The sequence below is a fragment of the Porphyromonas macacae DSM 20710 = JCM 13914 genome, from assembly GCF_000379945.1.
Classification (GTDB): Bacteria; Bacteroidota; Bacteroidia; order Bacteroidales; family Porphyromonadaceae; genus Porphyromonas; species Porphyromonas macacae.
In genome coordinates, this window is the sequence record NZ_KB904125.1 from 57,672 (window position 1) to 115,342 (window position 57,671).

Genomic DNA, 57,671 nt, shown 5'->3' on the forward strand with positions numbered 1-57,671 from the left:
ACGCGAAGGTGTTATTCAGAATGTTGCTTTCGAATTGATCGGAAAAGCCCGTGAATTGGCAGACAGTATAAATGAGCAGGTTACAGCGATAGTTTTGGGCTATCAGATCGATGGTTTGGAAAAAGAGTTGATTGCAGCCGGTGCAGATCGAGTTTTGGTTGTGGATCATTCTTATCTGAAGGATTATCTGACAGACCCTTATTCAGAGGCATTGGAGCAGGTTATCAATAGATATAAACCTGAAATCGTGTTACTCGGAGCTACGACCATCGGCCGTGATTTGGGACCGCGTATTTCTTCGCGTCTCAATACCGGTTTGACGGCAGACTGTACGGCTTTGGAAATTGATGATGAGCGTAATTTGCTGATGACTCGTCCTGCTTTCGGAGGTAACCTGATGGCAACGATTATCTGTAAAGATCACAGACCTCAGATGTCTACCGTTCGTCCCGGTGTGATGCGCCGAATCAAATCCGATGCAGCTCGCAAAGGAACGGTAGAGAAAGTCGAAGTAACATTCGATGAGCAAAAATGCAAGAGGGTTCGTCTGGTCAAGAAACAACGTGAGGAGAAGAACCTTGTGGATATTACCGAAGCTCACGTATTGGTATCCGGGGGGCGCGGTGTCGGCACCAAGGACGGTTTCTCCAAACTGAGAGACTTGGCCGAAACGATGAGTGCGGAGGTTTCCTCTTCCCGTGCCATGGTAGACGCCGGAATGATCGGCCATGAGCGTCAGGTAGGCCAGACGGGAAAAACCGTTCGTCCCGATATTTATTTCGCAATAGGTATTTCCGGGGCTATCCAACACCTGGCCGGTATGGAAGAAAGCGACTATATCATTGCCATCAACAAGGATAAATATGCTCCTATCTTCCAGGTCGCAGATTTAGGAGTTGTCGGTGATTTGCACAAGATCGTGCCTATTCTGGCTAATAAAATCAAAGCTGCACGTCAGGCAAACAAGTAAGTCGTGGAGAAAAACTCTTATAAATATATTCGTATCAGTCGTGAGGAGCCGGGCATCGGCATCCTCACCATTGATCGCGAGGAGGCCTTAAACGCTCTTTCTTCCGAATTGCTGGGGGAGTTGTTATGTGCTCTTTATGGCTTGCAGGCAGATAAGGCTCTTCGTGTTCTCATTATTACCGGAGCCGGTCGCTCTTTTGTGGCCGGAGCGGATATAGCCGAGATGTCTGCCATGACAGCTACAGAGGGGAAAGCCTTTGGCCGTCGTGGTGCAGAGGTCTTTCGTTTCATAGAGCAGATGACCGTGCCGGTGATTGCCGCAGTTAACGGCTTTGCTTTGGGTGGCGGATGTGAACTGGCCATGGCCTGCGATATTCGCATTGCATCGGAGAAAGCCAAATTCGGTCAACCGGAAGTGGGCTTGGGCATTATACCGGGGTTTTCGGGCACGCAGCGTATGCCCAGACTCATCGGTGAAGGTATGGCGAAAGAACTGATTTACTCGGCCCGTATTGTAAAAGCCGATGAGGCTTTGACTATCGGTTTGGTAAACAGGGTAGTGCCTGCCGAAGAATTGATGGAGCAGACCCTCCTTTTAGCCCGTCAAATAGCCGGACAGTCTCCTGTGGCAGTCTGTTTTGCGAAAGAAGCTGTTAACAATGGTATGCAAACCGATATCGACACAGCGATTGCTTATGAAAATAATTTGTTCGGTTTATGCTTTGCATCCGAGGAACAGAAAGAGGGTATGGATGCTTTCTTGAATAAACGTAAACCTGATTTCTAATTCGTACCTAATCACATTTAATACATAATACAATGAAAATAGCAGTAATAGGAAATGGTGCCATGGGAAGCGGTATCGTTCAATGTATCGCTCAGCATGATATGGATGTAATTATGAAAGGTCGCAGCGAAGAATCGCTGGGGCGTGCCATGTCCAGGATCGAGAAAGGTATGAACCGTTTGGTGGAAAAAGGCAAAATATCTGCGGATGTTTGTGCTGCTACTTTGGCTCATATTAAAACAACTACCGCTTTTGACGATGTGCGTGATGCAGATATCGTAATCGAAGCCATTGCCGAAGATATGGATGTGAAGAAGAAGGCTCTGCAAGAACTCGACGGTCTGTGCAAGCCTGAAGCCATTTTGGCCACCAACAGCTCGTCTTTGAGTATTACCGAACTTGCTGCTGTTACCAACCGCCCCGAAAAAGTGATTGGTATGCACTTCTTCAATCCTGTACCCGTAATGAAGCTGGTGGAGGTAATCAGCGGGCAAAAAACAGCCCCGGAGGTACAAACCGCAGTATTGAATATGTGCGATAAACTGGGCAAAGTTGCCGTTAAAGTGGATGAAGCTCCCGGATTTGTTGTTAATCGTATTCTCATTCCGATGATTAACGAAGCTGTGGGTGCTCTTGCCGATGGTGTGGCTTCTGCCGAGGAAATCGATACGGCTATGAAGCTGGGTGCCAATCATCCGATGGGACCTCTGGAGTTAGGCGACTTTATCGGTCTCGATGTATGTCTGGCGATTATGGAAGTCCTTTTTAACGAATACGGAGATCCTAAATATCGTCCTCATCCGTTGTTGCGTAAAAAAGTGCGTGCCGGACAATTAGGAAAGAAATCCGGTATCGGTTTCTTTGATTATAGCAAATAGAGTTCTGTTCAAGAGATAAAGTGGAATATTTATGTGTGAAACCAATAAGCTCAGGTGCATTTTTATAAATGTGCCTGAGCTTATTTTCTAAATATTGTAGCAACGATGAATAAAGATCAAATGAAAAAGAGCGGTTTTGCCACACGTGCAATTCATGCCGGTTCCCAAAAGAATGAGTTCGGCACGTTGGCTCAACCTATCTATCAGACCTCTACATTCGTATTTGAAAATGCAGAGCAAGGCGGTCGGCGTTTTGCCTTGGAAGAAGAGGGCTATATCTATACCCGTCTGGGCAATCCCACCTGTACGGTGGTAGAAAAAAAGATGGCAAATCTTGAAGGAGCCGAAGCCTGTGTCAGTGCAGCCAGCGGTATCGGAGCCATTTCATCGGCCATTTGGGTGTGTGTACAGGCCGGAGACCATATCGTAGCCGGCAAAACGCTGTACGGGTGCACCTTTGCCTTTCTCAATCACGGCCTTTCCCGGTATGGTGTAGAGGTTTCGTTTGTCGATACGCGTGATCCGGAAAATGTGCGTAAAGCTATGCGACCGAATACGAAACTCGTTTATATTGAAACCCCTGCTAATCCCAATATGTATATAACGGACATTAAGGCCGTTTGCGATATCGCTCATAAGCAGGAGGGTGTAAAAGTAATGGTAGATAATACATACTGCTCGCCTTATCTATGCCGTCCTCTGGAGTTCGGTGCAGATATTGTTGTGCATTCGGCAACCAAATATTTGAATGGCCATGGCGATGTGATTGCCGGATTTGTGGCAGGAACCAAAGAATATATCGATCAGGTTCGTTTGCTTGGTATTAAAGACCTTACCGGTGCTTCGATGAGTCCGTTCGATGCTTATCTGATTAACCGGGGTATGAAGACCCTCCATATCCGTATGGATCGCCATTGTGAAAATGCTCTGAAAGTTGCAGAATTTTTGCAAACACATCCGGCTATTGAAAAAATCATGTACCCCGGCTTACCCTCATTCCCCCAGTATGAGCTGGCTAAAAAACAGATGGATAAACCCGGAGCGATGATTGCTTTTGAGTTGAAAGGCGGTAGGGAGGCCGGTATCAAACTGATGAACAGCGTCCATTTGTGTGCTTTGGCTGTGAGTCTTGGAGACACGGAAACGCTTATTCAGCATCCGGCCAGTATGACACACTCACCGTATACTCCCGAGGAGAGAGCTGCAAGCGATATTTCCGAAGGTTTGGTTCGTCTGTCTGTGGGCCTGGAAAATGCAGAAGATATTATTGCAGATCTGAAGCAGGCTTTGGATCAACTTTGATATTCGAACTATCGAAGAGAGGCTATCTGTGTTCATGGATAGTCTCTTTTTTCTGCCGGTTATCTAATACTTTAAATATCATTCAAAAATGAAAAAACATCTACTTTTTGTATTCGCTTTATTTCTAATTGCGATCTCTTCCTGTAATAAGGCAGATCGTTTTGCCTCCATTCCTGAGAAAGGGAATATTGACGATTCTCCGTCCGGCCATTATATCAATATTGAGATACGAAATGCTCCTTCTGTTTTAAGGAATTCGGAGGAAGCCGATCCCATGAAAAAGATTGAAAAACTGCTGTTTGTTTTCTATGCCGATAATCCCGAAAAAGTTGTATATCGTTATGCCTGTTCGGCAAAAGACCTTGTCGATTCCAATGTTACGTTAAGACTGAAACCTGATGATTATAAACTGCTTGTCATAGCCAATCCGATTTCATCCGTATACTCATTGGTGCAAAAGGATGCTCCTTTGCAGGCGGTTGAAACGGAAATAAAAGGTTTGACAAAGGAGTTCATGAACAAAAACAGTGAAAATCAGGTCGAAACCATCACGATGTCTAATGATCAAGGTTTGCTGTCTGTTTCAAAATCTAATTTCTATAAAGAAGAGAGTGAGGATGCAGTCGAGCCGGTTAAAGTCGTACTGGCTCCGGTTCTCGCCCGTGTTTTGGTTGCCGGTGTCCCCACGGTACAGAACGGTAAAATCAGAGGAAAAGGTCACTATGTGATCAATACGCTCAGTCAAAGCATCTTTTTGATGCGCCGGATGGCTTTGTTGAAGAGTGGAAAGCAAGAGGTTGCGAATGACGGGAGCAAAACAGCAGACCGTTATGCCTATTCTCCGGGATATGACAAAATGAGCTCGAATTCGGATATACCCATCTCTTCCATTGAGAACGGAGCCAAAGCTCCTTGGACAGATATTTTGCCTGATAAACAGGATTTTATAAAGTTATATTCCGATCACCGTGTTTATGCCAAGGAGACGGCAGTAAACTCTGATGCCGTTTTCCGCTGCGTCACTCCTAACGTCATATTGAAAATTCAATATATTCCGGAGTCCCTTGATTTGAAGGAGAGTGAGGGGTGGTTCAAATTTGAAGGCTGTTGTTATGGTGAAGAACAATTCAAGAAAATGATTTTGGAAAAGAATTTTGCCGAAAAATATCCTTCGTTAAGTAAGACCGTAGATTTAATAAAAAAAGAGAATGGTGTTGATTTTCAGAAATTGGATAAAGGCCTCGATCTCCATGGATTGAAATTCTATTATCGTTCGGAGAATTACTACGTTATCTTTATCAACCATTTTTCCTATGGAAAACCCGAAGAGAATAAAACATACGGACGATACGGTGTGATCAGAAACAATCAGTATATTTTAAATCTGAAACAAATTCAGGGTGAAGGCGAGCCCGTTTTCATCAATCTTAAAAATGACCGGAGCTCTATTCTCGAAAGCATGAAAAATAAAGTTGAGATTACAGTTCAGGATTTAGGCTCTCATGAGCAAGATCTGTTTTTATAGATTTTTTCTATTATCATATAGATTTTAGCTACATTATATATATTATATTTGTTTAGCACTTAGAAAAACGAATATTAATAAACAACTATTATTGCATTATGAAAAAGTATGTTTGCACAGTTTGCGGTTATGTGTATGATCCGGCAGTAGGAGATCCCGATAGCGGTATTGCACCGGGCACGGCATTTGAAGATATACCCGATGATTGGGTGTGCCCGTTATGCGGCGTTACGAAAGAAGATTTTGAAGTAGAGGAGTAATAGAATCATTTAAGGGATTTTCGTAAATAGCTTTGGACTAAAATAAAAGAGCCTGAATTATTCAGGCTCTTTTATTTATTTTATGGGTATACATTTAGAATATTAAAAGGCTCGTTTGTTCGAATTACCCAAAGAAAAAAAGGACGCCGCCCGGCATCCTTTTTCGTGGTTCTTAAATGGTATCAGTTCAAGTGGAAAAAGATTGTTTTGTTTTCTGGATACAAATGTGCCATATATTTTATTACTCTCCAAAGAATTTAATATGTTATTAAACATCTTTTCCGGTTTGAAAGTCCATTTATATACTATTTTCCTGAAAAAACATGTTTTTATCTAATAAACAGGAGCATATATACCTTCATTTAGATATATGGGGCTAACTTCCTCATCGATTCGGTCGTAGAGGTTCGATTTTATGAATAATGCCAATGTTTCGGCTCCACCTTCCACCATCAAACTTCGGATATTCATTTCATGCAATTTTTTTAGCAAAGCCGGCAGAAAGGGTTGTGAGAAATCTGTTTGCCAGTATTCTACTCCCGGAATCGGATCGATTTTATTGATTGTGCTGTCGATTATGCGAAGAGTAGCTATGCTGCCGTCGAACAGATGGAGATTATTCGGCAGTGCTTTGTTTCTGTCGAGAACGATGCGAAGGGGCGTTTTTCCTCCCGGCCAATAGCGATTGTTTAACTTCGGATTATCCAGCAGGGCTGTTCGATAACCGACCAAAATGGCGTCGTGCGTCATGCGCATACGGTGTACTTCGCGCATACGGACAGGGCTGCTAAAGCATATGGGAGGGATAGACGAAGAGTTTCGTTTTTTATCCATGAAACCATCTGCACTTCGTGCCCATTTGAGTGTGATATACGGACGCTTTTTTTCCACTGCTGTCAGAAAGAAACGGTTTAATTCCCTTGCTTCGGCTTCCAAAATACCGCAAACGACTTCTACGCCCGCTTCTCGCAGCATCTTTTCGCCTTGCCCCGATACTTCGGGGAAGGGATCGCGCATAGCCATCACCACACGTGGAATTTCCTTTCGGATGATAAGTTCTGCACACGGTGGCGTTTTCCCGTAGTGAGAGCAGGGTTCCAGACTCACGTATATCGTACTTCGTTTTAACAATTCCTTGTCGTGCACGCTTCGGACAGCTTCCACCTCGGCATGAGGCCATCCGGCTTTGTGATGATACCCTTCGCCGATGATACGGCCGTCACATACGATTACGGCCCCCACCAGCGGGTTGGGCGAGGTCTGTCCTTCTGCCATCCGGGCCAACTCCAGGCAACGGCGCATGTAGTGTTCGTCTGTAGTCATTTATAATTTATTACATTTGCTGACGATGTTAACGATTGACCGGGCACGCAAATTACTCGAACAGAGCTGTCAAAATCTATACGATTCTTCCGAATTAAAAGCCATCGGCTCCATACTTCTGGAAGAGCTCTTTTCGTGTACGCGTACGGCAATGTTATTAATGGACAAAAATACGCTTTTGTCTGCGGAACAGGAAGAGCAGTGGATTCGTTGGCTGCATAAGCTCGCAGAAAAGATACCGTTGCAATATGTTTTGGGTTATACGTTTTTCCGGCATCACCGGATTCTCGTTGCTCCGGGTGTGCTTATTCCGAGACCCGAGACCGAGGAACTTGTCGGCTGGGTATTGCAGGAGCATCATGCTTCGGAGGCATTGAATATCTTGGATGTCGGAACGGGTAGCGGTTGCATCGCACTGGCTTTGGCTTCCGAATTGCCGCATGCACAGGTTTTCGCCTTAGAAGTGTCGGATAAGGCAGCAGCTGTGGCACGGGAAAATTTTTTTGGTTGCCAAAAAGATATTTCTTCGCGGTTAAATCTTATTACAGGAGATTTATTCGATGTCTCTTCTTTTGCCCGTAAGATGCCTGCCATCGATATTGTTGTCAGCAATCCCCCTTATATCAAACCCGGTGAAGCTGTTGCCATGACTCCCGGCGTACTGGATTACGAGCCGCACGGCGCCCTGTTTGTGCCGGCAGAAGACCCCACTGTTTTTTATTCCGGCATAGCATCCTTGTATGGCCGGGGTATCTGCTCCCGGGGAGTGGAGATATATGTAGAAATTAACCCTTTGTTATGGCAGGAGACTTCCCAGGCCATGTTGCGAGTATTGCCTGCCGGTACTGCGTGTACGGAGAGAAGAGACCTCAGTGGAAAAGTCAGAATGCTCAAATTAACCGTTCCGTATCATGAATAAGGAGAAAAAAAGTCTGACATTCGACCGATTGAGAGATAAGGCCGAAGTTTATTGTATGAGAGCCGAACACTGCAGTATGCAGGTGAGCAATCTGCTTAAACGTCATGGGGCCACTCATGAGCAGACTGTGCAGATTATTGAAGGTTTGAAGAAGGAGGGTTTTATCGATGAATCCCGTTTTTCAGAGGCTTTTGCTCGTGACAAACACCGGTTCAACGGTTGGGGAAAGGAGCGTATCCGTTTAGAGCTGAAAGCCCGGCATATTGCCGAAGCGGATATTGTGCGGGCTTTGGAGCTTCTGACCGAACAGTTCGATATGCAGAGTGCCGTTGAAGAGCTTTTAATGAAGAAGTACAGAAGTCTGAAAGATTTTTCTTTTGGCTCGGCTTATCCTAAACTGATGCGTTACGGCCTGTATCGCGGTTACAGCTACGAATTGGTCGATAAGGTTGCTCGAGAACTCCTGAAAGACAACAGAGAATAGAGTCCTGTAGGGCGTAAATAAAACTCATTGTCTGACGTTCAAAATTCTTAGCGCAATGGATTTTCAACGAAGTTAACTTGGATTTTTTTTCTTTGCCTGAAGAATTTTTATCCATCAGGCAGAGAATTTTCTGCCCTCAAACGATGCCGAAAAAACGGCCGAGCATAAAAATGTTGCAGATGGATTTAATGCTATCATAAAGAGTGTCATATTTGTATCGCAAATCGAATTGTTTTTTACTCCTTCCTGAACCATGAAGTTTTTGAAATGGTCTCATCCCTGTATGACAGCAGTCCTGGATTTCTTATATCCTCGTTATTGCCCGTGCTGTTCGGTCAGGCTGTCTTCTGCGGAAAACGGTGTTTGTCCTTTCTGTATGATCCGGATGGCACGTTATTGCGAGGCTACGGTACAGGCGCGCGATCGTTTGGATGCTATTTACCTCCTTTCCGGTTTGGACAGTCTTTTTCTTTATCAAAAAGCGGGGCTGATTAGAAAGGTCATTCACGACTTCAAATATAACGGCAATAAATCTTTGGGCAGCATGCTGGGGCGTATGGGGGTCCGCACGTTTCAGTGGAGCAGGGACGGTTATGACTGTATCGTTGCAATCCCCATAGATCCCGTAAGAAAGATGAAGCGAGGGTATAGTCAAACCGATGTACTGGCACAGGCCGTAAGCCGTGAAACGGGGATACCGTTTTTGCCCGATGCTCTTTGCAGAAAGGCATTCAGCCACAGCCAAACCGCAGTCACAGCCATGGAACGGGAAGAAAATGTAAGTAAAGCCTTTTCGGTTAGAAAACCGGAGACGCTGAAAGGAAAACGCATCCTTTTGGTCGATGATATTTTAACGACGGGTTCCACCCTCACGGCTGCGGGTATTTTATTGGAAGCCTGCGGCGTGCAGTCTATCCGTATCTTTACGCTGGCTGTAACGGAGTAGTGTTTCGTAAGATTATGGTACTTTTATGCTAACTTTGACACATTATAATAGCAGTTCTGTATGAAACACATTTATAAGACTCTGACCTTGGCGGTGGTGATACTCGGCATCATGAACCTGTTTACTCTGGAGGCTCAATCTACCGGTACGAAAACCGCTAACACGAAAGTGCTGGTTGTTACCAATAAAGGAAAAATCACGTTGGAATTATTTAATGAAACACCCTTGCATCGCGACAATTTCCTTATGCTGGTTCGCAGCGGTGCATACAACGGTGTGCACTTTCACCGCATCGTGCCCGGTTTTGTGATTCAGGGCGGTAATTTGATGACCAAAAATGCCCGTAAGGGGATGGATATGCATCAGGACACTTTGACACGCACTGTTCCTGCCGAATTTATGCCCGAAAAATATTTTCACGAACGCGGAGCTTTGTGTGCTGCCAGAGAATCCGACGATACCAATCCGTCCAAGGCTTCCAGCGGCAGTCAGTTTTATATCGTTACCGGCAGGTATTATACGGAATACGATTTGCAGAAAATGTCCATGGATTATGGAAAAACTTTTACGGATGCTCAGAAAGAAGCTTATAAACTTCAAGGCGGAACTCCCAGCCTCGATGGCAGTTATACCGTATTCGGCCGCGTGATAGACGGGATGGATACGGTTATGAAAATCGAAAAATGCGAAACGGACGGGAAAGACCAGCCCGTGAAGCCCGTAATCATCAAATCGATGTCGATTATTCCTTAAATCTTTTTACTGTCTGATTGTTCTTGGGGTGCCTTACTGCTTAAGCTCAGCATTTGTGCCCCGTTTTTATGAATTTTACCGGCCATTCGATAGACAAACAACTGATTAAACTCGGTTTGCCCATTATTTTAGGGCAGATCGGCTATATTTTCGTGGCCTTTGCAGACAATATGATGGTAGGCCATTATGGCACTGAAGAGCTGGCGGCCGCTTCTTTTGTCAATAATTTGCTGGGGATTACATTTATTTTCGGGCTCGGATTTTCATACGGGCTAACCCCAATGGTGGCAAAAGCTTATGTACTCGGGCATAAGAAAAAAGCCGGCCGGTTGCTGAAAGACAGTATTGGAGTAAACAGTCTGGTGGGGGTAATGCTGGTGGCCGTGATGATGTTGATGTATATGTCGTTGGAGCTTTTCGGAGCCCCCGAGGAATTGCTCCCTCTCATCAAGCCATACTTCGTTCTTCAAACCATATCGTTGTTTATCGCAATCGTTTTCGGAGCGTTCAAACAGTTTTTCGACGGAGTGGGGAATACGGCGTTGAGCATGTGGGTGCTTCTTTCGTCGAATGTGCTCAATATCGCAGGTAACTGGCTGTTGATTTATGGTCCCGGCTGCTTTCCCGAATGGGGGCTTTTCGGTGCCGGCGTCTCCTCTCTTTTTGCCAGAGTTTTTACGCTCGTTGTGCTGTGGGCTGTTTTCCTGAAAAGCAAAAAACGAAAAGAGGAAAGAATCGGATATTTTTCCCGAAGAAAGAAACACTACCGGATGGCGCTGATTCGTTTGGGTTTGCCCATAGGCATTCAATTGGGAGTAGAGGCTGCCTCTTTTTCCATTGCTGTGGTTTATGTCGGTTGGTTGGGAAGCAAAGCTTTGGCTGCGCATCAGATTATTTCGGTGGTAACGACGCTCGGCTTCATGGTTTATTACGGATTTGGAGCTGCAACGACGATCATGGTCAGTAATTTCAAGGCAGAAAATAATTTTATGGCCATTAGGGCTGTCATTCGTTCGGGCTTGAAATTGAGTGCTTACGTTGCAGCGCTTGTGGTGCTTATCATCATCTGTTCCCGTCATTATATCGGTTATCTATTTACGAATGATACCGAAGTTTGCGCTATGGTTGCTCTGGCTTTATTGCCCGTGCTTATTTATCAGTTCGGCGATGTTATGCAAATCATTTATGCCAATGCACTCAGAGGTTTGGAGGATGTTCGCTTTTTGGCGAAGGCAGCCGTATTGGTACACGTTGTTATAGCTCCGGCCGTTTCTTATATTTTCGGTTTTTTGCTGGGGATAGAAGATACCGGAGCTCGACTTGCTGCTATCTGGAGCGCTTTCCCTATCAGTTTGACCATTTTGGGCTTCATGCTGAGAAGCCGGTTTAGAAAACTTTACCGTCCGGATCTTTAGGGATGCACTCTCGGATTTGGGCGTTACTATTTACTCCTTGCCTTTTATTTATGTCGGGAAAAGATATTTTGTAGCCATTTTTCTTTTTAGCTTAGCTGTAACAATTTGACCTGAAAACTGTTTCAAAGAAAAGGAATATCGGCTTTGTTTTCCCTCAAAACGATAGTAGTCCGGTTTAGGTATATGAAAAAAGCAGATTCTGCCTCTGAGGAAAAAGACCAATATATTTTGGAACTGTTTCAAACAGCTCCGAAAGAGGCTTTTCGTTTGCTGTTCGATACCTACCATCTGAAACTCTGCCTTTTTGTTGTAAGGTTTACAGACTCTTTCGAGATGGCCGAGGATATCGTACAGGACTTTTTTGTCTACTTTTGGGAGAAAAAATCTTACCGGCAGATTAAGCACAATCTGCGTCGTTATCTTTACACTTCTGTTCGTAATGCCTCGATTGCAGCGTTGCAAAAACATAATTTACTTTCCATGGAAACACTTTGCGGTATCGATATGCAACATTTCATGGAAGATATCGAGAAAGGCGAAGAGGAGGAGCAGAAAGAAGAGCATTTCCGCCTTTTGCCCGGGAAATTAGAGAAACTGACGCCTCAGGAACGTCTCGTCGTTACTGCGGTTATCCTTGAGAATAAAAAGTACAAGGAGGCAGCCGGAGAGCTGAATATTTCGATAAACACCCTTAAAACGCTCCTTTCCCGTGCTCTCAAGAGGTTGCGTAAAGAATATAATTTGCTCTCTTTATTTCTGTAACGGTGAGTTTACCCGGTTTTATTATGGAGAGGACAGGAGAATAGATTGAGGTCTTCTCGTGGTAAATGTGCAGGAAACGTTATCTTTGCCCTAAGAATCAAAGATGCAGGCTTTAGAAATGATCGACAATTCTACCATACGCTATCTGATTCGTTTTGTAACGAACTTGAACGTGTCGGATGAAAACGGTTTATCGGCTACACGGCTGATAGGCTATACCGATAACCCGCAGGAGATGCTGCAATACAGAATTGTCATCAAGCCGTCCGGATTCTTCAAGATCGGCAACTACGGTACCGAAGCATCGTTTCCCATGCTGCCTCTGAAGAAATGGCACGGCATTCCGATTTTATTCGGGGAGGGCGACGATCATGACAAGCCTGCGGATATTTATCCGGTGGAAGGGCAAGGAAAATATCCGGTTATCATTCAGGCCGATCTGATCGCCGGGGCTTACTTTCTGATTAGCCGTTACGAAGAGATGTACAAGCGTAAAATCCGTGATTCTCACGGACGTTTCCCCGGTAAAGAATCCATCCCGTTCAAGGGTAATTTTATACACCGCCCCGTTATCGACGAATACGGGCGAGAATTGAGGCGGATGTTGAGGCAATTGGGCGTGCCGTTGGAAGAAGAAACCGCACCTCACGTTTTTTCCCGGATTTATCTTACGCACAATATTTTTTCCCCTTTTTGTCAAAACAGGAGAACGGAATATTTCGAGCACTTCAAATACCGTATGTTCCTGCTCTTCAAACGTTGGGCAGCAAGAGCGAATTTAAGGTATCACGAGAATGAGACCAGCAGTACAAAGTTCTTGGAGTGGGACAGATCGGTGGGGAAACATTTTGCCAAAGGATCCGTAAAAACGATTTTTTTCATGCTTACCCCGGGGCATAGCAATGAAAATAAACGCATACACCGGTTGACGCACTATACGAACCGCTTCCTTAGGAAAGCCATCTTGAGGTACAGGGTCGTCGTGGGGCTTTCCTGCAATAAAGAGTGCTGCCTGCACCCTGAATTGATATCTAAAGCCCGCAAACAGTTGAAAACTCAGTTCGGCGTTTGGACGCAGTACGGCCGCTTCGAATATTTGGCAGCACGCGAGCCCGAAGATTTTATTGCTTTGTATGAAAGTGGTATCCGTCATGATTTTTCCATGGGGTACTTCGATGTTCCGGGGTTCAGGTTGGGTACCGCCAGACCGGTATATTTTATCAATCCGTCGTTAGGCAAGTTAACGGACTTGCTTATTCATCCGCTTACCATTTCAGACCGCTCTCTCAGCGACCATGACGGTATGCGTATGACTTATGAAGAGGCTCTGGGGTATGCACAGGGGTTGGTGAAAAAGGTGGCGGAGGTAAACGGCGAACTTGTGCTTTCGTGGCATAGCGATTTGTTGAACAAAGAAAACCATGAGTATCACTCTCGTCTTTACCGTGATCTTCTGAGGCTTATCATAGATTTGGAGGAAAAATATCAAGAAACGTTGAACGCACACTCTGCCGGTAATCAGCCTTATGCGCAATAATAATTCCCATCCGCTCCTTGTCATTGCCGGCCCTTGCAGTGCCGAAAGCGAACGGCAGGTGATGCAAACAGCCGAAGAGCTTTATACCCTGGGTATCAGAAACTTTAGAGCCAGTCTTTGGAAACCGCGTACCCGTCCCGGCGGTTTCGAAGGAGTGGGGGGCAAAGGTATCCCATGGTTGCAGCGCGTAAAGAGAGAGCTGGGTATGAACGTGACCACCGAAGTGGCCACTCCGGAGCATGTTCGCCAAGCGCTCGAGGCCGATTTCGATACCCTTTGGGTGGGAGCACGTACTACGTCGAGTCCTTTTGCCATCGATGCCATTGCAAGAGCTTTGCGCGCAAAGTCCGATATTACCGTTATGGTCAAAAACCCCATCAATCCCGATCTGAATTTATGGGTGGGGGCTATTATGCGTTTTCGCGAGGCCGGTATCGACCATATCAAGGCTATTCACAGGGGGTTCAGTACATACGGTGTTACGAGCTACCGCAACCCTCCGCACTGGCAAATACCTTTGGAGTTGAAAAGACTGTATCCGGACATGGATATTCTGGTCGATCCGAGTCATATCACAGGGCGAAGCGAACTGGTGGCATCGGTCTGCCAACTGGCTTTGGATATGCACTTCGATGGGCTTATTGTGGAAAGTCACTGCAACCCGCACGAGGCATTGAGCGACAGCAGACAACAGATTCGCCCGAAAGATTTGGGACACATCTTACGGCATCTGCACCGGCCGGATGCCAACCCTTCCGACAAAAAAAGTATGCTTACGAATGCCCGTATGGAGATAGACCGGATAGACGAACAGCTTATCGAACTGTTGGCTGAGCGACAACGTATAAGCAGGCAAATCGGAAATATCAAAGCTCAGTATGGAATGCCCGTCGTTCAAACCGAACGGTTTGAAGAAACACTGAAAACGCGCAGAGAATGGGCTGTTAATCATCACCTCCGCACGGAATATGTCGATGAGCTTTGGAATATTATCCATGAAGAGTCCATCAAGAAACAAAAGAAGGACATCGATAGGCATGATTAACCGTGTTATTATTTCGTTGGGCAGCAACGAAGATCCTCAAAGTCGTCTGCCGAAGGCCTGTATGCTTATTAAAAGACTGATACCGGAGATACGTTATAGCCCGGCCATGGAAACGGAACCGATCGATTGCCCGGACAGTAAAAACTTTTTCACGGATATTATCGCTGTCGGTTTTACTCCGATGAGCATCGGTATGTTGCAAAAACGGTTGAAAGAAATAGAATATTTGTTGGGACGCAAGTCCCGCGAAAAGCGTACGCCGGGAGTTGTAGAGATCGATGTCGATCTGCTTTTATGGAATAAAAAATGTTTGAAGCCCGAAGATTTCAAAAGACCTTATATCAGTATCGGGCTGGAGCATTTGGGCGAGCCGGTACCTGTACGTCTATAATCGACAATTTGCTTTTTCTTAAAGACCTGTCGATAATAATAAAAGCGCCTCACGGATGTCTGTCTGTGAGGCGCTTTATTATGGATGTGGGTTTTTATCAGAATGTTTCGATATCCGAGTTTTTATGCGGATGTTCCAAACTTAAAGTAATCGAAGGTTTGTCGCACAGTTCATCGGGGCCGAAGAACTGTATGGGACCCGGATAACGATAGTGCGTTTTCAGAGCCCACTCTTTGCGATGCTCGCTGAAATAACGGTAAGGAGCGCCTTCCAGATCCACCAGTGCCTTGCGGATAACGGGTTTCATGCTGCCATGGCGACGTTCCATGTCCATCATCATTACGATGGGTACGCCGCCGGCAATCCACTCTTCGGGCTTGGCCGTGGTGTTGCGCACCGTAGACATATAGCCCGTAACTCCGGACTCGGCCAGACAGGCAGCCGTACGCCCCAGTGCATAACAATAGTTGGCATCGAAATTAGAGGGCATCGAACAACGTCCCTCGTAACCGAAGAAGTGGGTAATGGTGGAAAATTTACCGTTATATTTACCGGCTTTACGCATTTCTTCCAAACGTTTGCCCACAAGATAAACCAGAAGTTTTTCGGTTTCGATGAGAGATACCTGTACGTTGCCGTGCGAATCGCGGTCGAGAGCCAGCTGGCGTGCCACGCTGTCCGGCAAACTGGCATAAACTTCCGCATTTTCGGCAGATAGCTTGGAGGTCATATAATCATGTTTTTCTTCCTCCGGCACACGGCGATATTCCTCTTCATGATCGACCAGATAGTCATTAAGCTCGGCTATCAGTTTCTTTATGGAGGGGAGGAATTCGATCAGACCTTCGGGGATGAGCACCGTACCGAAGTTTTCTCCGTTTTGAGCACGTTTAGCCACAATCTTGGCTATATAGTCCACAATCTCTTTCAGCGTGATATTATTTTGCTCTACTTCTTCGCTGATAATGGTAACATTGGGGTGAGTTTGCAAAGCACATTCAAGAGCGATGTGGGAAGCCGAACGTCCCATCAATTTAATGAAGTGCCAGTATTTTTTTGCCGAATCGCAGTCTCGCAAAGTGTTGCCGATAACTTCGCTGTAAACTTTCGTTGCCGTATCGAAACCGAAAGAAGTTTCGATGTGTGCATTTTTCAAATCTCCATCGATCGTTTTCGGACAGCCGATTACCTGAACGGGAGCGTTAATGGATTTATAATATTCGGCCAAAATGGCGGCGTTGGTATTCGAATCGTCTCCACCGATAATTACGAGGACATCGATATTCAGCTTTTGAATAATTTCCAGACCCAGATCGAACTGTTCTTTCGTTTCCAGTTTTGTACGGCCCGAGCCGATCATGTCGAATCCTCCCGTATTGCGGTAGTCGTCGATAATATCAGCCGTCAATTCTTTATACTGGTGATTGATCAATCCGTCCGGCCCCATCAGAAAACCATACAAATGGCTATCGGGGTGGATTTTCTTGATGCCGTCGAAGATTCCGGCTATTACATTATGTCCACCCGGAGCTTGTCCTCCTGAAAGAATAACGCCTGCATTGATGGGTTTTGCCTCTTTTTTTGCATTTTCTTCACCTGTTTCAAAAGTCAACTCGGGCATACCGAATGTATTCGGAAACAGCAGGCGAATATCTTCTTCACAACCTATACTCTTTGTTTGCGCTCCGGATACGGCCTTCACGGCTCCGCGGAGAGCTTTCGGCAGTTTCGGGCTATAGGTGGCACGATACTGCTGCATTGCACTCTTTATCATAGTTCTATAGTTTTATGGCAAAAGTCTTACGATAATAAATAATTATATTATCATACGGCAAATATCGTAAATTTTCTTCAGAACCATACTATATGAGCCTAACGACTTTTCAAAAAGAATTCGATAACTCTGCGTACTTGAGAAAAACACTCTTCCAAATCGTCGTTGACAATCCTGCAATCGAAATCTCCCGCCATGGCCATTTCCTGTTCGGCCTTATCCAACCGCTCTTTTATCACCTCCGGGCTGTCGGTATTTCTGCTCACCAGTCTTTGTCGAAGCGCTTGCATCGAAGGAGGCATAATGAAAATGGCCAAAGCGTCTTTGTCATAAAAACGCTTGATGTTTAATCCGCCCACCACATCGACATCGAAAATTGCTACATTGCCTTCCGAGTCGATACGGTCTACCTCGTTTTTCAGTGTGCCGTAGAAGCGTCCCGGATAAACTTCTTCATACTCCAAAAACTCGTTGCGGGCTATACGTTCCCTGAACTCTTTTTCAGAGAGAAAATAGTATTCGCATCCATGTTTTTCCTTGCCACGGGGAGCACGGCTTGTGGCGGAGATAGAGAATGACAGACGCAGATGAGGCGCTTCGCGTATTAATTTATTGATGACGGTGCTTTTACCCGTGCCGCTGGGTGCAGAAATAATAATGACCTTCTTAGACATGTCTGTATCGCAGTAGAATGTTGATATATAGAAAAAAGGGTGCCTTACATTGCTGCGGGGCACCCTCTATGTACAGGCACAATCATGCCTTCTTGTTTTTTGCCTCTATGGCTTCATGAATTTTTGCTGTAAGTTCCTCTGCCAGTTCCGGATTGTCGAGTATCGTCTGTTTGGCAGCCTCGCGCCCTTGCCCGAGTTTCGTTTCGCCATAACTGAACCATGAGCCGCTTTTCTTGATGACTTCGTAGTCTACACCCAAGTCGATGATCTCGCCCGAACGACTGATACCTTCACCGAAAATGATGTCGAACTCCGCTTTTCTAAAAGGCGGAGCTACTTTGTTTTTAACCACTTTGACCTTGGTCAGGTGTCCTAAAACATCTTCGCCGTCTTTAATCGGGCTGCTCTTACGGATATCCAGTCGTACTGAAGCATAAAATTTCAAGGCGTTACCCCCTGTCGTGGTTTCGGGATTTCCGAACATTACTCCGATTTTTTCCCGCAATTGGTTAATGAAGATGCAGCAGGTATTCGACTTGTTTACCGCACCCGTTATCTTGCGCAATGCCTGAGACATCAGGCGTGCATGCAGACCGACCTTATTGTCGCCCATATCGCCTTCGATCTCGGCTTTCGGAGTCAGTGCGGCTACCGAGTCTATAACTACGATATCCACGGCCGAGGAGCGGATCAATTGCTCGGCAATCTCTAAAGCCTGTTCTCCGTTGTCGGGTTGAGAAATCCAGAGGTTGTCCACATCGACGCCCAGCAATTCTGCATAACTGCGGTCGAAAGCATGTTCGGCATCGATGATTGCCGCCAGTCCGCCCTGTTTTTGCGCTTCGGCTATCGCATGGATAGCCAGCGTGGTTTTTCCGGACGATTCGGGGCCGAAGATTTCCACAATGCGTCCCCGGGGGTATCCGCCCACACCGAGAGCAAGGTCTAAGCCGATCGAACCGCTGTGAATAACGCTTACATCTTCTACATAAGCTTTACCCATATTCATGATAGAACCCTTACCGAAGTTCTTCTCGATTTTCTCCATAGCCATGTGCAATGCCTTGAGTTTTTGCTCATCGGGCTGCACGCGCATGTCTGTTTTGTGTTCTAATTCTTCCGCCATAAAAAGGGGTATGAAAGTGTAATTATATCTGATTGTTTTTTTCGATTAGAGTCAGCAGTTGATTGGCGTGATCTTTGGTTTTTACCTCTTTTCCTTTTAGGACGGCAGTAATCCTGCCCTCCGGATCGATCAGGAATGTAGAGCGCTCCGTACCCATATATTTGCGGCCGTACATACTTTTCTCCACCCATACGCTGAACAGCTCATGCAACTCCTTTTCCGTATCTGCGATCAATGTGAAGGGCAGTTCGTATTTTTCGATAAATCCTCTGTGGCTTTTTGCCGAATCTTTGCTTACGCCGATAACCTCATAGCCGGCTTTCTTCAGATCGGCAATACCGTCTCGAAGACTGCAAGCCTCTGCCGTACAGCCCGAAGTATTGTCTTTCGGATAGAAATAAAGGGCAATGGATTTCCCGGGAAAATCGGATCTGCGTATTTCCTTATCGTTTTGGTCTTTCCCCAATAAATCGGGGGCTATATCACCTGCCTGCATCATATCTTTTTGTTGGTTTATCCATGTGTTTGTATATGCGAACTCGTTCAAAACGAGCTATCTATACAAAGATAGTTTTTTTTGCTACACTTATTTAAGACGTAGAGAAACGACTACGGGGCAGTGGTCGGAAGGAAAATTACCTTGCCCGGTGGTTATATCCAATACGGCATAATAGAGTACGTCTATTTCACCGCGCACGAAAATGTAGTCGATAAGCACCCGTTTATCTTCCGGCAAAGAGCCGAACTCCTGGTAACTCCATCGAGGACCTAACACGACGGGGGAGAGTGTGCGACTGTCTTTCAGATGAAGAGGATTGCCCGTATCGGTAAGTTTTTTTATAACAGGATCATCGGGTGAGGCGTTAAAATCTCCCATCAACACGGCCGGTCTTCCTTTGGCCAATGAATCTATAGCCTGCAACAACAGGTCGACAGACCGTAGACGAGCTTCTTTCCCCACATGATCGAGATGTACATTCATAACCAAAACTTCACGCTTTGTATGTGTTGGAGTGACGATTGCCCATGTAGCGATCCGCTCGCATGCCGCATCCCACCCTTTACCGGGTTGGCTCGGTGTTTCGCTCAACCAGAAATAACCCCATTTGCGAACAGTATTTCCCCGGAAAGCGGCCAAGGCACTGTGTTCGCCCTGTTCTTTTCCATCTTCACGCCCCACGCCGTATAGTTTGACTTTCAGTCCCTTTTCCAAAAAATGCAGTTGAGGACTGAGCACTTCCTGAAGTCCCAGAATGTTCGGATTGAACATCTTTATCATCTGAAGTACCTTTTCTTTCCTGTCCTCATGCCAACGGTTCGGAGCTTTGTCATAGTCATTGGCATAACGGATATTGTAGGTCATAACCTCGAAAGGCGTGGAAGGAGCTGTTTTCTGTGCATAAGCGGAAATAATATTCAATACCGAACAAAGCAACAATGCTACTCTTTTCATAATTATGGTTTTATTGAAAAATCAATCGGTTAATCCATCACGTTTAAGTAAGGCTTCGATGGTCGGTTTCCTGCCGCGAAAGGCCTCGTACAGCTCCATAGCCTCGCGTTTATCCCCCTGTTTCAGGACCTCATGCCTGAAGCGGTTTGCCACCTCCCGGCTGAAGAGTCCTTTTTCCTGAAAATAGCCGAAGGCATCGGCATCCAGAACCTCTGCCCATTTATAACCGTAGTAACCGCTGGCGTATCCGCCCGAAAAAATATGGTTAAAAGCCGTACTCATCATCGTACCTTCGGGCGAAGGCGGTAAAAGCAGGGCTTTAGCCCATGCTTCTTCTTCAAAAGTTTTTACCCGGATTTCTTTCGGCAGGGGTTCGGTACGCGTGTGATAAGCCATATCCAGATAACCGAAACTTAATTGACGACAGGCTGCATATCCCACCAGAAAGTGTCGGGCTGCCAACATCTTGTCGATTAAAGCTGCCGGTATCTTTTCCCCCGTCTGATAATGGCAGGCAAAACTGTCCAGCCATTCGCGTTCCGTAAGCCAGTTCTCCATTAACTGACTCGGTAGTTCCACAAAATCACGAGCAACAGAAGTGCCGGAAATAGAAGCATATTTGCAGCGGGTAAGCATCCCATGCAAAGCATGTCCGAACTCATGCAGGAAGGTTCCTACTTCTCCGGGTGTTAAAAGACTCGGTTTTTCTGCTGTCGTTGGCGTGAAGTTCATAACCAGCACAATGTGCGGTCGATGATCCTCGCCGTTTCGGTCTATATACTGATCCTGCAAGCCATTCATCCAAGCGCCGCTTTTTTTCCCTTTCCGAGGGAAGAAATCCGTATATAGAAGTCCCAAATAGGAGTCGTCTTCATCCTGAACTTCGTATACCTTTACTTCTTTGTGATACACCGGTATATTCTCATTTCGTTTGAACGTTATACCGTATAAACGGGTTGCCAGTCCGAAAACGCCATCGATAACATTTTCCAGTTTGAAGTAAGGGCGCAGCATTTCATCGTCGAGTTCATAATGTGTCTGCCGGTATTGTTCCGCCCAATAGCTCCAGTCCCACGCCATCAACTCTCCCTGATGTCCGTTTTCCGCAGCATAAGAGCGAATGGTTTCCAGCTCTTTTTCTCCTACGGGTTTATATGCTTCCAGCAATTCGTCCAGTAGCCGGTATACGGCTCCCGGCTCTTTGGCCATGCGGTCGTGGAGGGCTAAATGGGCAAAGGTCTCGTACCCCAGCATTTTTGCTGAAGTCAGACGATTATTTACAATGTCGATAACGTTTTGTTCATTATTATAGTCGTCGTTCTTTGCCCCTACGCTCATTTTGGCCAAATACATCTTTTTGCGTAAGTGACTATGAGGATTATGTTGGAGAAAAGGAAAATAGGACGGTGCGGAAAGGTCGAACAGCCAGCCCTTTCCGTCTGATTTTTCTTCAGCTCTGTGCCTTGCCATTCCCAGCACCGTTTCAGGCATACCGGCTACATCGGCAGAATCAGTGAGATGCAGAGTATAGGTCTGTTCGTCTCTCAGTACATTCTGTCCGTAAGTCAGAGTGAGTTTGCTCTGTTCCAGACTAAGCCGTTCCAGTTTCTTTTTCTCTTCATCAGGCAGCAGTGCGCCGCTATCCTTGAATCCATCGTAGGTCTCTTTCAGTATTCGCCTGTCTTCCTCATCCAGTCCGAACTCATCTTGTCTTTCATATACGTTTTTAATACGATCGAACAAAGGTTTGGAAAGAGAAATATAGTTGCCCAGTTCCGTAAGCATGGGCATGATCTGCTGAGAAATTTCCTGCAAACCGTCGGTGCTGTTGCTGTGCAGCAGGTTAAAGAAAACGTTAGACACCTTTTCTAATTTTTCACTGCCGCGCTCTAAGGGCAGCAGTGTGTTTTCGAACGTAGGCGTATCGGGATTGTTTATAATGCTATCGACTAAAGCCCTTTTTTCGGCTATACCTTCCGTAAAGGCCGGGATATAATCTTCTTCTTTGAACGTATCGAACGGGTAAGCTCCATAAGGTGTCGTATAGTTTGCCAGCAAGGGGTTTTCCATAAATACTGTGTGATGATAAGATGTTCAATCTAAAATAGCGGAAAAACGATTTTCTTGAAACGAATAAATTTCCGGATAGTTAGAGAATCAACGGACAAGAGAGTATACCTCCGAACACCGTTTCGTCCTTCCGCATTTATCTGTTATTAATCAAGTTACGAAGATAAAGCTTTTTGCTTGCTTATCTTTTCATTGTTCTGAAAATAGAAGAAAGAAACTCATTACATCATTGTGTGACGGTTCTTTATGCAATAGCCTTCCGGTGTCAAATGGCCCCATTTAATAGGTATCGCATATGTATGATGCTGTATTAAAATTACCTAATAGTGGCGATTGTATACGTAGCCTGCGAGGAAGTACTTTTGCACAAATAAAAAATAAGTGTGCAAAGAACAACATACAGCATTCATAATCATGCTTGGGGTTGTGCACAGAAAATAAAATAGGGGTATAAAGAGCCAAGGTTGCGCCATGGCTATACCTAATATATGACCATCAATAACTATGTATATCAAGCTTTTTGTCGGGTTTGCCTGTATAGCTTCACTCAGTCTGTCTGCTCAGACTACAGTGGTGGAAACCGACTCTGTCAGACATCTCAAGGAAGTAGTAGTACAGTCGAAATACATACTTGGCAGTAAATTTCAAGCCCAAAACCGGACCGGCTCAGCTTACTATATTTCGCCCGTAGAAATCCAAAAACTCGGTTACACAGACATCAACAGAATGTTTAAATCCGTTCCGGGTGTCAATATGTATGAGGAAGATGGATTCGGTCTTCGTCCCAATATTTCTTTGCGCGGTACCAAAGCCGAGCGAAGCGAGCGTATTACGATTATGGAGGACGGTATTCTGGCTGCTCCGGCTCCTTATGCTTCTCCTGCAGCTTATTACTTTCCCAATGCAGCCCGTATGCATGCTGTAGAAGTGCTCAAGGGTAGCAGTCAGGTGCAGTATGGGCCTTTTACCACGGGCGGAGCTATCAATATGGTTTCGACCCCGATACCCACCGGGCTTGATGCCAAACTTGCCCTCTCTTACGGTAGTTATGGTACGCTTAAGGCTCATGGCTTTGTGGGGAACAGCCATCGGTACTATGGCTATATGATCGAATATCTCCGCATGAAGTCCGATGGATTCAAACGCTATGAGGCTCTTGACGGAATCGGACTGGTACGCAACGATGTGATTGCCAAGTTCAGGGTCAATACGGATAATAGCGAAGATATTAATCATGCTTTGGAACTGAAGTTCGGTTATGCCAATGAGCATTCGGATGAAACCTATGTAGGGTTGAGTGAAGAAGATTTTGACCGGAATCCGTTTTTGCGTTATGCCGGTTCCCAGATGGACAATATCAAGACAAAGCATCAACAATGGGTGGCAACCTACCTTTTCAAACTGCGTAATTCACTTCAGATTACAGCGAATGCCTATTATAATTATTTCCATCGTAACTGGTATAAACTCAACGATATTCGTGCCGGAGTGACTGCCGGTGAAAAGCGTTCTCTCGAGTCGGTTCTGTCCGAACCGGAAATCAATGCCGCTTATTTCGATATTCTTACCGGACGTGCCGACTATGATGGTGCAGGTCTTATCGTCAGAGCAAATAACCGAAGCTATCATGCTTCCGGCGTTCAAGCCAAGGCTGAGTATAAAACCCGTTTTGGGAGAACATATCTGACCGTAGAGGGTGGTGTTCGCTATCACGTAGATCAGGAAGATCGCTATCAGTGGGATGATGCCTATTCGATGAAAGATGGCGTAATGAGCCTTTACTTGCCGGGTATTCATGGGGAGCAGGCCAATCGCATCGTTTCCGCTCGGGCATTGGCAAGCCATCTGTTGGCCAAGATTGCTTACGGCAGACTGACTTTTACCACCGGGTTACGTTATGAGGATATTCACCTTAACCGTAATGACATGGGTAAGAATGATCCGCGCCGGACCGGCATGCGCCGTCATGAAATTTCTAATATGGCCCGGGTATTGATACCCAGTGCCGGGGTTAACGTCAGATTCCTGAGAGGTGCATCTGTTTTCCTCGGTGTGCATAAGGGGTTTGCACCTCCGGGAGTAACGGATATTCCACGTGTGGTACCGCACAGAAGCCTGATTCCTGAAGGTGGGTTCCAACAGCAAAAGCCTGAAAAGAGTATCAATATGGAGCTCGGAGGGCGATTTACTCGTGGTGATCTGCATGTGGAGCTTATCGGTTTTTACAACAATTACAGCAATATGCTCGGAAGCGACCTTGCTGCTTCCGGAGGGTTGGGTACGCTCGAGCAGTTCAATATCGGTAAAGCCATTGTACAGGGAGCGGAATTTATGCTGCGTTATCAGCCTCTGCCCAAGAGCTGGAAGCTGCGCCTGCCCGTGCAACTTTCGTATACTTATACTGATACTGAAATCAAGAACTCTTTTGTAAGTAACTCTTGGGGTAAAGTGGATGAGGGGGATGAAATCCCATATATCTATAAACACTCGGTCAACGTACAATTGGGTGTCGAACACAAATGGGGCGAACTGCATGTAAGCTGCCGTTACAATGCGGATATGCGAACCAAGCCGGGGCAAGGTGTTATCGCCAAGCATGACCTTGTGCCTGCACATGTCGTTTGGGATGCTTCTGCGCAGGTACACGTTCATAGGCACGTAAGCCTTACTGCCAATGCAATCAATTTGCTCAATACGGCTTATCTCACTTCCAGACATCCTTCCGGTTTACGTCCGGGGCATCCTTTTGGTCTCTATTTCGGGGTGAATGCACGACTCTAACGTTTGAATGACAAAACGAATTATGAAAAAACTGCTACATATATTCTTGATATTTACACTTATTCTCCTGTATCCTTTGGGACTTTTGGCGCAGGGTAAAATACAGGTTGCCGGTGAAGTTAAAGACGACCAGGGGTTACCTCTTGCAGGGGTGTCCGTCGTTGTGGTAGAGACCAAAACCGGGGCTGTTACCGATGTTCAGGGAAAATTCAGCCTGCCGGCCCAGTTGGGGCAGAACCTGCGGTTCAGTTTTATTGGAATGAAAACCCGAACAGTCAAGATTACAAAGGATTATCTGCACATACAGTTGAGAGAAGATGCCAAGTTGATGGACGAAGTGGTGATAACGGGTTACCAGAAGGTTAAAAACCGTGTTTATACGGGTGCTGCAACATCCGTTAAACTTCAGGATATCAAACTTGAGGGGATAGCAGATGTTTCTCGTATGCTGGAGGGGCGTGTACCGGGATTGTCGATACAAAATATATCGGGTAGTTTCGGTTCGGCGCCTCGCATCAATATCCGGGGCGGCGCCTCTATTATCGGCAATGTGCAGCCGCTATGGGTCATCGATGGAGCTGTTTATGAGGATTTGGTTTCGCTTAGTTTGGATCAATTGGCTTCGGGTGATGCTGTGACCCTGATCAGTTCGGCAGTGGCAGGGCTTAATCCTTCGGATATCGAAGATATTCAAGTGCTCAAAGATGCTTCAGCTACGTCTGTTTACGGTGCGAGAGCACTCAATGGCGTAATTGTGGTATCGACGAAAAGCGGAAAGCGAAATTCGCCCAATCGGGTTAATTATTCTTCCGAATACGGTTTTCGTCTTAAACCTGATTATAAAGACTTCGGTTTGCTCAATTCACAGGAAACCATGTCCATTTATCTTGAGATGCAGGGCAAGGGGCATTTTGGGCTCCGGGAGTCGCTTTATGGCCGTCGTTCGGGTATTTTTCATTTGCTTTATAAAGCTTATACGAAACCGGATCCGCAGACAGGAGGTTTCTTTCTGCCCAATACGATAGAGGCCACGAGAGATTTTCTTAAGCGTTATGAGTATGCCAATACCGATTGGTTCGACGAACTCTTTACCCTCACGCCGACGATGAGCCACAACATCAGTTTTACGGGAGGATCCGACAAGGTAGCTTCACGCGCTTCTGTCGGTTACTTCCACGATGGAGGATGGACTCTTGCCGATCAGGTAAAACGCATTACGGCCAACCTCAAGACTAATTTTTTTCTCAGCGAATCGATCACGGCATCGCTCTCGGCTCAGGGTAATTTACGCCAGCAGAAAGCCCCGGGTACCGTACCACAGAAAAAGAATACCACTCTCGGGAGCTTTGAGCGCGATTTCGATATCAACCCCTTTGCCTATGCTTTGGGAACAAGCCGTACGCTGCGGCCAAGGGATGAACGTGGCAATCTGGAGTATTATCGCAATAATTGGGCTCCATTCAATATCCTGAATGAATACGACAATAACAAGATGGGTATCGATCTTCTTGACTTCAAACTGCAGGGAGAACTGTCCTATAAAATCAATAAACATCTTGAAGCGAAAGGACTTGTATCTGTACGCAGCGCTACAACAAGTATAGAGCATCAGATCCATGAAGGCTCGAATGTCGTGCAGGCCTTTCGGGCCAATGAAACCCCCGGTGTGGCCAGAGAGAATATTTATTTGTTGCATGATAGAGGCAATGCCTTGTTACAGCCTCGTATCGCTCTTACGCATGGTGGTATCTACAATAAGACCGAAACCAAACTTCGCAGCTATCTGGGGCGTTTAGCCCTTGACTATAACAGGAGCTTCGGTGAACACGATATCAAGGGATTTGCTTTTTTCGAAATTCGTTATGCCGATCGCAGCATCAATCCGTTTCAGGGTTATGGTATCCAATATGATAGAGGTAATCAGATTTTCGGTAATCCGTTCATCTTCCAAAAGCTTATCGGTGAAGGCAATCACTATTTTTCGCTTAACAAGCGTTACGAACGCGGTGTTACTGCTTCGTGGAGCGGCACGTATGGCTATGCAGGCAAATACATTTTCAATGCCGTAGTGAATTACGAAGGCTCCAATACGGCCGGCCGTAGCTTGCGTTCCCGTTGGCTCCCCACTTGGAATATAGGTGGTAAGTGGAATATCGATCGAGAGAACTTGATTAAGGATGTTGAGCATATCTCCAGACTTGCCCTGCGTGCAAGTTATGGCCTTACGGCTAAGATGAACGAACAGGCACTTAACTCCAATGCTATTTTCGAGAATACCATTATCAACAGGCTCTCGTTCGACGACAGAGAAAATGCTCTGCGTATCCTTCATTTGGAGAATAGAGACCTCAGCTGGGAGAAGATGTACGAATTCAACCTCGGAATCGATGCCGGATGGTTCAACAATCGTATCAGTACAACTGTCGACCTCTATCAGCGTAATGCTTTCGACCTGATCGACCTGATCAGAACTTCCGGTGTGGGAGGGGAATACTATAAGTATGCCAATTTCGGAGACATGCAGACACGAGGTATCGAGCTGGCTGTGCATACCAAGAATATTCTTACCGATAATTTTAGCTGGAGTTCGAGCCTTACACTTAGCTATATGAATCAGAAGATCACTCGTTTGCTCAATACGCCCAATACGTTCGATATGGTTGCGGGTCGTGGGCGTGGCAATATCGAAAACTATCCTAAAGGGTCTCTCTTTTCTTTCAACTTTCAGCGGTTGAGCGACCAGGGGTTGCCCATTTTCGATTTCGGACTTTACCCCTTGAGCAATCACAAATTTGCATCCAGTACGGGAGCCGATTTTCTGGATACGCAGTATTCAAAAAGCTATTTGATCTATCACGGACCTATCGAACCGAATATTATCGGTGGCCTGTCCAATGTCTTTAAATATAAAGGTTGGGAACTTTCGCTCTTCGTAACGGCTCAGGCCGGTAATAAAATCAGATTGAATCCGACTTTTGATCCGGCCTTTGGCGACCTCAATGTCTTTTCTAAAGATTTTTATGACCGCTGGCTGGTGCAGGGTGACGAATATAAGACTGATGTACCGACCCTTCCTTCTGTCGATCTGATTAGAGAGGTTGGGCGAGAGAGTCTGGAACGTGCATACAATACCTATAATTTTTCTCAGCTCAAGGTGGCCGACGGTAGCTTCGTCAGGATGAAGAATATTTCTCTGGCTTATACGCTTCCTGAATCTGTGCTTAAGTCGCTCTATTTGCATTCGGCCAATATCCGTCTGAATGTTACCAATCCATTCCTGATCTATTCGGACCCTCGACTTCGAGGTCAAGACCCTGAGTTTTACAAGTCGGGTGGAGTGGCTCTGCCTACGCCCAGGCAGTATACCCTTACACTCAATTTAGGTTTCTAAAATACGAAAGAAGATGATGACTAATTTCAAAAAACAGATAGTTTTTTTCATTCTTGCTGCCTTGTTCTTCTCGTGTAACAAGTATCTCGATGTAACACCCGATTCTTCTTTCGATATTACCATCGATAGCGAAGAGAAGGTTTCGGAGCTTCTCACAGGTGCTTATCCCGATGCCAGCTACTTTCCTTTTTTGGAGACACGGACAGATAATGTAGGGCAGAGAACTTACGGCGAGCACTACCAGCTTAACGAAGCTATGTATTTCTGGGAGGACTACGATCAGGAAGACTTGGATACTCCTCTGGCCTATTGGAATGCCTGCTATCGTGGTATCGCTCAGGCAAATAAGGCTCTGGAGCTTCTCAAGGCTTATCCTAAAACCGACCGGGTGAAGGCTCTGTATGGCGAGGCTTTCCTGCTTCGTGCTTATCTGCACTTTATGCTTGTCAATATATGGGCTGAACCCTACCGGGGCGAAGAGTCCAAGCGGGCCATGGGTATTCCTTATCTGAGGCATCCGGAGAAGAATGCTTTGGTCGATTACAGCCGCAGCACTGTGGCTGAAGTTTATGATCGGATCGAGGAGGATCTCAAACTCGGGATTACTCTGGTCAACGACAACTATTACCGTAAACCCAAATATCATTTTAATAAAAAAGCAGCCTATGCTTTTGCTTCGCGCTTTTATTTGATGAAAGGACAGTGGCATGAGGTCGTGCAATATGCCAACTATGTTTTGGGTGCGACTCCTAAACTTTTGATCAGAGATTGGATTTCCTATGAAAAGGAATATCGCTTTAATCGTCTTAATTTGCATCAACGCTATAATGCTACGACCGAACCGTCCAATCTTTTACTTGCGACTACCGAGTCCCGCTGGGCACGCGATTTACCTGTTCAGACCTATGGTACTACTCTGGCCGAAATGAAAGAGATTTACAATGGACGGGGATTTGCCGGTTGTACGGATTATGAGAAGCTGAATCTGGCGCTGGCCTATGTTTTCAATTCTTCACCTTCACCGGTCAAAGAAGGGGTATATACGGCTAAGTTCGGTGAACTGTCTCTTTTCGGAAGCACCGGAACTCGTCCTCGCGATTTGTATGTGACCAATATTTTATTTTCGGTCGATGAGGTTTTGCTCAACCGTATGGAGGCTTATACGATGCTTTCGCAGTACGATTCGGCTATAGACGATTTGTTGACTTTTCTGCAAACGAAATATCATATGGTTCCGCCTTGCAGTCGCAATGTCTATACGAATTCAAAGAGCGATCTCTACAATAGTATCAGCCCTTTCTACGGCGTTTCACGTAAGCAATTGGGGCTTCTCAAGATTATTCTGGATTTTCGTCAGAAAGAATTTCTGCACGAAGGGCTTCGTTGGTTCGACATCAGACGTTTCTACATAGCAATCAAACGCAATAGCCGTCATCCGCTTTATCGCCCTCTCGATAAAGACGATTACCGTAAGGTTTTACAGATTCCTGCCGAAGCTATTCGCAGAGGATTAAAACCTAATCCTCGTAATGAAGTACATACCAATAATTAAACAAGCGGGAGATCTTGGATTACCTTGCTTTTCATTTCCCGTTAATGACGAATTAAAGTATGAAATCGATATATCATAAAATATGCTTAACGGCTATCCTTGCAGGGTGCTTAACCTTGTCTTCATGCCAAAAAGAACATTTGGCTTCGGATAGTGTAATTGACAGATATTACCCTCAAGTACCTGCGACCGAACTTGATCGTTGGGCGATAGATTCATTCAAACCCTACAATATACAGACACTTTACCGGTGGCAAAAAGAGCATTTACCCTCAGGCAGTTTTGGCATTCCTCCTAAAACCGAACAGGTAAAGCCTGTGCTTGAGGCTTTTAAGATGCTCTTGCTCGATTTGTACACTCTGGAGAAATCCGGCGGTAAAGATTTTTTCAGGGATAAAGGTCTTATTCGTATCACTTTGTTGGGAGGCTTCGAAATGCAGGAGAATAAAGTGCTCATGAGGCTGTGGTATCCGCAGACCGCAAGTAATGAGATGTTTGCTTTTGATGTCAACACCTTTGATCCGTCGGATAAAAAGAATGTCTATCGGCTCATGCGTAGCCTGCATCATCAATTCGCTCGCCGGCTTATCGAGCATATTCCTTATAATCGGGATGCTTTCCTTTCGATCAATCCCAAGGCTTATGGAGCTTTGCCTCTTGCTCCTTCTCCTGCCGATGTATATAGAAGAGTCGGCCTTAGCCCTTATGCTCATCGGCGGGGATTCTATACGCTGTATTCTATGGCTTCGCCGGAGGATGAGTTTGCAGAGATTATCAGTACGCTGCTCTTGCATACGGCTGTAGAGCTCAAAGAAGCGGAGGGCACGGCCGCACGACCAATTTATCCGGAGCAGCCTGAATCTGTGCAGGAGGCCCGGGAAGCCTATCGTGTACTCAGGGAGAAACGTGCTTTTGTAGAGCGTTATTTCAAGCAGGATGTAGGGATCAGCCTTAGTCGCTTGCAACTCTTGAGCCTCAAACAGCTTGATACCTACTATAAGCTACATAAGACCAAGTAAAGAATGTATCCTATGATTAGAAATTTTTTGCTTTCGTTACCGTTATACGCTCTCCTTGCAGTAGGATGCAAGCAGGATAATGCTTTCGACCGTTCTCCTGCAGAGCGTATGGAGCGTCATATCGAGAATTTCAAACAAACACTCGTATCCGCACCTCACGGATGGCAATTGCAGTACTTTCCGAGAGTAGACTCTCTTCTTTTCAGAAACCCGTCGACTCGTTTGGACTGGACGGATGTAACCAAAGATAAATATGGTTACGGTGGCTACCTGATGCTAATTAAATTTGCAGAAGGCAATCGCCTTGAAATCAAGGCCGACCTCACCGACCGGCAAGCTAAAAATGTTACTTCTGCCGAGTATGATATTCGTTTGGGCAGTAGTCTTCAGCTCAGCTTTACGACTCATGCTCCCCTGCATGAGCTGGTCAACAGCGAGTTTGGCGGTGTATCGGACTTTGTATATCGTTATCGAGACTATTGGGGCAATCTTATATTTACCACCGGGGTTTCGGATGATAGTAACAGACCTTACATCGTACTTTCTCCGCTCAAAACAGCCGAAGAATGGAAGAGTGGAGCCGAACAGGCTTTTGAGAATCGCAAATTTTTCGAGAGTATGGTGCATCCGCAGATCCGGATTCGTCGGGGAAGCAGGATCTTCTTTCAAAGCGATGTCCCTTTCAAAAAACCGGGAGACGAACAAAATAAAGAGAAAGAGCTTGAGCGAAATAGGCGACGGTACCATATATTCCTTTCTTATAGAGAGAAGTACGATCCGATATTCAGGGGCTACAATGGTCTCGGATCGGGTTATACAGGTACCAAAGAGGGACTTTCGTTTAGACCCGGCTTTAGTTATGATGACAAGACTACTTTTTTCGATTTTGAACGCAAAGGCGATAAGTTTGTGGCTGAGCTTGTTTCAGTCTACGACCCATTGTTTCAGAAATTCCATTTCGAGAGCAAACATCTTTTCCCTGAAGGAGAACCTACGAGCTATATAGCAGAGATCATAGATACTCACAAACAATAATAAACAACTCAATGAACCGCATCAGAATATTTTTCTTATATGATCTGCCTTCGAGGCTTTCTTCAAGGATACCCGGGTTTCGATGGCGCAGAGTAATATCCTTGTGTTTTTTCTTAGGGATTATGATTTCATGCGGCAAACAGCCTGTGGATGAAAGCGACGAAGACTATCAGTCCCTGTTTCCTTTTCCCGGGATCAGCAAGCCCGAAACGTCATTTGAGGATATGAACGTAATGCCCTGTGATCCGGAAATGGCACTCAGTGCTTATAAGTATCCGGGGGTAAATATCGAAGAGGATGCCCGGGACTATGTCGTAACGCTTCGATGCTCTTACACTCAACCTCCGGGCGCAGCTTCCGCCAACTATACGGTCCGGTACATCAGCCCGAACAAAGAGCTGGGTATTGCTACTTCCAATCCGGCAGACGATAGTGCTACCGATATTCTTACCGCTGATAAAGAGTTGGTCAAGACTTTTACGGTTCGCTCGGGTTATCCTCTCTATTTGAGCGTCAATGGTGTCGCACCTCGTGGCTCGATGATTAAGGCCCGTATTTCAGCTAAATCGGTAGACGGCTTAGTTGTAGTACCTACGCTTTCTGTCGAACAGTCTCAGAATAAAGAAGGGCCGAACCCGATCCCGGCACCCTACTGCGAATATATTATTCTACCATAAGTCTTTCAATATAATGAATTCAATTAATAAAGGTTTACTTTTTTGCTTTATATCGGGGATTTCTCTTGTTTCTTGCCAAAGATCTCTTCTTCAAACGGTGGAGACCGGTGATTTGCAAATTGAGGAACAGGACCCGAAGTATAAGTTTACACGCAATCAGGAAAGCAGTGTAGATACGCAGGAGCCCGATTTGCTGAGCTCTACGCTTCGAGAGCTTCACGAAAGATTCTTTGATCAAGCTTATATAAGAGATCAGGAGCAGATGAATACGGTGCGTACGATATTCGAACAGGGGCTTTATGGTTACGCTCCCAGGGACTATTTGGCCAAATCCGACTTGCATAGTGGCAATACTCGGCGGGTCAACTCCGACATCGATAATTTGATTGCTTCCATAGCGTACATATCCGGTTTAGGATCGGAAAATCCTGCAATTCATCGTCGTCGAGAGGCTAAACCTTCCCAAACAGGGTACATCGATGGCAGTCAGAGTGGCAGACTCACGTTTGTAGATGAATCGGGTTTGGTTGTCTCTCAGGCACTTAAGGGTTTCATCTTGGGAGCAATGAATATAGACCAAATCCTCAATGTACATCTTGATGATCGGATTATTCTTGACAAAAGCATAGAAGCCGATCATGAAAACCAGGTGCTTATAAAGGGAGCTAATTATACGGCCCTTGAGCATCATTGGGATCTTGCCTATGGCTACTATATGCAGGGCATAAGAGCTTTGGCCTTGAGCGAAGGAATTATAGAACTCAGGGGAAGTGCCCGTAAGCTGGATTTGGCTTTTACCTTAGGGCGTATCGATATCAATTACCACTTGTATGATATGTTACCCAAACATGTACAGACCATCAGGCACGAGATCGCTCATGTTCTGATTGTCCGTTTGCAGCATTTGCTACTCGGAGGTAACACGATGGCTAACCTCTATGAATATCCTCCTTTTGCTTTTCCCATGCTCTCCGATGCTTATGGTCTGATTTATGCCCTGCAGTTCCTCAAAGACAAGAATGGCAAACCCTTTATTTCCTATGATAAGGTGAAGAATCTTCAGAAAAGACTTCTCGGAGAAGGCGGTTTCTGGAATTATCAAAGGCTGATCGATAAAGAAACGAAAAAGGGAGAGTTAAACAAAATAATGAATGAGATAAAAGAACATGTCAAAATAAACTAACCTCCCTTAAAACAATAAAGTAATAATTAGTTAGAATGATGAAAAAGATTGTATTGGCATTGGCTTTGGGATGCTTGCTCATCCCCAAAAATCTTTTGGCACAAGAGGACAAAAACCTGTGGTATAACCCCGGGTTTGAACTTTTTAGAAAAAACCATCCTGAAAAACTGGATCGTTGGATTATTCCGGAAACAATTGTCGGCCTGAAGCCTAATCCTCCTATCGTGAAAGATAATCCGCATGGAGGGAAAAATTGTATCGAGATAACGCCCGGAGGTCAGGAAGGAAGACTCGGGATGTATGATAAAGATTGGGATTTTGATCAGAAATATGAGGCCAAGGATGGTGACACCTTTATCCTCTCTTACTGGCATCGTGGAAATCTAAGCAAAGCCAGTTTGCCTGTGGAGATAAGATATTATAATGCAGCCGGGGGGTATAACTCATTAGGAAGTAAAACCATTGAAAACTCCGTGGTCAAACCGGGGAATAACTGGCAGAAACATACTGTGGTTATTAAGGTAAGTAAGAGCGATTTGCGGCCTGAAAAGCAGGGTGAGGAAATTGCGTTTATCGATATTAAACTACGTCTGCCCAGCAGTATTACTTTTGGTAAAAAACCCGGTAGTATTTTCCTTGATGACTTTTCACTCGTGAAAAAAGCGGTAGAACCGGATGTCAATCTCAATACTCCCGTTGTTAAGGAAAACGCCTTCCAAAGAGAGATTGAACTCTCTTGGAGCAAAGAGGATGACAGAGAGGTTTCCTTTGAGGTTGTCGTAGACGGCCGAGCACCGATTACTGTCAAAGAGTCTCACTATATTTTGACAGGTTTAACACCTAAAACATCCTACAAAGTGAAGGTTAGGGCTGTCAAAGGAAAACATCACTCAGAATATAGCCGGGAGTTGAATATCAAGACCGATAGTTTTAATAAAGAAGACAACGACATCACACGTCTGCCTTATCTGCGCACGTTGAATAAGATTGGTACGGCACCTCGAACGCTTAACCTCTTCTACTACGATTTGTATAATGCTTCAGCCAATTTTACCTATTGGATCGACGGTGTGAAGGTAACACCAGAGGGCTATCAGTTGAAATTCCCCAGAAAAGGGAAACAGGAGCTTAAGATATTAATCGACGAGGGAGCCGATAAGGTATGGACTTTGACCTATAATCTCGATGTGATTTAATGGCAGGCCTTGGATATGACTATTTTTAATCAAGAACAAAGGAACAAAATGAAACGTATACTTTTTTTCACCGTATTGCTGGCAATTGGGATTATATCCTGTAAGAAAGATGAACCGGCTCAGATAATTCCGGAAATCAAAATAGGAGAGAATATAACAGAAGTTGTATTGGAGAAGGAGACAACTCGTGATATTGCTCTTTCCGGCGGAAATGGCAAATTTTCTGCCACAGTTAAAGATTCCAAAATACTTGAAGCTAAGATCGACGGAACTTATCTCAAACTCAAGGCGCTCAACTATGGCGAAACGACTGTATCGCTCAGATCTCATGACCGCCGGAAGACCTTGACGGTCAAGGTGGAGAGAGCTGAAATCAATATTTCGGAGCAGGAGATTCGTCTCTATCCGGGACAGGAACGTCAGGATATCAGAATTATCGGAGGTGGAGACGATGCCGAAGTCGAAGCCCTGAACACAGAGGAGGCTATTGTCTACGAATGGGATGCTAAAACCGGCAAGCTCAAACTCAGAGCGAACCACGAAGGTGAGGCCAAGCTCATTTTCAAAACCAAGGATAATAAACCGTCTAAAGAGCTTAAGATCGTTGTTAAGGCTGAAAATAATGTGTCTGAGCAAGTCGGTTTCTATACAACGACAAGTAAAACCCTTAGGCCTTATTTCCCTGTGGTGATGCATGCTTATAGAGCAGGCAAAATGGCCTGGATCTCAAATTCGCCAAGTTTGCAATTCGACCAGAAACGCGTGTTGATTCCTCTTGTTGCTGCTCCTCAGAAAGGTCAAACGGTCACTTCTAAGATCACTTTTGTTAATGTAAGCGACAAGTATACGACCGGCGAATATTCGCTGATCGTGGAAGAAGTCGTAGAAGCTAAAAAACTGGTTACGCTCAGGGGTAAAGGAATCAAACTGGTTATACCTTACGGTAATTAAGTTCTGCAGAACCGGAGTCAAGCCTAACATATAGGAGGTGTTTCAAAACTCCATTCTCCCTAAATCAACTATCATTTGTAAAGAACAATCGCTATCAAAGAGCTAAAAACTCAATGATAGCGATTGTTTTATTTGATTAGAAAGGGCGGTAACTATCGATATGAAAGGAAGCTTCTCCCAATTCCATGTTTTGACACAGCCCCATATTTTTATTTACATCTCAATGATTTGATCGAAACGATTCCATCCGGGTGCAGCTTTGTAAGCCTGTTTGCTACCACGGGGAACACGGAGTGTGATTTTCGACATATCCTGGCCGTAAGTGAAAGATCCGGCTTTGGGAGGAACCGGATTCAAAGAGACTATTTCTCGCAAGCTTGAGCAGTCTACAAAAGTTCCGGAGCCTATTCTTTTTACATTTCTGCCGAAAGTTACCTTTTTTACTCTTCCTGCATAGCGGAGGAGCTCTCCTTCAATGTCTGTCACGCTGTCGGGTATGGTTAATTCTTCTACATTGCAGAAAAGGAATGCAGCTTGTCTGGTTATTCTGACGGTGTTGGGGATAGATACCTCTGTTATCCCTTTCACGGCAGAAAAAGCGCCATAGTCGATTTCTTCGACACCGTGCGGTATGGAATACTGCTTGTTGCTGTTATTTGCTTTTGGGCAGGCAATGAGTTTTTTCATATCTTTTGAAAAAAGAACACCGTTAAGAACGGTGAAAAACGGATTATTATCAGCTACCCTGATTTTTTTCAATGAATAGGTATCCGCAATAAAGCCCTTGCCTGTCTTGGAAACACTGCCTCCGATCATTATCTCTTCCAAACCGAGAGCAGAAACGAATGCAAACTTTCCGATCGATTGAACGCTGTTGGGTATATCGATCTTCTTTAAATCTTCAGCCCTTTCAAAAGCCCTGTCTCCTATCTCGACAAGCGTACCGGGGAGTATCACTTCGGAGAGATCGCTTCCATGAAAAGCAGAAGGAGCAATATGGGTTACACCTTCCGGCACTACGTATTTACCGGTTCTCTTTGCAGGGAAAAGAACGAGGGTCTTTTTGTCTTTGGAAAATAAAACTCCGTCAACTAATAAATAATGATTGTTCTGACCCGAAAGAATGATTTTCTTCAAATCATAACTCCTTATGGCTCCTTCCATTTTAGATACATTCTTCGAAATCGTAAGCTCTTGCAGAGAAAAACACCAGGTATTGAAAGGCTTCAATGTGGTGACACGGTTGCCGAGAATAAGTTTTTTTACACCGGCTCTATGTTCGGAACTGCTAACAACCTTTACTTTGGCCAGATTGCAGTCGTTATTCATATCCACAACGGTTTCTTTCCCCGGCCAGTCAAAAAGAGTTGCCCCATCATCACTGATTTTATAAGATGATTTCGGATAACCGCTGTCTGCTTTTGCAAAAGCGACTGTAACATTCAGCGTTTTGCTCTCTTTCATTTTAATACGGTACTCCGGTGTACTCTGATTGACAATGGAATCGTTCAGAGTCCAGTAGCAAACCGTATAATTGTTTTCGGGAAAGGCTTTGAAAACAATCTCTTTGTCATTTGCTACGGGAGATCCCGGGGAAATAATGGCTCCGTCTACTGTGGCACCGACTGTTCCTCCGCCGTTTTCTACACTGAAAGAAACGACACCGCAAGCCGATAGAAAACCCGCGGTCAACATGCAGAATAAAAATTGTTGTAGTTTTTTTGTTTTCATGAATTTTTAAGTTATTATTTGAACTTTTCGGAAACGACTTTTTAGTTAGACTGTTGTGCAATTTACGGACAATAAATATATCTCTTTACACTGCTAATCAATCAATATACAAAGATATAATTTCTCTTTTTTAGATGTAAAAAACATTGTGCACGTTGCACTTGATACCACAATTTTCAAAACCCGAAAATCAAGCAGCCTTAAATCTTTCTATTGAGTGATTGGATATCGGTTCATATTTTTATCAAGTCAAACCTGTTACAGATACAACTATTATGATATACGGATATATTAGAGTAAGTAGCGATAAACAGACAGTAGAGAATCAACGCTTTGAGATTACTAACTTCTGCGAAAGACAAAAGCTCGTGATTGACGATTGGATAGAGGAAACCATCAGTGGCACCAAGAATTATAACAAAAGACAGCTTGGTCGCCTCTTAAAGAAGATTGGCAAAGGTGATATTATCATCTGTAGCGAACTCTCCCGGCTCGGTCGCAACCTCTTTATGATTATGGAAATCCTCAACATTTGTATGACGAAGGAGTGTCGTGTGTGGACAATCAAAGACAACTATCGTCTTGGTGATGATATCCAGAGCAAAGTTCTCGCCTTTGCCTTCGGTCTCTCAGCTGAGATTGAGCGCAATCTCATCAGTCAACGGACAAGGGAGGCCTTGGCACGTTTGAAATCTGAAGGGAAACCCATTGGACGTGGTGCAGGAAAGCGTAATAATAACCTTAATGCGACTTGTGTTGCTAGACATCAATACATATTGAAACAACTAAAATTAGGCATAAGCATACCAATAATCGCAAAAAGAATAAAGGTAGCAAGGGGTACTTTGTACCGTTATCTTGCTTATACAGGCATACGGCAACCAACAAAATCATACAATGGCAGGTGGACACGAGGAATCTATTAGTAGGGTCCACTTTTTGAAGACTGACCCAAAAGCTCGTTACCAAGGATACACGTTCTATTTTAGAGAGGGATTGTGTTGGAGTGACATAAATACTACTTTTTTGAAGTGTAGGAAAAAACAGAAAAGTATCCATGACGTGAAGAGTATGAGTATATTTTGCATTACTACATTTGTGCCAGAGGAATATATCCTTGCTCTCATAAATTCTACATTTATTAGTCACTATGTGGATAATTTTGTAAACAACACCCAAACATTTCAAATCAATGATGCTCGTCAATTACCCATTATTGTGCCAACTGATGTAGAAGTAAATTCTGCCTTGACTTTTGTTTCCGATGCTATATCCATTAAAAAGAACAAAGAAAATGAAGCAAGGCTACAAACTATACAAAAGATGGTTGATAAATTTGTTGAGAGGTTATATCATCTATGAGGATGGGGCTATAGCTATAAAAGGTTTACTTCTTCAGATAAAAAACAGACTTATCCAATAGTGATAATTTAAACAATATCGGGATGGAGATTGACAAGATTATTGAACAATTATATCTTGTATAAATTGAGAACCATGCTGTCAAGTTCCCTCTGAAGATAAGATAACTTTTCTTCTGCTTGGTTACTATCCATAGCACAAGAAAATAGTGCCTTCTTTACTAACACAGACTCACTTGCAATTTTCTTTATCACGTCAAAAAAATAGCTATCAGGAATTATTATTGGAAGCTGTCTTGCGTCATTAATCTGGAAATGGGAAGTATTATTGATAAAGTTATCAACGTATAAGCTAATAAACTCTGTATTTATCAAACTAACAAAATACCAATCAGGAATTTTTGTCATTGTAAAGAGGCTCATACTCAAAACATCGAACACACCATTTGACTTGATACGAGCTTTTAAATATGTAGAGTTTACATCTATCCAACAAAATCCCTCTCTAAAATAGAATTGTGGGTTTCTTACAACAGGCATACCCTCACCTTTTTTTCCTGAGTTTGTCTTCAAAAAGTGGACGTTCTCTTTAGACCAGGCTATGGCAAACGGAGTTTCAAGATACCATCTATTACCATCTTTATCTCCCTTATCGTAAGGAACATAGAATTTTTTAGAAGTATCTATACCATTTTCTTTCTCATCATCAGTTAGTTCTTCGACATTAGCAAGCTCATCATCTTCGATAATTTTATAGATATAACCTTGTCCAAAGATATCACGACCATATTGCTCTTTTATAGAATCAAACAAATCGGCAATTTCATGTTCTGAAAGAGTATTTAGAAAGTCTTTCTCACTTTCAAAACCTTCTATTTGTGGCACTTTCACTTTCTTTTTCTTGATAGCTTCCGCTAACTTTTTCGGCCTCGACTCTATAATATTTTTTGCCCACTTTGTAGACCGACGCACAGCAACATATTTACCATTGTTTGCAGTAGCAAGTCCTTGACCACCTTCCGTTAGACAGCCTAATAATGCTATGTCACCTGGTTTTAAGTTTGCCCTATACGTTTCAAGTTCAGCTTTGTTCTGAGATATTTTTTTTGAGGTTTCTATCTTACTCCACCATTTATTATATAGTTCTTTGACCTTTTCGCCATAAAGTTCATAGATCCTGAGGTTTAGACTTGTAGGCTTAAAGATGATAGAGTTTTGAGTGTTTGTGTATACATTTTGTTCTATTGGGTCAAAAGAAATCGGGTTTAAGAGATCTTTTGTTCCATCTAAAAACTTTATTTTGTGCTCCTTGGATATAGGATGTTTTATAACTTGAATAATACAAGTGTCAACCATTACGGCCTCAAAAGGATTGGCTGTATCAAATATGTAGTTGATTTGATTTCCTAAAATCAAATCACGCATATTTTTTTTAGTCTGTGTGGTCCAAAACGTTTTGGGAATTATATATGAAAGAGAACCTCTATTCTTTAATAATGACATACCCTTGAATGTAAACAAATTGTAGGTATCATCGGAGAACCCGAATTCTGCTTCATATTTCTTTTTGTCTTCCACCGTTACACCCTTAGTAGAAATATATGGCGGATTACCAATTACGATGTCGAAGCCATCAGTAACACCGAACATCCATTCCGGGTCGAAAAATGGGCTTACGCTATTTTGATCATAGGGGTTCCATGCCACTAACTGTTTTGCATCTTCTGGTGCAAAGTTGTCGTCATCCGAAAGCAGTTTAGCCAGCTTCTCACGCAACGCCTGATCTTTTTCTCTCAAACGGTGCTTGGCTGAAGCAGACTTTGCAGAAAAGTGTTTATGGCGTATCTCTGCCAATTCATTTTTTGTTGGCTCAATCTCTGGATTCTCAAACAAATCTTTCTGAGAAGGGTTCTTTTTCTTTGCTATCAGAGAATTGGCTGAAACGAACTTAGTTTCAAGATTAGGCAACGTTGGGATACCGAAGTTTGGTTTCGATGCGTCCTTCTCGCAATCACATATCAATGAGATAAAGAAACGCAACTTTGTGATCTGTGCTGCAATACTCTGTATGTCGCTTCCGTAAAGACAATTCTCTATAACCGAAAGTTTTAAATCATAAATGTGTTCATTTGGCGATATACGTTCAAGGATGTCGATCATTCTGTTCAACAATCCCATAGGGAATGCGCCAGATCCGCAAGCTGGATCAAGTATTTTTACAGCTTTCAATTTGTCTGCTATCTTTTGATACTCATCCTTTTTTGTCTTGTCAAAAGAGAAGTCTTTGCTGAACAGCGATCGGACGAATGCGTCATCGCCCAGATAGGCAATAAGGCTTTCGTCAACCATATAGTTGACTATCTCACGTGGCGTATAGAATGAGCCGCTTTGATTACGTGCCGTTTCTTTGGTTTCCGGGTTGTAAGCACCCAGCAGATTCTCGAACACCTTACCCAGCAGTTCGGGGTCGAGAGCCACCTGCTGTTCCTCCGGTGAATTTTCTTCAATGGTAAAGTTGTAGCGGCTCAGAATCGAAATCAACCCCTTCTCCGGTTCAAAGAAGAGATTGTTTGGAACAATAGCACGGTGTTTGAATGTTCCATCCGAGAAGCGACCGTCATTGCGGCTGAAGCCATCGAAATTGTAGCATTGTTCTACTCCGTCAATATATCGTGTCTTATCCAAACACTCAAACAAGCCGCCATTCAAGAATGGGATTTCGCCAAACAGCCGGATAACCTCTTGTTCGCTGATTGAGAATAATTCAGCATAGCGATACAACGTTTTTACATCCCGTTTACTTGAAGTGGCAAACTTACGGGTATTACCATCCTCATCTTCGATGGCACGATTAAGTGTGCCAAAGAATAGGTTTTGCAGGATGGCATTATAGTAATTGCCCTCGGTCGTACTATATGGGTCGAAGTTTTTTAGAATCTTTGTCAGGTACTCAACCTCAAAGATGGTGTCCGGTACCAGATTCTTTTGTTTGATAAACCACACGAACATGATACGGGTAATCATGCGGATGACTTTTGTTTCGATGTCATCGCGATCATCATCCCTTGTCGTTGTATTATTGGGGAAGGTAATATTTGACGAAGGCTCAATAGCCCATTGATACCACCCGAACAAATCTTTGTAGAATTGTTTGGTAAGAGCTTCCACAGAAAACGCGGCAGTAATGTCGCTTAACGTCTGTTTACTGTCGCGTAAAATCTTAAACTGCTCGATGGCGGTGCGACATCCACGTCCTTCACCAAGAAGATAGGTGTAGCGCTTTGTGTCTGTTGAAGTTTTTTCGTATTCACCTTGTTTGTTGAAACCCCAAGTCTCGCTGACGTATGAGAATCGAAGCACGCTTTCTTTCTTACGGTAACAGAACATAAATGCCCCGGCATGCCCCATGTTGCGCCAGTCGGTGGTGAGCATGTCGCGTATACCGCGGCGATTACGCTCTATATCCACATTCTCTGTTAATTCTACTTCATATACAGCGATAGACTCTCCATCGGTGAGTGAAATCTTTCCGAGGTAAAAAGCCTGCTTTGCCAATCGACTACTGACGCGGACATCTGATGGTTGATTCCAGAAGTTAACCTTGTTGAGGAAAATATCGTGAATAAGTTGCTGCCACGCTTCACGATTATATCTTGATTCTATGACTTCTTTGTAATTCATAATGCGTTATCTTGCTTATTCAAAACTTTAATTTTATCCGACTTTTCTCACCTTGTCAAAGTTCAAACAAGTTTGACTATGGTCATTTAGTTCAACGAAAACTTTCGGAAAGAATTATCTCAGCATCGGTTTCTTTCTCGTTGAGCAAAGCTTCCTCTGCCATATAATAAGGGGCATATTTCTTTGCTATTTCAATAATCTCATGGAGAGCTTCATCATGAGTCATACGGGATTTTCCTCCGATACGGCGCAGGTCTTTTTGAATGCGTTGCAGACGTTTTGCAATATACGTGATGACACCTCGCTCCGCTAAAGACTTTAGCTGGGCTACTTTTAGATACAAGTCGCTGTCATCAATCTCTCGCATAAAACTGGTAAGCAAGTTAATAGCCGTACTTACCTGTGCGCCCATGTTGCTTTGCTCCTCTTTGGATGTCTCCTGTGACAGTATTTCTGTTTCACGAATGGTATGGAACTTCATCAAAGCCTTTTCTACATGTTGATGGTGCTGTGTTATGCGTTCCACAGGTTTCTCATCCGGGCTTGCTTTGAAATATTTAAGTGCTTCAATTACTGATATTTCCTCTGCATTTTCAGAAATAAGGAAAAACACTTTCCGGAAATTAGTTTTGAGGAAGACCAACGTGTCGTCAGAGAGAGTTACACCATCGACTACTCGTGGCTCACGACCTGTACGACTACGCAGTGATAACTTCGCTATGCGGTTGTACTCTCGACGGTTCGTTTGATAAAAAGAGCGAAGTTCCTCATAGTACGGTATCTCTTGATTGACGTCTTCCTTCTGCTCTTTCAATGCTTCATCGAAGAGCTTGCTCAGATTGCGGTCAAGAATCTCATGTTGTGAATATATCTGATTGTCTTCGCCAAATGTGGAGTGGAATGTCTGTATCTTACTTATGGCAATTTGGTTGAGATTGATTTCCCGGTTTCCCTCACGTGAAGGGTAGAACACATAGTTGTATATGTGCTTTGATACAGAGCCGATGCGATTCACACGTCCGATTCGCTGCATTAGGCGAGTCGAGTTCCATGGAGTATCATAGTTGACAATTACGTTGGAACGGTGTAGGTTGACCCCTTCTGCCAGCACGTCCGTTGTCAAAATGATATTGTAGTTGTTGAGCTTCGTCTTATAATTAGCATCGAAATTCTCGCGGATAATCTTGAACTGCTGACTACGATTGCCTGATGAGATTACCAAAACATCCGGGCGGTTGATTCTGCGCTGTAAATAGTTTACGGTATCGACCGATTCGGAGAATACAACAAGCTTCTGCTCAGGATTCCGGTCGACCTTGAACAGTTCGTGCTTTAGGAGTTCCTTAAACTTGGCAAACTTTGAATCGTCATCATCCGAAATACCCTGCCAATCACTACACATCTTTTCAAGAATAGCTTGGTCGACTTCCAGCATCTCAATGAACTCAGGCTGGAAATCATCTGCTTTGAACACTGCATTCTTGGGATTGTCCTTTGCTTTTTGATTCAAACGTTCTTCAATTTCTTCCTCGGTCATCGTCGCCATCATCGTATTGACATCAAGGTCGGGGGCAATGAATATCTTATTGTTGGTGAACATGTCAAGCATATTCTGGTTGGCTTGACGGAAATTATTGATAGAGACCTGAAACGCAAAGAAACTGCTCTCCAAGCGTTTCACCAGTCCATTCTTGCGTATTCCTGCCAAATTGCGGCTTATGAGTTCCGCATTATCATACAAACCGTTGGAAACTTCTGGTTTCAGGTAAGCAATGGCTTGGTAGCGTGCATAGGTCAAATCCTTGTCGAGAGTATGCATAGCCTGCTCAAAGAGGTTCGCTAAATGTTCATTGAGTTCATACCTGCTTTCTACGGGACGTTCGACTTTCGGAAATCCGTTTACATCCTTATTGTAGCGTGAAACGCTTTCTATGTCGGTTCGAGTACGACGGACCGTTAGAGGCTTGATTACACGATCACGTACTTTTTCTGCCAGTCGTTTGAAATCGCTCATGTCTGACTCGGGATTGTTACGCAACTTCTTAAACTCTACAATCAAAGGAGAAAAGAATGCGGTTAAGTTGCTTACCCCATCGATGGTACAGTGACGTGCGTCTTGGAACAGCAGTATTTGATTATAAAGGTCTGCCGGTGTGTTGTTCATTGGCGTTGCCGAGATGAGCATTACTTTTTTCTTGTAGCCGGGAATGTTGCCTGTTTCGATACGAGGCATCTTGCAAATTTCTTGCAGATACTCGAAGGCCGATGTAGTATGGCTGCGGAACTTATGAGCTTCGTCCACCAATATGAGGTCGTATTCATCGGCATTCCAGTAGTTGTAGTTGTCCTCGTCCAACACCTTTGACAAGCTTCCATTACTGATGAAGTTGGCATATTTATCAATGCCGAAATCTTTGAAAGTGGTTTTCCAGTTCTGTTCAACAGCCGGTGGATATACCACAAGTATTTTAGTATTGTCACGGCCATTCTCTATCAAGAATTTCTTAGCAATCATGGTGGCAATAACCGTTTTCCCGAGACCGACCACATCTGCAAGGAAGAAACCATCATAGCGGATAAGCTTTTGATAACCTTCAATGACCGCATCCATCTGATAGTCGTATTTGGTGTACCCCTCTGGCATATCGAATGGGGCTTCATTCTCCGTTTCCAATATGCGGTCAGAAAAATACTCCATAAGCATCTTAATATAAAGATCGTATGGAGAAACATCACCTTTCAAATATGTGCGGTCGATAGACATCTTTATATCATCGGCTGCAATCTCACAATTCTTAGCTTCTTCCCATAGGCTTTCAAACTCGTCTTTAGCGAATTGTACGTCTTCATGTTGAGTCATTTTCACATTAAACTCATATTGACGTTCTTCGGTAATACCAAGACCATTGCCGGAAAGATTGCTTGAACCAGTGATGGCCATGCCCTGAGTGTATTGGTTAAAATCATCGGGGTATAGCACATATATTTTGGCATGTATTTTCTTTGATGGATGAGCACGCAGCTCTAATTTACCATCGAGAAGGTCTTGAACCATCTGAAACATACCATCCTCGATTTCCTTCCTGTAACTGGAACTTTCAATATCCTTGCGTGTCAGATGCAGGCACTCCTGCTTAACATTGTCTTCTGCACCGAGGAACAATTTCCCTTGACGTGCAGCTTCTGCAATATACTTATCTACATCGATGCCTATAAGCACTCTGACCTTGTTGAGACTGTCAAGAAACGGACGAAGCGAAAAATATCCGGATGCCCTTAGAAAACCAACAACCGCATCAAGATTTTGGATTTGCGGATTATGCTGTAGCACACCCTCAAATTCTTTCATCAACGTGTTCCCGTTTCTATTTGTGAAGATGTGGGAATTAGTCTGTTGAACAGTGCTCATAAACTTTGTTTGTTGTTTTTATTTTGTCTACAAAGGTATGAACTTATATTGAGAGGAACGAAGCAATATCCCGCTTTAACACAGAGAACTTTTCCTCTGCTTATTAAGAGTCGTAATGTTCGGTCAGTAGTGAGACGAGGCTCTTTCGTTTATGATCGATTGAGTATGTTCTTTTGCTTGGAAGCAACTGTTTTTTCAATGGTGTTTTATTGCTACTGATGGTTTGTGATTTCAAATTTGGAATCGACTCCCTCTAAAGAACAAAAACGCTGTGCAAAAGTCGCCAAAAGCAGCAAAAACGGACTCAATAACTTTGTTTCGATTTTACATTTTTTCTTAATGCTGTTCAAGAATCTCTAAAATCGAAAAATCAAACATAATAACCACAAAGCAAGAGTTTGACAAACTTCAAATACACCTATCCTCAAAAAAGAAAGAGGCTGTGCCAAAAATGAATTTTGACACAGCCCCGAGAGAACAATTGGGAGGAAGAGGCTTATTTGCCTGCTTTTTCCTGAGGAGATACAGCTGCAGTGTTTTCCGCTTTGTAACGCTCGTTGAGATATTTAATCAGTTCGTCCGTTATATCCATGGCTTCCTGACCATAAAGGATATTTTCCAGACCGATATTGCTTAATATCAGGGCGTAGTTGTGATTCTTGTTGAAGTCTGCTACTTGCTCGCGGATGGTTTTTTGTACATCTTCGAGCATGAGCTGTTGTTGCGTAGCGAATTTTTGAGACAGTTCTATCTCCATTTGCTGTCCCGACTGCTGCATTTGCAGTAAGCGGTTTTGTTCTTTTTGCTGTGCTTCGGCACTGATAAAGGCATTTGTACGCATCCGGCGCTCAAAATCCTGTGCCGCTTTTTGCAGAGCAGTTGCTTTGGAGCTTAATTGAATACGGTGCTCTTCGGCCTGTTTTTGCAGCTTTTCCGTAACGGCTTGATAATATTCATACTGAGCCGTCAGCGAATCCATACGAACGTAAGCGACGGGTAGCGTGCCGCTCTTTTCCGTTCCCTGCATTACCGGAGCTTTCGTATTGCAACTCTTTCCACTGAAAAAGATAATGAAAAGCACAATGACGGCTATCGCCAAAACAGCTTCGATGATGGTGTGAATTTTGTTCATCTGACAATCAATTATTTTAGTTTATTTAATATTCTCAACTTCTTTTGCCCGTTCAAACAAATTTTTGTGCCTGTCCTGTTCTCTCTGCTGTGTATTTTGGCAGAAGATTCCACGGTTTTGCAAGTGTTTATTGCCGCCTATGTGGGTGTTGGGAAAATACCCGTTCCGTCTGAAAATAATTTTTACAGACAAAAGAAATATACTTGTTCCGATGATTATTAGCGATAATATTAGCAGCTTTAACATTGTATTTCTTATATTTGCTTACATGCAATAGACAAAGTTAAAATATTTCGGTCTATAATAAACACAATAATAAATCTAAACAGCGAAATGAAAATTACTGATCTAAAACCGACTATCGTGTGGGATTACTTCCACCAGATTACACAAATTCCCCGTCCATCCAAGAAAGAAGGCAAAATATTGGCTTACCTCATCGACTTCGCTAAAGAGCACAAGCTCGAATACAAACAGGATAAAGTGGGCAACCTCCTGATCAAGAAACCGGCCACACCGGGATATGAGAAACTCCGGTCCGTGGTGTTGCAGAGCCATGTGGATATGGTATGCGAAAAGAATAGCGATGTGAATATCAATTTTGAAACCGACCCCATTAAAACGGTTGTCGATGGAGATTGGGTGCGTGCCGAGGGCACTACGCTGGGGGCGGACAACGGTATCGGCGTTGCTGCGGAGTTGGCCATTTTGGCGTCGAACGATATTGAACACGGTCCCATCGAATGTCTCTTTACCGTAGATGAAGAAACCGGTATGACCGGTGCTTTCGGTTTGAAAGCCGGCTTCTTCGATTCCAAGATTCTTCTTAACCTCGACAGCGAGGATGAGGGTGAAATGTTTATCGGCTGTGCCGGAGGGATGGGTACAATGGCCAAGTTTACCTACAAAACACAGGATGCACCCAAAGACTACCAATACTTCAAAGTACAGGTGGATGGCCTTAAGGGCGGTCACTCAGGTGGCGATATTCATATCGGTTTGGGCAATGCCAATAAAATTCTGGCACGTTTTCTGTATGAAATCGAGGTGCAGTTAGAGTGGGTTTTGGCTGAAATAAAAGGCGGGAACCTGCACAATGCCATTCCGCGTGAGGCACTTGCCGTTTTCGGAGTACCCGCAAAAGATAAGGAAACTGTACGCGTGATGCTCAACGAGATGAATGCCGCCGTACAGGAAGAACTGGCCAAGGTCGATCCGAAAGTGAAGTTTACCCTGGAAAGTACGGATGCTCCAGCCCGTTGCATCGACTGCGATACGAAGAAAAATCTGGTGCGTGCCCTGATGGCTTGTCATCATGGTGTTATCGGCATGAGCCACGACATCGAAGGCCTTGTAGAAACGAGTACCAACCTTGCCTCTGTTAAGATGAAAGAAGACAACGTTATTCTCGTGGAGACCAGCCAGCGCAGTTCGGTAAACTCTCTGGTGAGGGAAATCAGCAAGGAAGTAGCAGCTCTGTTCACTCTGGCAGGTGCAGAAACCAGTTTCCGCGATCCTTACCCCGGCTGGAAACCCAACCCCGATTCGGCTATTTTGAAAGCAGCTGTCGATTCATACCGTGAGCTGTTCGGCCGTGAAGCTGCCGTTAAAGCCATTCACGCCGGTTTGGAGTGCGGTCTCATTCTGGAGCAGTATCCCGATTTGGATATGGTGAGCTTCGGTCCTACACTGCGTGACGTGCACTCTCCGGTGGAGAAAATCGAAATCAAAACCGTACAAATGTGGTGGGATCACTTGTTGCTGATGCTCAAGAAGATACCTACCGTATAATTTTCTTTGTGAATCGTTTGTAAAAAACGGTAAATGAACAGTAAGGGGCTGTGTCAAGATTCATTTTTGGCACAGCCCCTTTCAGGTGCGTCAGTGTGTGACGTGTACTGAAAAATTCTCTGCCTGATGGTTGAAAATTCTTTGCCTGACGGATTTTTATCCAAGTTAACTTGGATTTTTCTTCTTTGCCTGAAGAATTTTCAACCATCAGGCAGAGAAATTCAGAGAAATGAGATAATCCTTTTTCGTAGCAAGGGGTAAAAAGACAAATCGCGGTGAACTGCTTCTTAATGCAATTTTTTGTACCGACCCAAAAGCGAGAAAGCATTTCCTTTTCTCGTTTGATTATGTATTTTTATATCTCATGATAATTCACAGGACAAGAAAGAACTAAAAAGAGCAATCGTTAAAAAGAGAAGTTCACGGTCTAAATTATCGGGATGATTGCAAAAGGTAAAATATGAGGTTGAACTCAATAGAGATCGACTTTGACATGGTGGGAAAGAGTGATTTGGATCATGTCATTTTTGCTGAGATTATAAATTAGTTTGATTTCGGATATGAAACATTATTATGGGAGAGTGCCTGCGTGTGGCGTTTTTTGTGGAGGATGCCCAACATTCCTGCGCGAAAAGAAACCTTGCCCCGGAGCCGAAAGAAATAAGCCAAGATGCGAGCGTTGTAAAACTTTTCATTTATGTTGTCAGGAAAAAGGAATCACTCATTGTTTCGAATGTGTAATTTTTCCATGTAAGAAATTCAAAACATTCACTAAACGTTGGGAAAAATACGGGCAAAATTTTATAGAGAACCAAAACCTGCTGAAGAAGTTGGGAGAGCATGCGTTTTTAGCATATTTTAACTTGAAACAGTCTGGTAACAATAAGGAAATTACCCAAAAAGACAGATAATAGTGTCATTGCTATTCAGGAGAGATGGCAGAAAGTATCGTTTAATACATGGATAGGTTGCTAAAGTAGGGAAGCAGGTAAGACTCAAATAAATGTGATGCGAATCGTTTACGGCATTGTGTCTGGATTGGATTCTTTCCGGCTATGTTATAGATTTATCGGATTTGTCATAGATTGCAAGCTAATTTATTTATCACGTACCGAGTGAGTGTAAAATACGTATTCATTTGAGGATATTGAGTAAATTGGGCGGTGTGAAACAATGGAATAAATACCGTAACAAAAAGATGAACGAAAATGAACAGACTCTCTTTTTATATTTTTTCCGTGGTGTTGATTGTTTTTGGACATTTTGATATTGCGGAAGGGCAGAGCTACAGCAATAACTCGAAAGAAGACAATCGTGAGCAAATGAAAACTCAATTCGAGCAATTCCGTCAAACAGCCCGCACAGATCCTAAAAAAGCTCTTTCGGCTTGTATCGACAGTTCTTTTTCAGGGCCGGATTTATGGTATATGGTTTTACCCGATAATATGGATGTTCCTGAGAAGCCGTTTACCCACGTCGAAGCGGTGAAATATGCCGATAAAATCCTGGAACCTGATTTTATAAAGGCTCTGATGGATATAGACACCCATATTCTTTTTACTGCAGGTAACTATGAAACCAAACCCCGGCTCATCGAAATCGACGGGGAAAAAAGCACACAGAATATAAGTGCTGAATATAAAAATCGGGAATTGATTCTGGCGTATCAAGTGAATGTGTTTTTAGACACAGAGGACGAATCGGAAGTAGATGAAAGCCAAAGTGTTTACACCTTTGTATTCAAGGGAAACCGTCTTATACTTGCAAGTATCGTTTTGGCCGATTGACAATTCATTCGAGGGCTTTACCTGTATAGATTGATAAAATATAGCAAAAAGTCCGGCGGAAAACAGTACTCTGCCGGGCTTTTCTTTTATTTCAAGTTTTCGTTTTTACCGTTAGCTTGCCATATGCGAGTTTTGCAGCTCTATGGCTTGCGGGAATATCAGATTGTTTTCCAAATGAATATGCCTGTGCAAATGCTGCTCAAAACGATCCAACTCCTCCATCAGTAACCTGTAGCTGGCGCAACCGTCCTGAGGGGCTGTAAATCCGTTCGTAATTTTACGCATATATTTGAAACGTTCGCCCTCTGCCTCATGATCGTCTTCCATTACGGCTATCGGGAAGCTGATACTGCCGCAGTGGAACTCCGGTACGGGTGTTTTGTTCTCCACGGCCTGCACCAGTTCATAGATATAGGGGAAAAGTATCTGTTCTTCTTTATCAAAATGTTCTTCGAGTGCCGTTAGGGCGGCATCGAATAAATCGCGAACTTCAAGCAATTCCGGGTGGGTCTCACCATGTACTTCCGCCACTTTATGAGCTAAGTCTTTAATTTTCAGCGCTCCTGCTTTCCAGTTTCGGTGATAGATCTTTAGCACATAGTCCACCAATAAATCCAACGGCCATCTGTAGAAAGCAAGATGATCCGCCGGCATTTCCCGCTTCGGAGCGGATAGACAGGCAACCACATCTTCCAAACGGATGCCACCCTTTTCACATATCTCCGAGAGCAATCGATTACCTCCGCAACAAAAATCTATTCCAAACCGGTCGAATACATAAGCTGCTGCGCTGTCATGCGATACGATATCGCCGACTGTCATTTGTGCAAAGTCGTTCATTTTCATAATCTTATTTTTTTATTTTTATAAAAATCTCTTTTGTTTCATTTCTATGATGAGACAAAGAAAACGACTAAGCCACAGAAAAACCGTCGCAAATGCGACAATCAAAATAAAGGAATACTTTTCTTCAAAGAAAAAATTGAATTATTCGATACCTTTACAGAGCCATATAGACCGATTATGCAGTTTCATTTATGACGGATGGTATTCCTTTTATTTGGCATATAATAAAAACATATCCGGAAACGGATAACTTTTGAAATAGAGAAGCAGCCTGCTCGAATATCTTACAGCGATTTCGGGAAGGCTGCTTTTTGAGGAAATTCCGTTGTCCGATTAACGGGTATAGAATTCGATTAGCCGTTTCAATGCCAGTTGACAGGCAGGACAGAAGGCCGGAGCTTCGTTGGTGCGCATACGGCAGTCGTAACTGCAGCGATAGAACCCTTTGCTGCTGTATGCTGCTCCTTCATATAAACCGGTTTCGTACTTGGCTGAATCTTTGACCGGAGTGGGGCGAGGAGTGTCTTTTTTGATAAGTTCGCTCCATTTCTTACCGTCAAAATCGATCAGGGTGGTCACATTCTGTTCCCAAGGCTCCTTATTCCGCATATAAACATCGGTCATTACATCGTTATCGTAGAAGTATTCGTCCGCCAATCCGCCGAAGCTATGGCCGAATTCATGAACCACTACAGGGCGAAAACCTGCGTGATGAGCCGTGGTCAGGGTAAAACTGTTGAAGATGCCGCCACCGCCATAGACATCGGTGTTTGCCAGCATAATGATATGTTCGTATGCCACTCCCGTAAGAGCATCATGGATTGCTTTCAGCCTTCGGCTGGTGAGATAACGGTCACTGTAAAAAGTGTCGAAATGCGAACCGAAAGCCGTCTCTTTCCAATTCTTCATGCGCGGTACGCTGACTCCCGATTGCACAGAAGGAGTGAAAACGGCGATAATATTGAACCGGTCTGCCATGGAAGCAAAAGGTTCGTGCGAAAGCAAAGCTTCCTTCGTAATGCGGGCGTCGGTCAGAAATGTTTCCTTTTCAGCTGCCGTATAGCCTTCTGACATGACGACAACGTCGATCTTTTCCTTTGGACTGCCGGAATAAAGCAGTTGTTCGACCTGCGGTGCACGGGTTGCTTTTTTATGATGGATAAGAATATCGGCAGGGTCGACACGATGTTTGTAAACGGCAATGTCGGCCATGGTCATATCTCGAAGACTGACGGTTATGATAACGGATTTTTTGGGATAAGGCAATAAAAAGACGTTTTCAAAACTTTTGGCAGTTTTTGTTGCTTCATCCGTACTGAGCTATTCTTGAAAGAGAGAACTGAACGATGTTTTGTAGATAATCCGGCCGGTGGTTTCATCCTGCATCACGATAGAGCCCATACCGGCCAAAGCCAAAGAATCCAGATGGTGGCGACGTCCGTACCAGCCTTCGGTGCGGTTCAACTCGTCCAGGTATACCGACACCTGTTTACTGTTGCCTCCGGCAAAGATATAATCTACACGGAGCGTGCTGTCTGCAAAGAATGCGTTAAAATCGATCTCTTTCTGCTGAGCCCATGAAAGCAGGGGAAAGAGCGAGACGATCAGGAATAAAATACGTTTCAGTTTCATTTTTGTATGATTTGGTTAGCGATATTCATTGCCTGGGTAATGCGATGTGCCATGCCGATGCCATCGGAAACAGACCCGCCGATATACAGGCCGGGGAAAGCGGATTGTATACGTTTTACCGCTTCCAGACGCTCTCCGCTGTCGGCATAATATTGGGCGATGGCATGGGTGTAGCGGGCAATATGGAATAAATCGGGCTCTATGGAACCGTCCAGCCCCAGCATTGCTCTTAATTCCGATAAAGCGATATCACGTATCTCCTCATCGGTTTTATCCAGCATTTCGGGACGTCTGATACCTCCCATGAAAACCGTATAGAGCGCACCGCCTTCGGGGGCACGACCGGCAAAACAGTCCGACGGGAATAAAATACCCAAAATCCGGCGTCGCTCACACGACGGCACCAAACCGCCAAAAGCCCGGTAGCGATACGGCGGAATTTTCTTGAAACCGATAGCTACTTCTATGATAGGGGCATAGACGAGATTTTCAAAAGGCCTTAGATCTGCCGGTCGTGCTTTCGGCAGCATGCCGGGCAAACGGTAAGCCGGAACGGATGAGATAACGTTTGTAGCAATAATCTGATAAGGATGACCGGCGGAATCGAGAAAAGAAACAAGCAGACCTCCTCCTTTTCCGGAATAAGACTCTATACAGGTAACCGTCATCGAAGTGCGGATATTCTCTTCGCCCACATATTGTACCATACGGTTAATCAACTCCATGAATCCTCCTGGCACGGAAAATACTTTCTTAGTGGCTTTCTTGTCGCGATCGGATTTCGGTTGTCCGGCTTTGGCTACGGCTCCGCGAATAAAGCTGCCGTAGGTTTGCTCCAAATGATACAGTTTAGGCAAGGCATAACGAGTGACCAACCGGTTCGGATTGCCGGCGTAAATACCGCCGATGAAAGGATCTACCGCATAGTCCAGAAAACTTTTTCCTAAACGTCTTTTGACCAGATCCGCCACACTTTCGTCAGGATTCGTTCCTCTGCGGCGAAAAGGTTCGCTCAGGATGCGAAGTTTATCCCTGAAGCGGAACAAAGGTGTGCCGATAGCCGAAAAAAGAGAAGAGGGCAGCGGATTAAAACGTTCGCCTTTCCAGATCAAACGTACTCCCGCATCGGCCGATGCCGTTTCGGGCATAAATCCGTTTCCGAGCAATTCGAACAACTCCATGACCTCGGGTGTAGACAGCGTACCGGTGTTGGGCCCCGTTTCAAAAACAAATCCGTCCTGCTTTACGGTGTCTATTTGTCCGCCTGTCCTGTTTTCAGCTTCCAGAACCAGTAAATCGACTCCGTTATGTTTCAGTACGGATGCCGCCGAAAGCCCTGTAAGCCCGGCACCGATGATCAGCGTATTTACCTTTGACGGACTGTGCATGGCTTATGATTTTGGGGTTTTACCCATAAAAAATTCCAGTCTGCTGCCGGGCTTTATGGCGGTGTGAGGCAGATACGGTTCTTTCAGCGTCCGGCCGTTCAGAAGAACCTTTTGCACATATTTATCGGCACGACTGTTGCCATGCACCTTTATCATAAAATCGCCTCCCGGTATCTTGATGACAGCTTCATCCACGATCGGCCGCCCGAGGTAATACACCGGTTTGCCGGGACAAACCTGATAAAAACCCATAGCACTCATAACATACCAGGCCGACATCTGCCCGCAGTCTTCGTTGCCGATTATCCCATCCGGAGCCGGCCGATAGAAGTGATACATGATGCTGTCCAGCATCAACTGTGCTTTGTGGGCCTGTCCGGTGTGATTGTACAGGTAGGCGATATGGTGGCTCGGCTCGTTGCCATGCACATACTGTCCGATAAGGCCTGTAATATCGCCTGCGGGCTGTCCCTCAAGACGGGAAGACGTGTAAAAAAGGGTATCGAGGTTTGCTTCCAGTACATCTGCGCCACCCATTAGTGCGATGAAGCCTTCCATATCGTGAGGGGCATAAAAACTCCATTGGTAAGCATTGCCTTCTGTGTAATCGTTACCCGTATGATTGGAGAAGCGAGGGTAGAACGGTGTCTTAAACGTACCGTCTGCCATAACGGGACGCATAAGATTGGTTTCCTTGTCCCAATATCTGCGATAATACAGTCCTCGGCGATCGTAAGCCTCTTTTACCGAGTCCGAACCGGCTGCTTCAGCAATACGGGCGATACACCAGTCGTCGTATGCCATTTCCACACCCCAGGAAACCGATTGTTCTAGACTGTCGCAAGGCACGAAGCCTGATGTTTCCTTGAAATAAGGATGGCGGGTAATCAGATCATGTTCGCGTGTGCCTCTGAACTTGACATCCAAGTCGGCTCGGAAAATGGAAGAGCGTACGGCGGCTTCCGTCCAGTGCTTCAGATCATCTTCTGCTGTGGTAATGCCTTTGGTAACCAGATCCGCCATAATGCTAACGGCATGATAACCCGGCATACAGCCCGTATAGTTGGAGGCTAAAGGCCAGCGGGGCAGTATCGAACCGTTGTCATAGTCGGCAACGAGACTGCGTCCGTATCGCAAAGCGCGCTGCGGATCGGTTATCGTCAGCATGGGATGCAGGGCACGGTAAGTATCCCAGATGGAAAATACCGTGTAATACCCATCCGCAGGGTTACCCTTATGGATCTGTTTATCGATACCTCGATATTCTCCGTTGATATCCTGATAATTGTATGGAGCGATATTCATGTGATACAAAGCCGTATAAAAATTTTTCAGTACGGTAGTATCGGCCGTGCGTATACGGATATTGGAGAGCGCGTTGCGCCAGATTTCTCGACTCTCGGCAACAACTTTATCGAAATCCCAGTGAGGCAACTCGGCATACATATTCTCCCGGGCATTTTCGGGGTTTACCGGTGAAAGACCGACTTTAACCAGCAGAGATTTTTCCGATGCGGGAAAATAGAGATAAACTTTTATATCGGATGAATCGGTTATGTTCACCGGCAGACTTTCGACGGAGCGCCGGTGTCCGTTGATCCAGAGAGCGATGCTGTCGGCCGGCAGGCTTGTTTCCATGTGATAACTCATCCGGTGGTTTTCAGCCCAACCTTTTGTATAGTATGTTCCGCTGAGAGAGCCGTTTGTGAGAATGTTCAGATCGTTTTTTACCACGCTGTGTCCCCAGTTGGGCTGGAGTATATGTGCCAAATCCAGCATGAGGCGAAGCGGTCGATTCTTCTCTGCCGTATAACGGTGCATACCTACACGCTCCGTCGTTGTCAATTCGGCTTTTATGCCGAAGTTTTTAAGTTGTACGGCATAGTAGCCGGGCCGGGCTTTTTCGGTGGATTTATCCATCAGCGCTACCGGTTTTAGTGAATCGACTCCGGTAAACGGCAGTATGGCCACATCGCCCAAATCTCCGATGCCCGTGCCGCTTAAGTGCGTATGTGAAAAGGCATACAAAAGCGTATCGGGATAGTGGTAACCGCTGCTGGCTTCCCAACCCAGCAAATGGGTGTCGGGGCTTAGCTGCACCATGCCGTTGGGAAGTGTGGGGCCGGGAAAAGTATGACCGTGGGCTCCCGTTCCTACCATGGGATCGACGAAAATCAAAGGATCGAAAGACTCTTTTTCAGCTTTGTTGCATCCCCAAAATAGAAGGATTGCAAAGGCCAGAACAGGGAGAACTGTTTTATTCGGTTTCATTGATAAGAAATAATGAGATACAAAAGGTGAAGAGCATTCCACCGGTAGTAAGAATGCCGGTAAGAAGAGTTATGCCGACATGCCGGCGGCAAAAGCCACGGCATACAGTTTCATCTGTTTGATCATCGCTACCAAGCCGTTGGAACGGGTTGGAGACAAGTGCTCCTGAAGACCTATGCGGGAAATGAAATAAAGATCGGCATCGACTATCTCCTGAGGTTTGCGATCGTTAAACACACGCAGCAGCAGACTTACGATACCTTTGACAATGAGGGCGTCGCTCTCGGCTACGTAGTGCACGTGTCCGTCCCTCATTTCAGCGTGTATCCATACCCGACTCTGGCATCCTTCGATGAGTGTCCGGGGTGTTTTATATTCTTCCGCTATCGGCTCTAATCCTTCGCCTAATTCGATGAGCAGGGCGTAGCGGTCCATCCAATCGTCCAAAGCGGAAAACTCTTCGA

The 57,671-nt window shown here is 44.6% G+C and carries 44 protein-coding genes and 1 pseudogene (2 of these 45 cut by a window edge); 29 read left to right on the forward strand and 16 right to left on the reverse strand.

Annotation, left to right across the window (positions count from 1 at the left end; genetic code table 11):
- The 6 genes from A3GI_RS0103355 to rd form a co-directional block, all read left to right on the forward strand.
- Window positions 1-970: the 3' portion of an electron transfer flavoprotein subunit alpha/FixB family protein gene (locus tag A3GI_RS0103355; protein ID WP_018360061.1), read on the forward strand. Its footprint begins 44 nt before the window's first position; the window shows 970 of its 1,014 coding nt (coding positions 45-1,014); its start codon lies beyond the left edge, outside the window; the stop codon is at window positions 968-970.
- A gap of 3 nt (window positions 971-973) precedes the next feature.
- A complete protein-coding gene (locus A3GI_RS0103360; protein ID WP_018360062.1) occupies window positions 974-1,756 on the forward strand; it encodes an enoyl-CoA hydratase-related protein in 783 nt (260 codons plus the stop codon).
- Window positions 1,757-1,788: 32 nt separating this feature from the next.
- On the forward strand, window positions 1,789-2,634 hold the full coding sequence (locus A3GI_RS0103365) for a 3-hydroxybutyryl-CoA dehydrogenase (protein WP_018360063.1): 846 nt from the start codon (window positions 1,789-1,791) through the stop codon (window positions 2,632-2,634).
- Between the two features lie 105 nt (window positions 2,635-2,739).
- Complete coding sequence (gene megL / locus A3GI_RS0103370) at window positions 2,740-3,936, forward strand: methionine gamma-lyase (RefSeq protein WP_025079518.1); 1,197 nt, start codon at window positions 2,740-2,742, stop codon at window positions 3,934-3,936.
- Window positions 3,937-4,024: 88 nt separating this feature from the next.
- Entirely contained in the window at window positions 4,025-5,461 is a 1,437-nt protein-coding gene (locus A3GI_RS0103375) for a fimbria major subunit (RefSeq protein ID WP_018360065.1), read from the forward strand.
- 98 nt (window positions 5,462-5,559) lie between these two features.
- On the forward strand, window positions 5,560-5,721 hold the full coding sequence (gene rd / locus A3GI_RS0103380; RefSeq protein WP_018360066.1) for a rubredoxin: 162 nt from the start codon (window positions 5,560-5,562) through the stop codon (window positions 5,719-5,721).
- Window positions 5,722-6,054: 333 nt separating this feature from the next.
- Here the strand turns inward: rd and ribD are convergent, their stop codons facing one another.
- On the reverse strand, window positions 6,055-7,044 hold the full coding sequence (gene ribD, locus A3GI_RS0103390) for a bifunctional diaminohydroxyphosphoribosylaminopyrimidine deaminase/5-amino-6-(5-phosphoribosylamino)uracil reductase RibD (protein ID WP_018360068.1): 990 nt from the start codon (window positions 7,042-7,044) through the stop codon (window positions 6,055-6,057).
- Between the two features lie 25 nt (window positions 7,045-7,069).
- Here ribD and A3GI_RS0103395 point away from each other — a divergent pair, with 25 nt between their 5' ends.
- From A3GI_RS0103395 to A3GI_RS0103435, 9 genes are all read left to right on the forward strand, one after another.
- Entirely contained in the window at window positions 7,070-7,963 is an 894-nt protein-coding gene (locus A3GI_RS0103395) for a HemK/PrmC family methyltransferase (RefSeq protein WP_018360069.1), read from the forward strand.
- Entirely contained in the window at window positions 7,956-8,447 is a 492-nt protein-coding gene (locus A3GI_RS0103400; RefSeq protein WP_018360070.1) for a regulatory protein RecX, read from the forward strand. The genes A3GI_RS0103395 and A3GI_RS0103400 overlap by 8 nt, the downstream gene beginning before the upstream one ends.
- A 283-nt stretch (window positions 8,448-8,730) precedes the next feature.
- On the forward strand, window positions 8,731-9,393 hold the full coding sequence (locus A3GI_RS10395; protein ID WP_169333225.1) for a ComF family protein: 663 nt from the start codon (window positions 8,731-8,733) through the stop codon (window positions 9,391-9,393).
- 60 nt (window positions 9,394-9,453) lie between these two features.
- Window positions 9,454-10,146: a peptidylprolyl isomerase gene (locus tag A3GI_RS0103410; protein WP_018360072.1), complete on the forward strand. Its 693-nt coding sequence runs from the start codon at window positions 9,454-9,456 to the stop codon at window positions 10,144-10,146.
- 68 nt (window positions 10,147-10,214) lie between these two features.
- Window positions 10,215-11,561, forward strand: a complete 1,347-nt coding sequence (locus A3GI_RS0103415; RefSeq protein ID WP_018360073.1) for an MATE family efflux transporter — start codon at window positions 10,215-10,217, stop codon at window positions 11,559-11,561.
- Between the two features lie 183 nt (window positions 11,562-11,744).
- The gene (locus A3GI_RS0103420; RefSeq protein WP_018360074.1) at window positions 11,745-12,323 is read left to right on the forward strand and encodes a sigma-70 family RNA polymerase sigma factor; all 579 of its coding nucleotides are present in this window, start codon (window positions 11,745-11,747) and stop codon (window positions 12,321-12,323) included.
- Between the two features lie 103 nt (window positions 12,324-12,426).
- Entirely contained in the window at window positions 12,427-13,860 is a 1,434-nt protein-coding gene (locus A3GI_RS0103425; protein WP_018360075.1) for a DUF7033 domain-containing protein, read from the forward strand.
- A complete protein-coding gene (locus A3GI_RS0103430) occupies window positions 13,850-14,905 on the forward strand; it encodes a bifunctional 3-deoxy-7-phosphoheptulonate synthase/chorismate mutase type II (RefSeq protein ID WP_018360076.1) in 1,056 nt (351 codons plus the stop codon). Before A3GI_RS0103425 ends, A3GI_RS0103430 begins: the two co-directional genes overlap by 11 nt.
- Complete coding sequence (locus A3GI_RS0103435; protein WP_018360077.1) at window positions 14,898-15,296, forward strand: 2-amino-4-hydroxy-6-hydroxymethyldihydropteridine diphosphokinase; 399 nt, start codon at window positions 14,898-14,900, stop codon at window positions 15,294-15,296. Before A3GI_RS0103430 ends, A3GI_RS0103435 begins: the two co-directional genes overlap by 8 nt.
- Window positions 15,297-15,393: 97 nt before the next feature.
- Here the strand turns inward: A3GI_RS0103435 and A3GI_RS10400 are convergent, their stop codons facing one another.
- From A3GI_RS10400 to A3GI_RS0103465, 6 genes are all read right to left on the reverse strand, one after another.
- Window positions 15,394-17,070: a diphosphate--fructose-6-phosphate 1-phosphotransferase gene (locus A3GI_RS10400; protein WP_025079520.1), complete on the reverse strand. Its 1,677-nt coding sequence runs from the start codon at window positions 17,068-17,070 to the stop codon at window positions 15,394-15,396.
- Window positions 17,071-17,168: 98 nt separating this feature from the next.
- Window positions 17,169-17,744 (reverse strand): guanylate kinase, encoded by a 576-nt coding sequence (gene gmk, locus A3GI_RS0103445; protein WP_025079521.1) that lies wholly within the window; start codon window positions 17,742-17,744, stop codon window positions 17,169-17,171.
- A gap of 82 nt (window positions 17,745-17,826) precedes the next feature.
- Window positions 17,827-18,870, reverse strand: coding sequence for a recombinase RecA (gene recA / locus A3GI_RS0103450; protein ID WP_018360080.1), 1,044 nt, complete (start codon window positions 18,868-18,870; stop codon window positions 17,827-17,829).
- Window positions 18,871-18,892: 22 nt separating this feature from the next.
- Window positions 18,893-19,369 carry a thioredoxin-dependent thiol peroxidase gene (gene bcp / locus A3GI_RS0103455; RefSeq protein ID WP_018360081.1) on the reverse strand — a complete coding sequence of 159 codons (477 nt, stop codon included), beginning with the start codon at window positions 19,367-19,369 and terminating at the stop codon, window positions 18,893-18,895.
- 87 nt (window positions 19,370-19,456) lie between these two features.
- Window positions 19,457-20,323, reverse strand: coding sequence for an endonuclease/exonuclease/phosphatase family protein (locus tag A3GI_RS0103460; RefSeq protein WP_018360082.1), 867 nt, complete (start codon window positions 20,321-20,323; stop codon window positions 19,457-19,459).
- A 21-nt stretch (window positions 20,324-20,344) separates the two neighbouring features.
- Window positions 20,345-22,393, reverse strand: coding sequence for a M3 family metallopeptidase (locus A3GI_RS0103465; RefSeq protein WP_018360083.1), 2,049 nt, complete (start codon window positions 22,391-22,393; stop codon window positions 20,345-20,347).
- Window positions 22,394-22,891: 498 nt separating this feature from the next.
- Here A3GI_RS0103465 and A3GI_RS0103470 point away from each other — a divergent pair, with 498 nt between their 5' ends.
- The 9 genes from A3GI_RS0103470 to A3GI_RS0103510 all read left to right on the forward strand — a co-directional run bounded on the left by A3GI_RS0103470 (window position 22,892) and on the right by A3GI_RS0103510 (window position 36,178).
- A complete protein-coding gene (locus A3GI_RS0103470) occupies window positions 22,892-25,174 on the forward strand; it encodes a TonB-dependent receptor family protein (protein WP_370446001.1) in 2,283 nt (760 codons plus the stop codon).
- A 22-nt stretch (window positions 25,175-25,196) separates the two neighbouring features.
- Complete coding sequence (locus A3GI_RS0103475) at window positions 25,197-28,565, forward strand: SusC/RagA family TonB-linked outer membrane protein (RefSeq protein WP_018360085.1); 3,369 nt, start codon at window positions 25,197-25,199, stop codon at window positions 28,563-28,565.
- A 16-nt stretch (window positions 28,566-28,581) separates the two neighbouring features.
- Entirely contained in the window at window positions 28,582-30,117 is a 1,536-nt protein-coding gene (locus A3GI_RS0103480; protein ID WP_025079522.1) for a RagB/SusD family nutrient uptake outer membrane protein, read from the forward strand.
- A gap of 140 nt (window positions 30,118-30,257) precedes the next feature.
- A complete protein-coding gene (locus A3GI_RS0103485; RefSeq protein ID WP_018360087.1) occupies window positions 30,258-31,136 on the forward strand; it encodes a putative zinc-binding metallopeptidase in 879 nt (292 codons plus the stop codon).
- 12 nt (window positions 31,137-31,148) lie between these two features.
- Window positions 31,149-32,171 (forward strand): DUF4302 domain-containing protein, encoded by a 1,023-nt coding sequence (locus tag A3GI_RS0103490; protein WP_018360088.1) that lies wholly within the window; start codon window positions 31,149-31,151, stop codon window positions 32,169-32,171.
- A gap of 122 nt (window positions 32,172-32,293) precedes the next feature.
- Window positions 32,294-32,848 carry a hypothetical protein gene (locus tag A3GI_RS0103495; RefSeq protein ID WP_025079523.1) on the forward strand — a complete coding sequence of 185 codons (555 nt, stop codon included), beginning with the start codon at window positions 32,294-32,296 and terminating at the stop codon, window positions 32,846-32,848.
- 97 nt (window positions 32,849-32,945) lie between these two features.
- Window positions 32,946-34,031, forward strand: a complete 1,086-nt coding sequence (locus A3GI_RS0103500) for a DUF4856 domain-containing protein (protein ID WP_162151367.1) — start codon at window positions 32,946-32,948, stop codon at window positions 34,029-34,031.
- Window positions 34,032-34,066: 35 nt separating this feature from the next.
- Window positions 34,067-35,227, forward strand: a complete 1,161-nt coding sequence (locus A3GI_RS11145; RefSeq protein ID WP_018360091.1) for a fibronectin type III domain-containing protein — start codon at window positions 34,067-34,069, stop codon at window positions 35,225-35,227.
- A 48-nt stretch (window positions 35,228-35,275) separates the two neighbouring features.
- Window positions 35,276-36,178 carry a hypothetical protein gene (locus A3GI_RS0103510; RefSeq protein WP_018360092.1) on the forward strand — a complete coding sequence of 301 codons (903 nt, stop codon included), beginning with the start codon at window positions 35,276-35,278 and terminating at the stop codon, window positions 36,176-36,178.
- A 213-nt stretch (window positions 36,179-36,391) separates the two neighbouring features.
- Here A3GI_RS0103510 and A3GI_RS0103515 read toward each other — a convergent pair whose 3' ends face one another.
- The gene (locus tag A3GI_RS0103515) at window positions 36,392-37,873 is read right to left on the reverse strand and encodes a leucine-rich repeat domain-containing protein (RefSeq protein WP_018360093.1); all 1,482 of its coding nucleotides are present in this window, start codon (window positions 37,871-37,873) and stop codon (window positions 36,392-36,394) included.
- A gap of 311 nt (window positions 37,874-38,184) precedes the next feature.
- Between A3GI_RS0103515 and A3GI_RS10410 the strand changes: the two genes are divergently transcribed.
- Together A3GI_RS10410 and A3GI_RS11830 are read left to right on the forward strand one after the other, a co-directional pair.
- Entirely contained in the window at window positions 38,185-38,835 is a 651-nt protein-coding gene (locus tag A3GI_RS10410) for a master DNA invertase Mpi family serine-type recombinase (RefSeq protein WP_018360094.1), read from the forward strand.
- A gap of 145 nt (window positions 38,836-38,980) precedes the next feature.
- Entirely contained in the window at window positions 38,981-39,271 is a 291-nt protein-coding gene (locus tag A3GI_RS11830) for a hypothetical protein (RefSeq protein ID WP_081779631.1), read from the forward strand.
- Between the two features lie 110 nt (window positions 39,272-39,381).
- On the opposite strand, the gene A3GI_RS10415 is transcribed toward A3GI_RS11830, so the two are convergent.
- From A3GI_RS10415 to A3GI_RS0103540, 3 genes are all read right to left on the reverse strand, one after another.
- Entirely contained in the window at window positions 39,382-42,951 is a 3,570-nt protein-coding gene (locus A3GI_RS10415) for an Eco57I restriction-modification methylase domain-containing protein (RefSeq protein ID WP_018360096.1), read from the reverse strand.
- 91 nt (window positions 42,952-43,042) lie between these two features.
- Window positions 43,043-46,360, reverse strand: coding sequence for a helicase-related protein (locus A3GI_RS0103535; RefSeq protein WP_025079602.1), 3,318 nt, complete (start codon window positions 46,358-46,360; stop codon window positions 43,043-43,045).
- Between the two features lie 496 nt (window positions 46,361-46,856).
- A complete protein-coding gene (locus A3GI_RS0103540; RefSeq protein ID WP_018360098.1) occupies window positions 46,857-47,492 on the reverse strand; it encodes an OmpH family outer membrane protein in 636 nt (211 codons plus the stop codon).
- A gap of 333 nt (window positions 47,493-47,825) precedes the next feature.
- On the opposite strand from A3GI_RS0103540, the gene A3GI_RS0103550 reads away from it, so the two are divergent.
- The 3 genes from A3GI_RS0103550 (at window position 47,826) to A3GI_RS0103565 (ending at window position 51,070) form a co-directional block, all read left to right on the forward strand.
- Window positions 47,826-49,283: an aminoacyl-histidine dipeptidase gene (locus tag A3GI_RS0103550; RefSeq protein WP_018360100.1), complete on the forward strand. Its 1,458-nt coding sequence runs from the start codon at window positions 47,826-47,828 to the stop codon at window positions 49,281-49,283.
- Window positions 49,284-49,843: 560 nt separating this feature from the next.
- Window positions 49,844-50,194 (forward strand): DUF3795 domain-containing protein, encoded by a 351-nt coding sequence (locus tag A3GI_RS11970; RefSeq protein WP_081612794.1) that lies wholly within the window; start codon window positions 49,844-49,846, stop codon window positions 50,192-50,194.
- Between the two features lie 297 nt (window positions 50,195-50,491).
- Window positions 50,492-51,070, forward strand: coding sequence for a hypothetical protein (locus A3GI_RS0103565; RefSeq protein ID WP_018360103.1), 579 nt, complete (start codon window positions 50,492-50,494; stop codon window positions 51,068-51,070).
- A 111-nt stretch (window positions 51,071-51,181) separates the two neighbouring features.
- On the opposite strand, the gene ric is transcribed toward A3GI_RS0103565, so the two are convergent.
- From ric to A3GI_RS0103590, 5 genes and pseudogenes are all read right to left on the reverse strand, one after another.
- On the reverse strand, window positions 51,182-51,916 hold the full coding sequence (gene ric, locus A3GI_RS0103570; RefSeq protein ID WP_018360104.1) for an iron-sulfur cluster repair di-iron protein: 735 nt from the start codon (window positions 51,914-51,916) through the stop codon (window positions 51,182-51,184).
- 333 nt (window positions 51,917-52,249) lie between these two features.
- Window positions 52,250-53,542 (reverse strand): annotated as a pseudogene (locus A3GI_RS10430) (M64 family metallopeptidase).
- Between the two features lie 2 nt (window positions 53,543-53,544).
- Window positions 53,545-54,936: a protoporphyrinogen oxidase gene (gene hemG / locus A3GI_RS0103580; protein WP_018360107.1), complete on the reverse strand. Its 1,392-nt coding sequence runs from the start codon at window positions 54,934-54,936 to the stop codon at window positions 53,545-53,547.
- 3 nt (window positions 54,937-54,939) lie between these two features.
- The gene (locus A3GI_RS0103585; protein WP_018360108.1) at window positions 54,940-57,207 is read right to left on the reverse strand and encodes a GH92 family glycosyl hydrolase; all 2,268 of its coding nucleotides are present in this window, start codon (window positions 57,205-57,207) and stop codon (window positions 54,940-54,942) included.
- Window positions 57,208-57,276: 69 nt separating this feature from the next.
- Window positions 57,277-57,671 carry the 3' portion of a SufE family protein gene (locus tag A3GI_RS0103590; RefSeq protein ID WP_018360109.1) on the reverse strand. It continues 31 nt past the right edge of the window, so 395 of the gene's 426 nt are visible here — the last part of the coding sequence; its start codon lies beyond the right edge, outside the window; it ends in the stop codon at window positions 57,277-57,279.

What these genes read in the sequence shown, in the direction of transcription:
- A3GI_RS0103410 (WP_018360072.1), top strand. Translation starts at nt 9,454, where the DNA reads ATGAAACACATTTATAAGACTCTGACCTTGGCGGTGGTGATACTCGGC.
- A3GI_RS0103535 (WP_025079602.1), bottom strand. Translation starts at nt 46,360, where the DNA reads ATGAGCACTGTTCAACAGACTAATTCCCACATCTTCACAAATAGAAAC.
- A3GI_RS0103365 (WP_018360063.1), top strand. Translation starts at nt 1,789, where the DNA reads ATGAAAATAGCAGTAATAGGAAATGGTGCCATGGGAAGCGGTATCGTT.
- A3GI_RS10395 (WP_169333225.1), top strand. Translation starts at nt 8,731, where the DNA reads ATGACAGCAGTCCTGGATTTCTTATATCCTCGTTATTGCCCGTGCTGT.
- A3GI_RS0103475 (WP_018360085.1), top strand. Translation starts at nt 25,197, where the DNA reads ATGAAAAAACTGCTACATATATTCTTGATATTTACACTTATTCTCCTG.
- A3GI_RS0103430 (WP_018360076.1), top strand. Translation starts at nt 13,850, where the DNA reads ATGCGCAATAATAATTCCCATCCGCTCCTTGTCATTGCCGGCCCTTGC.
- gmk (WP_025079521.1), bottom strand. Translation starts at nt 17,744, where the DNA reads ATGTCTAAGAAGGTCATTATTATTTCTGCACCCAGCGGCACGGGTAAA.
- A3GI_RS0103550 (WP_018360100.1), top strand. Translation starts at nt 47,826, where the DNA reads ATGAAAATTACTGATCTAAAACCGACTATCGTGTGGGATTACTTCCAC.
- A3GI_RS11970 (WP_081612794.1), top strand. Translation starts at nt 49,844, where the DNA reads ATGAAACATTATTATGGGAGAGTGCCTGCGTGTGGCGTTTTTTGTGGA.
- A3GI_RS11145 (WP_018360091.1), top strand. Translation starts at nt 34,067, where the DNA reads ATGATGAAAAAGATTGTATTGGCATTGGCTTTGGGATGCTTGCTCATC.
- A3GI_RS0103490 (WP_018360088.1), top strand. Translation starts at nt 31,149, where the DNA reads ATGATTAGAAATTTTTTGCTTTCGTTACCGTTATACGCTCTCCTTGCA.
- megL (WP_025079518.1), top strand. Translation starts at nt 2,740, where the DNA reads ATGAATAAAGATCAAATGAAAAAGAGCGGTTTTGCCACACGTGCAATT.
- A3GI_RS0103415 (WP_018360073.1), top strand. Translation starts at nt 10,215, where the DNA reads ATGAATTTTACCGGCCATTCGATAGACAAACAACTGATTAAACTCGGT.
- A3GI_RS0103425 (WP_018360075.1), top strand. Translation starts at nt 12,427, where the DNA reads ATGCAGGCTTTAGAAATGATCGACAATTCTACCATACGCTATCTGATT.
- hemG (WP_018360107.1), bottom strand. Translation starts at nt 54,936, where the DNA reads ATGCACAGTCCGTCAAAGGTAAATACGCTGATCATCGGTGCCGGGCTT.
- A3GI_RS0103420 (WP_018360074.1), top strand. Translation starts at nt 11,745, where the DNA reads ATGAAAAAAGCAGATTCTGCCTCTGAGGAAAAAGACCAATATATTTTG.
- A3GI_RS10415 (WP_018360096.1), bottom strand. Translation starts at nt 42,951, where the DNA reads ATGAATTACAAAGAAGTCATAGAATCAAGATATAATCGTGAAGCGTGG.
- ribD (WP_018360068.1), bottom strand. Translation starts at nt 7,044, where the DNA reads ATGACTACAGACGAACACTACATGCGCCGTTGCCTGGAGTTGGCCCGG.
- A3GI_RS0103495 (WP_025079523.1), top strand. Translation starts at nt 32,294, where the DNA reads ATGATTTCATGCGGCAAACAGCCTGTGGATGAAAGCGACGAAGACTAT.
- A3GI_RS0103540 (WP_018360098.1), bottom strand. Translation starts at nt 47,492, where the DNA reads ATGAACAAAATTCACACCATCATCGAAGCTGTTTTGGCGATAGCCGTC.
- A3GI_RS0103435 (WP_018360077.1), top strand. Translation starts at nt 14,898, where the DNA reads ATGATTAACCGTGTTATTATTTCGTTGGGCAGCAACGAAGATCCTCAA.
- bcp (WP_018360081.1), bottom strand. Translation starts at nt 19,369, where the DNA reads ATGATGCAGGCAGGTGATATAGCCCCCGATTTATTGGGGAAAGACCAA.
- A3GI_RS0103375 (WP_018360065.1), top strand. Translation starts at nt 4,025, where the DNA reads ATGAAAAAACATCTACTTTTTGTATTCGCTTTATTTCTAATTGCGATC.
- A3GI_RS0103510 (WP_018360092.1), top strand. Translation starts at nt 35,276, where the DNA reads ATGAAACGTATACTTTTTTTCACCGTATTGCTGGCAATTGGGATTATA.
- A3GI_RS0103515 (WP_018360093.1), bottom strand. Translation starts at nt 37,873, where the DNA reads ATGTTGACCGCGGGTTTTCTATCGGCTTGCGGTGTCGTTTCTTTCAGT.
- A3GI_RS0103565 (WP_018360103.1), top strand. Translation starts at nt 50,492, where the DNA reads ATGAACAGACTCTCTTTTTATATTTTTTCCGTGGTGTTGATTGTTTTT.
- A3GI_RS0103460 (WP_018360082.1), bottom strand. Translation starts at nt 20,323, where the DNA reads ATGAAAAGAGTAGCATTGTTGCTTTGTTCGGTATTGAATATTATTTCC.
- A3GI_RS0103465 (WP_018360083.1), bottom strand. Translation starts at nt 22,393, where the DNA reads ATGGAAAACCCCTTGCTGGCAAACTATACGACACCTTATGGAGCTTAC.
- A3GI_RS0103400 (WP_018360070.1), top strand. Translation starts at nt 7,956, where the DNA reads ATGAATAAGGAGAAAAAAAGTCTGACATTCGACCGATTGAGAGATAAG.
- A3GI_RS0103395 (WP_018360069.1), top strand. Translation starts at nt 7,070, where the DNA reads ATGTTAACGATTGACCGGGCACGCAAATTACTCGAACAGAGCTGTCAA.
- rd (WP_018360066.1), top strand. Translation starts at nt 5,560, where the DNA reads ATGAAAAAGTATGTTTGCACAGTTTGCGGTTATGTGTATGATCCGGCA.
- ric (WP_018360104.1), bottom strand. Translation starts at nt 51,916, where the DNA reads ATGAAAATGAACGACTTTGCACAAATGACAGTCGGCGATATCGTATCG.
- A3GI_RS10400 (WP_025079520.1), bottom strand. Translation starts at nt 17,070, where the DNA reads ATGATAAAGAGTGCAATGCAGCAGTATCGTGCCACCTATAGCCCGAAA.
- A3GI_RS0103480 (WP_025079522.1), top strand. Translation starts at nt 28,582, where the DNA reads ATGACTAATTTCAAAAAACAGATAGTTTTTTTCATTCTTGCTGCCTTG.
- A3GI_RS11830 (WP_081779631.1), top strand. Translation starts at nt 38,981, where the DNA reads ATGAGTATATTTTGCATTACTACATTTGTGCCAGAGGAATATATCCTT.
- A3GI_RS10410 (WP_018360094.1), top strand. Translation starts at nt 38,185, where the DNA reads ATGATATACGGATATATTAGAGTAAGTAGCGATAAACAGACAGTAGAG.
- recA (WP_018360080.1), bottom strand. Translation starts at nt 18,870, where the DNA reads ATGGCGGAAGAATTAGAACACAAAACAGACATGCGCGTGCAGCCCGAT.
- A3GI_RS0103585 (WP_018360108.1), bottom strand. Translation starts at nt 57,207, where the DNA reads ATGAAACCGAATAAAACAGTTCTCCCTGTTCTGGCCTTTGCAATCCTT.